Raw genomic sequence first — 54,913 nt, forward strand, 5'->3', positions numbered from 1 at the left:
CGCAACCAGAACCAGCAGCAGTAATTGCTTGTCTGTAAACAGAATCTTGTACATCACCAGCAGCAAAAACACCAGGTACATTTGTTTTGTACGAACGATCTTGCGTGATTAAATATCCAGTTTCGTCCATATCCAATTTACCTTGGAATAATTCTGTATTTGGTTTATGTCCAATCGCGATAAAAACTCCATCAACGATTAATTCTTTTTCTTCGTTTGTAACATTGTTGATGATTTTAGCTTTTTCAACAACATTGTTTCCTTCCAAACCAATTAATTCGTGATTATATAAAACCTCTAAATTATGTGTATTTGCAACACGATCTTGCATCGCTTTAGACGCGCGCATTTCTTCTTTACGAACCAATAAATAAACCTTGTTACAAAGTTTTGATAAGTAAGTTGCTTCTTCAGCAGCCGTATCACCACCACCAACTACAGCAACATCTTTACCGCGGTAAAAGAAACCATCGCAAGTTGCACAAGCTGAAACTCCACTACCAGCGTATTTAGTTTCATCATCTAAACCTAAATATTTCGCAGTTGCACCAGTCGAAATAATGATAGAACGCGCTTGGTAAGTTCCATTGTTCGATTTTACAGTATGTACATCACCTTCTTTTTCTCCAAAAGTTACTTCCGTTACATATTCGTATTTTATTTCAGTTCCAAAACGCTCAGCTTGTTTTTGTAAATCAGCCATCAATTCTGGTCCAGTAACTGCTTCTGGATAACCTGGGAAATTCTCAACATCTGTAGTTGTTGTTAATTGTCCACCTGGCTCCATACCAGTTAAAATCAAAGGATTCATGTTCGCGCGTGCAGCATAAATTCCCGCTGTATAACCTGCAGGTCCAGATCCTATTATGATAACATCTCTTACGTTATTTTCCATTGTGTTGTTTTATTTTTTACAAATTTAGTATTTCTTATTTAGTTTTATCGATTCTATAAATAGATGAAAATTATAGATTCATAATTTTATACACTAATTCAATTAATAATTGGCTTGGCGTCACATTTCCAGTAGTTCCAACACCTTTTCCTTTCAAATCATATTCACGAATAAATGAGATAATTCTCGTAGCTTTTTTCAGCGGATAATTACTTGCAGCCGTCATCATTCCTTGTACAAAGTAGGGGTTAATTCCTAAGACTTTTGCCAAATTTTGCTTCGATTTATCGGGTGTAACATGAATTTGAATGATGTTAGTAAACAGATTAAAAATTGTTGTGATTGAAACGACGTACGGATTATCCTTCGGATTTTTCTCGAAATATTTAATGATTTTGAATGCTTTTTCGATGTTCTTCGTTTCGATTGCATTACGAAGTTCAAAAACATTATAATCTTTACTAATCCCAATATGTTTCTCAATATGATTTGGTGTGATAGTTTTATCCGCACCAACAATTGTAAAGAGTTTTTCTAATTCATTATTCAATCGAGATAAATCAGCACCCACATATTCTGTCAACAAAAACTTTGCTTTTGGTTCAATTTTAAATTGATTAGCTGCAACTTTTTGTTCTATCCAAGAAGGTAACTCGCTTTCATAAATCTTTTTGAATTCGTGGTAATACCCTTTTTCATTCAGAACTTTATAGATTTTCTTGCGTTTATCAAGTGAATTTCCTTTGTAATTGATGATTAAAACCGTCGAATCTTGTACTTGATTTGCATACATTTCCAACTGATCTATCGAACGGCTAAGATGTTGCGCTTCTTTTACAATCACTACAGATTTTTCTGCACCCATCGGGTATTGACGCGCCATTCCAATCAATTGTCCAACTTCTACATCTTGTCCATAAACTATTGTTTGGTTAAAACCTTTTTCTTCTTCTGTTAAAATATTTGCTTCCAACAAATCAGTTACCTGATCGATGAAAAACGGCTCGTCGCCCGCCAAGAAGTAAATCGGTTTATAGTTTTTGTTTTTTATATCTTTGATCAAAGATTCTACAGGACTCATACAATGACTGAATTAGTACAATTAAATTTTTCCGAAAAATACCAAATAAGATTGAAACAAGCCCAAGATAAATTGTATATCTTTTGTTTGATTCGAAAAAAATGGTTGGTCTATACGCCCGAAGAATGGGTTAGGCAACACGTTCTGAATTATTTAATCAACGATTTGGGTTATTCAACTTCGGCGATTGCGTTGGAAGTTGCAATTGATATTACAGGAATGCGAAAACGTGCAGATATTGTCGTTTATCAGCAAGAAAAACCATTTATTATGGTGGAATGTAAAGCGCCGAATATTGCAATTTCGCAAGCAACTTTTGATCAAATAGCGCGTTACAACATTGTGTTAGGTTCTCAATTGTTGATGGTAACAAATGGTTTGAATCATTTTTATTGTATGATGGATTTTGTTCAAAAAAGATATAATTTCTTGAAAGAGTTGCCGAAGAAAGGATAATTTGAAAATGAGCTAATGTGTTGATGTGAAAATTTGTCAATTCGAGCGATTTTAATGGATCTTGACTACGTTTCAAACGTAGCTGACCACGTCCCGAACGTAGTCGACGTGGTTCTGAAGCAAGCTGATTACGTTCCGAAGTAAGCTAGCTTTGTATTTTAGTAAGCTGATGAGGTTTTATACCTAGTTGATTACGTCCAGAACTTAGCTGACAATGTCAGGAACGTCAAATTTGGGGTTAGGTTACCTCGTTTTCTTGGTTCGTAACCAAGCCAGCTTGGTAAAAGAGACCGTCAACTTAGTAAATTTGGAAGCTGACTAGGTTCAGAACGTCGTCAGCTAAGTGTTTAAGTAAGTTTGCTGAGTAAATTAGATTATTAACGAATTGATTTGTAATTTAAATTAAATGAATTTGAAAAAAATATTTCTACTTATAGTACTTGTTTTGAATGTGAATTGTTTAAAACAGAAAGAAAGTTCTTCTAAAGAAATTTCTAAATATGATGATGCTTCTTGGCATTATGGAAATGATTTTCCAAAAGATTTAGCTCAAGAAAATGCGTCAACTCATATTGGAATGTATATGAAGTGGTGTATTGATAATGATTTAATTTCTTCAGAGTTGAAAAAAGATTCACAAGCAGGAATTGATTCTGTGAAAAATAACATAATAACTGGAGCTGAGTTTATTAATAGTTATTCTGATGGTAAGTTTTTATCTACTGATTTAAGTGATATTGGAAGAAAATTTACAAATGATTATTACGAAGATAATAGTGATTTTTCTAAGAATAATGGATCATATTTAGATGATTACATAAAGATATTCGAGAAGATAATTGACAAAAAATCTGTTTATCATGTTGAAGATTCAGAACAAAATTATTTACTTATTAAAGCAAAGATTGATAGTAAATTTAAGGAATGGAAAAAAATATACTTCTAAACAACAAAAGCCAATTTAATAATGAATGAAAAAGTAGAATCTATATTAAATAAATTATTATTGAATGCAAGTTTGTATTCAATTGAATATTCGGGTATTTTATCGTTTAAGTTTTCAATTAGTAATAAATCAATTTATTATGATAAAATTGATGAAGTAATAATAGAATTTGTATCTGGATGTAAAATATTTAATATGATTACAAATTTTAATATTGATAATAACGAATTATTTGAGTTAGTATCATTGGATATTTCGAATGTTAAACTATTTGATGATAAATTTTTAGAAATTTATATTGATGATAGATATATTATTAGAGCTTTAGAAGATAATTTTGTTTTGAATGATGTTAAATGGATTATTAAAAACAAATTAAATAATTATAGAATATTTTATGATGGTTATAAAATAGAAACTATAGATTTAATTAAATAACAAAAGCCACTCGCAGAGTGGCTTTTACATTACTAAAAAATATCTAAAGAATTAATTGTTTTATAACCAAGTTACAACGCCTGAATCTACACAGTAGTTTGCACCTATTATCTTGATTTTCCCTTCTTTTTCTAAGGTATTCAAGGTTGTACTTTGGTTACGAATATCTTCTATTGTTTGTATAACGTTTTGGTGATTTAATCTTTCTAATAAATCTGCATTTTTAGAAGAACGTTCTTCACCTTCTTGAATGATTTCGTCGATAATAGGATTGAAATGATCAACCAAATGACACAAATTATTCATTCCAGTTTTGTGAATTGCTTCAGCGTCTAATCCGCCTTTCAAAGCGCCACATTTAGAGTGTCCTAAGACAACAATCAATTTAGAGCCAGCCACATTTGTTCCAAATTCCATTGAACCTAAAATATCTTGATTAACGAAATTACCAGCAATTCGTACACTAAAAATATCTCCTAAACCTTGATCGAAAATAAGTTCTGCAGAAGTACGGCTATCAATACAGCTCAAAACAACCGCAAACGGCCATTGTCCCTCTCTTGTGTCATTCACTTGCGAAAGTAAATCTCTGTTTGCTTTTAAATTTTGAACAAATCTTGCATTTCCTTCTTTTAAAAATTCTAACGCTTTATCTGGAGTTGTTGTTGCTTGAGTTTCTGATGTATGTGCTTTCATTATATTTAATTTTATTGTGTGTGTTTTAATTTTTATATGTTTTTTACAGATTAATGAGCTCCGGCAACTAATACGTAACCAAAAAACTCTCTGAATGATGGTGGATTATCGACTGTTCCACGTTCGGAAATTAGTCGAATATTAATGTTATTATTTTTTGCTTTGACTTTAAATTCATCTAAATATTCAATAATATCATAATCTAAAATTCGTGTTTTACGAACATCTAATTCAAGATTAGAACCAGGTTTCAAACCATCTAATTCTTTTACAATTGCACCGCGATTTACAAACGTTACCTCCTCAGCAAAATTCATATGGAAAACATTTCCTTCTTTCACCAACATTACGTGCGAGTTATTGTAAGATTTGATTAAGGAAACCACTACACCAACAATAAGACCAATGATGATACCCTTTAATAAATCTGTTGCCAAAATTGCAATAACTGTTACTGCGAACGGAATTAACTGATCTTTTCCTAATTTTTTCATATCCAAGAATTGTTTCGGATTACCTAATTTGTATCCAATAACCAATAGGATAGAGGCTAAAACCGCATTTGGAATTAAATTTAAAAACATTGGAATAGAGATCACACTCACTAATAATAAAACACCGTGCGTAATTGTAGAAAGTTTTGTAAGTCCGCCACTCATTGCATTTGCAGATGAACGTACAATAACTTGCGTAACAGGTAAACCTCCAATTAAACCAGCTAAAGAGTTTCCGACACCTTGTGCAATCAATTCTCGATTTGTAGGTGTTTGACGCTTTAAAGGATCTAATTTATCAGTTGCTTCTACAGATAATAAAGTTTCTAATGATGCTACAATTGCGATGGTAAATGCAACTTGCCAAACCATAGGATTTGTTAATCCAGAGGCGAAATCGGGCATAGTAAATTGTCCTAAGAAATCTGAAACACTTTCAGGAACAGGAACTTTTACTAATAAATTGTGGTCGATAGAAAATACTTCGTGGTTGGTATCACCAATTGTAACTTGGTACAAAATACCCACTAATACAGCTACTAATGATCCTGGTAATAATTTGAAAAAGTTTGATTTTTTTCCTAAAATATTATCCCAAACAATCAAGATAAATAAAGAGATTGCTGTAATAATAATCGCTCCTGGCGTGATAAAATCTAAACTAAAATTACTAAAACTAAACGTTTCTGTATATCCTAACGCTAACGGAATTTGTTTCAAGAAAATTGAAATACCAATCGCGCACAACATTCCTTTAATCACCGAAGATGGAAAGTAATAACCAATAACTCCAGCCTTTAGAATACCTAGTAATATCTGAAAAATTCCGGCGATAACAACCGCGACTAAAAATAGTTCGTAAGCACCCAAATCTGTAATAGCAGTTAATACAATAACGACCAAACCAGCCGCTGGACCAGAAACACCAATTTGAGATTTAGAAATAAGACCAACAACAATTCCTCCTACAATTCCCGCAATAATTCCGGCAAATAAAGGCGCACCACTGGCCAACGCAACACCTAAACATAAAGGCAATGCAACGAAAAAGACAACAATACTCGCAGGTATGTCCTTTTTCCAATTTTGAAAAAGATTCATAATAGTTTTAAAATGAATTATTTAATAATTTGAAATGATAAAAATAAATTTGCTGTCCATTCAATAGATTTGAATAGAATGATGCAAAAAATCAATTAAAAAATTAAACTAATTCAGGAGGTGGAGTTGTCACACCATTGTCTAAAGACGCATATGCATTAGAATGATGAAAATCCGAATGTGTAGTTTGTTTCACATTAAAAAATGTAAACAATTTTATTTCGTGGAAATAATGTATTTTTTCTGTGATTTCGCTCGAAGAATTTTTCTGATTATTTTCTTCTTCAGTTGAAGTTTGAGAAAACAAAGCTTTTTGATCATTGTCAGAAGAATCTTTTTTGTCTTGTTGCTCCATTCTCATCTGATAATCTACATAACCCGCCAACCCTTGCATGTTCGTACTGAACACCAAAAGAAGCGTGAAAAAAATTCCAATGCTATGTTTTATCAGGTAGTCTTTCATTATGTCACAAAAATATATTTTAATTTTTAATTACAAAATAGAGAACATCATTTTTAATAAATATTTATCATTTTATTTTATGACGCTTAACAATGTTTATTGATTTTAAATATTGTCTAGATATAAAATTGATATCATAAATCATTTTTACTCAATTTTTTTAAGAATAAATTTGCAAAAAGTTAAATTTTGAGAAAGTATATAAGTGTAATGTTTTTAGTTGCTTTAGTTGCAACTACTTTCGGGCAAGGAAAAAATAATAAAGGTAAATTTTATGTTTATTGGGGTTGGAATCACGCGCAGTATACAAAATCAGATATTCAGTTCAAAGGAGATGGATACGATTTTACGTTAGATAATGTAGCAGCTCATGACCGTCAAACTTCTTTTGGAATCAAGTATTTCAATCCAAGTTCTATGACGATTCCGCAATATAACTTCCGTTTAGGTTACTTTGTTTCGGATAATTGGAATATCTCTTTCGGGATTGACCACATGAAATATGTGATGGATCAAGACCAAGTTGTAAAAATGAATGGTCACATCAACACAGGTTCAGATTACGATGGAACATATAATAATGTTGATCAAAAATTAACAGAAGATTTCTTAACGTTTGAACATACAGATGGTTTGAACTATGCTAATTTAGAGGTTCGTCGTTTTGATAATATTCAACATTTCCCAATTACAAAAAATGGAAAAGGAATCGATGTTAACGTAACAGCTGGTTTGGGAGCAGGGATTTTATATCCACGTTCTAACGTAAAATTAATGGGTAACGAACGTTATGATGAGTTTCACTTAGCAGGTTTTGCAACAGCTGCAATGGTTGGGATTAACTTTACTTTTTGGGATTATTTCTTTGTACAGGCCGAATTAAAGGGTGGATATGCTAACTTGAGTGATATTCGTACAACTGCAAACAAAGCTGATAAAGCAAAACAGGATATTGTGTTCTCCCAACAAAACTTAGTTTTTGGAGCAATTATTCCAGTTTTTACTCATAAAAATAAGTTAAACTTTTAATTAAGTAGTTTAATATAAAATATATAGCCTAATTTTAAGAATCGATTAGACGATTTGAAAAAAATTATTAGCGGAGACATCATTTAAGTACAATTTGTACTGGATGATGTCTTTTTTTATCTATAAATTTAACCTTTCTCGATAAAGAATTGTTACTTTTACAATTATTTAGATTTGAAATTAACATGAATAGATTTTCTGTATTAGTCGCAAGTATCTTGATATCGACAACAGCAATGGGACAAAAAGTAATGACGCCGGAACTTCTTTGGCAAGTAAAAAAAGTAGCTCCAGTTGGAGTAACAAAAGATCAAAAAAATCTGATTTACAAAGTAACTTCTACTAACGTAAAAACACAAGAAGATACATCGAAAACGTATATGATTTCGTTGGCAGGAGGGAAAGCTTCGGAAATCGAAGATTATAAAACGCTTTTGGCTGATGAATCGTTGAATAAATCTCAACAATATAAAGCAGAAACTGATAAAGTTAAATTACAAAAGGTTTTTGGTTCTGATTATTATCCAGAAATGGACAAATCAAATGTGCAGATTTATAACGAATTAAATTACAGACATTGGGATACTTGGAATGATGGAAATTACGATCATTTATTTGTATCAGAAAATAAAGAAGGTTCGACTAAAATTGATGTTTTAAAAGACGAACCATATTCAGTTTCAGAATTTGTTTGGACACCAGACGGAACAAAAGTTTTGTATGTTTCTAAGAAAAAATTCGGAACAGATTACGCATTAAGCACAAATACAGATATTTATCAATACGATTTAGCAACGAAAACGACGAAAAATATCACGGAAGGAAAAATGGGTTATGACAATACACCAAGTTTTTCTTCTCAAGGAGATTTTGCGTTTTTAAGCATGGAACGAGATGGTTACGAAGCAGATAAAAATGACTTAATCGTTCGTCGTGGTGATATCGAAATGAATATTACAAAACATTGGGACGGAACCGTACAAGGTTATAAATGGAGCAATGATGGTAACAAAATTTATTTCAATGCGCCAGTAGGAGGAACAATTCAATTATTTGAGGTTGATGTAAACTTCAAAATGAGAAAAATGCCTATTATCAAACAAATTACAAAAGGTGATTTTGACATTGCAGACATCAAAGAAATTGTTGGTAATAAAGCAATTGTTACAAAAACAGATATCAATCACGCTGCAGAAATTTATGTAGTTGATTTGAAATCTGGAGCATTAACGCAATTAACAAACGAAAACAAAGATATCTTCGATAACATTGCGTTGAGTGATGTAAAAGCACGTAAAATTAAAACTACAGACGGAAAAGAAATGTTTGCATGGGTAATTTATCCACCAAATTTTGATCCGAATAAAAAGTATCCAACTTTATTGTATTGTCAAGGTGGACCACAATCTGCTTTAACGCAATTTTATTCTCCTCGTTGGAATTTCCAATTAATGGCAGCACAAGGGTATATTGTAATTGCGCCAAACCGTCGTGGAATGCCAGGTCATGGAGTAGAGTGGAATGAGCAAATTTCTAAAGATTGGGGAGGACAAGTAATGCAAGATTATTTGGCTGCGATTGATGATATCTCGAAAGAATCTTATGTAGATAAAGATCGTCTTGGTGCTGTTGGTGCATCTTACGGAGGATATTCTGTTTATTATTTAGCAGGTATTCACGAAGGTCGTTTCAAGTCTTTTATTGCACATAATGGTGTTTTCGATTTGAAATCGATGTACGGAACTACAGAAGAAATTTTCTTTACAAACTGGGATGCTGGTGGTGCTTGGTGGGAAACAAATAACAAAGCTGCGCAAAAAACGTACTCTAAATTTGATCCAAGTAGTACAGAATTAGTAAATAAATGGAATACGCCAATGTTAATTTATGTTGGAGGTCATGATTATCGCGTGCCAATGGGACAAGGACAAGAGGCTTATCAAATTTTACAATTGAAAGGAATCAAATCTCGTTTTATTTATTTCCCTGAAGAAAATCACTGGGTGTTAAAACCACAAAATTCTGTGATTTGGCATACAGAATTTTTCAAGTGGTTAAAAGAAACATTGTAATTCATTTGATTTATAAATCATAACTATAATTTAAAAGTGCAATTTCTATAGAAATTGCACTTTTTTTATTTCTTTGAAAATCAATGACAATATCTAATAAACGAACCAATTATTTTTTAAAATTTTGTAGAGTAGAATAATCGTTGTAAATTCAAAAACATAAGTCAAAACCCAATTTATGAGTAAGGATAATAACAAAATATATTTTTCGAATAGCCCATTTACAAACGGACACAAAGTAATAGATTTTGTTTGGAGTGCTCGCCTTGATGAAAATTTTGACCTTTGGATGGATCTTCATTTAGAGTCAGATAATTATGACGAAGAAGAAGAATATAAAGATGATTTGGATGAAATAGATGACATTTCTGAAGAGAATGCCGAAAAACAGCTTTGGATTAATTATGATCATGCTATCATCTCGAGTACATATTGGAACAACAAAGGGATAAAGATAGACAATGATGCGCAATTAGATTTTAATCAACTCAATAAAAAAACATTCGAAATTGATCCTCTTCCAGTAAATCTTGACGAGTCAGAAAATCTTGCTTTTGGTATTTCAATGTTAGGTAATGACACGGTTGCTCAGCACGAAATTACGTTTTTAGATACAGAAGAATTTGGTGTTTTTGACATCAAATGGAAAGGAAAAATAGCCAATACTTATTTAGGAGAAACCGATTTTGATTATGATTTTTATGTCTATATGAAGAACATAAAATTTAACGGAATTAAAGTTCATCCATCGTTAGAAAAAGAAAAAGTTACAGCATTTTTTGAGAAAAGTTTAACTCATTTTAATGATTTCGAATTAGTAGATACCGATGAATTAGAGTTAGAAAACTATATTCTGAAAATTAAAAGACAAGAAGATTAAAAAATAAATTTACCTTAGATTCATAATTACACTCCTAAACCATTTATATGATCAACCAAATCATCAAAAATTGTGAAGACGAAGAAATTCAGTTTCTCAACGAAATTCAACCTTTTGGATATTTGATAGGAATTCATAAAAATTCGCATCAAATTGAATTTTTTTCTCAAAATATTGATGAATTATTTAAAATTTCTACTGAAAAGATATTAAGCCAACATATTAATCAACTTCATGATTTTGAGCTTGATTTTGATGAGGTTTTGAATTTAGAACAAGGTGAATTTTACCGAACTAATACAAAAGTTAATTCAAAAACCTACCATTTAACAGTTTATCATTTTGATGAATTGATTTATTTGGAGTTAGAAGAATTAATTATTTTAGAAAACAGATTAGCTTATTATAATTTTTCTGAACAAATCCTGTACTCTAAGTCTATAAGCTCAACTTGGGATAGGTTGATTTCATCTATCAAGAGTTTGATTCATTACGAGAGAGTAATGTTGTATAAATTTTTGGAAGATGGTAGTGGCGTTGTTATAGCGGAAGAAAGTGATAAGGGATTAGATTCTTATATGGGGTTGCGTTTTCCAGAATTTGATATTCCTAAACAAGCACGTCAACTGTATTTAAAGAAAAAAAGCCGTTTGGTTGCAGATGTTGATAGTAAAAGAATCATTTTAATTAGTAATGAGAATTATCAAAAAATAAACTTGATGTACTCTTCTGTTAGAGCACTTTCTCCGATACATCTACAGTATTTACGCAATGCTAATTGTGAAGCAAGTTTCTCTATTTCTATTGTAATTAACGAAAAATTGTGGGGAATTGTAGCATGTCAGAATTCCAAGCCAAAATTTATTCCAAATCAAGTTCGTTTGCAAACTGAATTATTGACGCGTCAAGCAAGGTTGACTTATGTGAATTTTAAATCAACTGAACGATTAAAGTTCCAAAATCATTTTAACGAAACAGCGATTAAACTGAAAGAAAATCTTTTAACGGAAGAAAATCTTCAGCAATCAATGAACAATAATCTAAAAGAGGTTCTTAACCTTACAAAGGCAGATGGGATTGCGTTGGTTAATTTTGACGATGTTTTTGTAGAAGGCGAAACGCCAGATAAAGAAGAAATTTTGAGAATAAAAGAATGGGCATTTAAAAGAAACTCAGCACGTTTATTTACCTCGAATACTTTTTATCTAGATTATGGACAAGAGATTAGGCTTAGTCCAAGTTCGGCTGGTGTAATGTTTTGTTTTCTAAATCAAACTTACGAACATTTTATTATTTGGTTCAAAAAAGAACAAGTTCAAACCTTAGATTGGGCTGGAGAACCAAGTAAAATTAAAAATGTAGATGTTATAAATGGCGATGAAATACATAGTTTTTCTCCTCGAACTTCTTTCAAAATTTGGCAAGAGAATATTAAGAATAAATCGTTTATTTGGTTAGATAAGGAGAAATATGTTGCCAAAGAAGTAATAAAGTTAATTATAGAAACACTTCATTTACAATCATTCAAAATTCATAGTTTATATGAGCAATTAAAGGAAATAAATGACGAATTAGACTCGTTTACCTATACAGTTTCTCACGATTTACGTACACCTTTATCGGTGATGAAATTGAATTGTCAGATGCTTCAAAGAAGTTTGATAGATGATGAAATTAAAAATGATCGATTAAAAAGTGTTATTGAAGAAATTGATCGAATGACACAAATGATGCAGGATCTTTTGGCGTTGAGTAAAGCTAAAAAATCAGAAATTGTATTGTCTACAATCGAAACAAAACCAATCATAGAAAAGATTATACACGATGTTTTATTGTATTATAAAACTAATGATACACAAGTTGTTGTAGAAGAAATACATAATGTTTTGGGGGATAAAACGATGTTTTATGAGGTTTTTCTGAATATTATTGGTAATGCAATAAAATATTCTTCCCAAGCACAACATCCAATCATAAAAATATGGTCAGAATTGAATGAAGAGGAGGTTATTTTTAAAGTAAAAGATAACGGAATCGGAATAAAACAGGAAGATTACAACAAGATGTTTAAGCTATTTAGCAGAATGTCTAACACAGGAAATATCTCTGGAAATGGTGTAGGGCTTTCTATTGCGCACAGAATGATGGATAGAATGAATGGTGGTATATCTTTTGAAAGTAAAGTGGGAGAAGAAACAACTTTTATATTAACATTTAAAAAAATCTAACAAATGCTATCTGATTATTTAAAAGAAAAAACAGCGGTTTATCACAAAGAAATTGAAGATAAATTAGAATCGAATAAATTGTTTAACAGCACATTTACAGATAAAAATTATTATAAAATGTTGCAGGTTAATCATATTTTTCTAAAATCGTATGAAGATTCTATCAAACAATTTTTGAATGACAAAGATTTAAAAAATTTAACGTTGACAAAATTGAACAAATTGTCTTTGATTGAACAAGATATCAATGAGTTGGGTTTAGAAGAATTGAATGTACCAAAACAATTCGATCTTCGAAATAGAGCCGAAGCAATTGGAGCTTTGTATGTGATAGAAGGTTCTATGCTTGGCGGAAATGTAATTGCAAAAACACTGAAAAAATATCCTTTTTTAGAGAATAAAGGTTTCAATTACTTTGGACATTATGGCGAAAACCTTGGTCAAATCTGGAAAACTTTTATTGGTTATATCAATCAAGAATTTACAACTGAAGAAGAACAACAACAAGTTTTTGAAGGTGCTAAAAAAGCCTACGAAGATTTGATAAGTTTTGCTTAACATATTATGAAACTGGTTTATTTATAAATAAGTTTTTTTATGGTTTTTCATGAAGATTTGACATTTTTTTAATTCATTCTAAGTATAAAACTTTTTAAATTTGAGGCATGAAAAAATCAATACTTAGTATATTTTCTGCAATTGTTTTAACGTTCTCAATTACAGCAAATGCACAAGAAATCGAAGAACAAATCGTAATTGAAAATCGTGTGAATGATGCTAAACAACAAGATAAACCTTATGTTATCTTGATTTCGGCAGATGGTTTTCGTTATGATTATGCTCAAAAACATGAAGCTAAAAATCTATTAGCTTTGACTAAAAAAGGAGTGAAAGCCGATGCTATGTATCCCTCTTTTCCATCGGTTACGTTTCCAAATCACTACACAATCGTAACAGGTTTAACACCTATTCATCATGGTTTGGTAGGTAATAATATGTTAGATATAGAAGTTGGTGATCGTTATTCATTGGGAAATAGGAATGCAGTTATCAATCCGAAATGGTACGGAGGAACGCCAATTTGGAATCTTGCAGAGCAGAACAAAATGTTAGCTGCTTGTTACTATTGGCCAGGTTCGGAAGCGCCTATTAATGGTATGTTTCCAACGTATTCGTACAAGTATTCGGAGAAATCACCAATTGATTATCGTATTCAGCAAGTGGTTAATTGGTTAGAATTACCAGCTGAAAAACGTCCACATTTGATTACGTTTTATTTTCCGGAAGTAGACCACGCAGGACATTCTTTTGGACCTGATGCGCCTGAAACAAAGGAAGCTGTACAGTTTGTAGATCAATCAATCAAGAAATTGAATGATGAGGTTGCAAAAACAGGTTTGAAAGTGAATTTTGTTTTTGTTTCTGATCACGGAATGACAAGAATTGATGATGAAAATCCGTTGAAATTGCCAATTAAAATTGATGAATCAAAAGTACAAGTTGCTTCAAATGGTTCTTATGTAAGTCTTTTTGTAAAAGATAAAAATGATATCGAATCAATTTACAAAGAAATAAAAGCAGTTCAGAATAATACGTTCGAAGTGTATAAAACAACAAATGTCCCATCTAAATATCATTTTGATAAAAAGAATGATCGATACAATCGTATTGGAGATATTATTTTGATTGCACATGCTCCAAACTATTTCTCAAACAAAAATGCACCGAAAGGTTCGCATGGTTTTTATGTAAAAGAAACGCCAGAAATGAAAGCGACTTTTATGGCTTGGGGACCAAATATTAAGTCTGGTAAAGAGATTAAAGTTTTTCCAAATACAGAAATCTATCCAATGCTTGCGAAGTTATTAGGTTTACCAATTCAAGAAAAAATTGATGGAACAAATCAATTAGCGAATAAAATTTTGGTGAAATAATTTAGATTTTACTCAAAATACAAAGCCAACTTATTACGAGTTGGCTTTTTTTGTGATTGAATTTTCATTGACTTATAAGAATATTCGTCATTTTGAATTTATTTTTTCTTAAAATTCAGATTTGATATAATAATAGCAAAAATAATAACGGCGATTCCTGTCCATTGTATTGCGAGTACTTGTTCATGTAAAAGCACAAAAGCCATGGTTACTGAAACGGGTAATTCTAACGAAGAAACAATACTTCCCAAACCTAATCCTGTGTGCGGAAAACCTTTGTTTAAAAGAATAGGAGGTAAGACAGTTCCGAAAATTGCCAACGGTAATCCCCAAGTGTAAAAAATGCTAAAATTGAATGCATGAATTCCATTTACATCACTCGAAAAGTTGTTGTAAAAGTTCATTAAACTATCAAAGTAATAAGGTCCGATTTGGCTAAAAAACAAAAATAAAGACACAATAATAGAACCACCAAAAAGCATCCACAAACTTTTTTTGTAAGCTGGCAAGTAATTGGCTAAACTATTAGATGTGAACATAGTAGCTGTAAAAGAACAAGCTGCTAAAAATCCCCAAAACAATCCTTTAGGATTTAACTCGACTTCTTGGTTGATTAAATTCGTTGCCAAAACAGTTCCAAATAATACCAAAACCATTGCAATTAATTTTTTGGCAGAAGGAAATTGTTTACCCAAAATACTCTCAACCAAAATACTAATCCAAACCGTTTGCATCAACAATACAATTGCGATTGACACATTGATATATTGCACCGCTAGATAGTAAAATAAACTTGTGAAACCTAACGAAGTTCCGGCAAGAACCAACCTTTTTTTATCTTTTTGTTCAATCTTTGGTAAATCTTTTTTACTCATCATAAACAAGTTGATGATTCCCAAAATCAAAATTCCTAATACAAACTGCGAAGTCGTTACCTCGGCAGTTGTATAGCCTTGATCGTATGCAATTTTTACAAATGTTGCTAACATTCCGTAGAAGCTGGCGCCCATTGCAACGAACAAAACTCCTTTCAAAATACTTTTATTTTCCATAATTTTTTACGCAAAAAAACGGCCTGATTAAATTTAAAATCAAGCCGTGCAAGTTACTTTATTTTTTTTGACTAAAAAAGTCCGTTAATTTCTCCTTCTATTTTATTGAAAATGAATCCTAAATCTTCTTTATTTTCAACAAAATCTAAATTATCCACGTCGATTACCAACACTTTTCCTTCTTTATAATTCGAAATCCACTTGTCGTATTTCTCGTTTAGACGATTCAAATAATCAATACTAATCGAGTTTTCGTAATCGCGACCACGTTTCTGAATTTGCGAAACCAATGTAGGAATTGAAGCTTTAAGATAAATCAATAAATCTGGTGCTTCTACAAAACTTGTCATCAAATTAAAAACACGCAAATAGTTGTTGTAATCTCTCGTAGACAATAATCCCATATCGTTCAAGTTACTCGCAAAAATATGCGCATCTTCGTAAATTGTACGATCCTGAATAATGTCTTTTCCACTTTCTCTAATCTCTTTTACTTGATTAAAACGGCTTCCTAAGAAATAAATCTGAAGATTGAACGCCCATTTTTCCATGTCGTTGTAAAAATCATCCAAATATGGATTCATTTCTACATCTTCAAACTGAGCTGTCCAGTTGTATTGTTTTGCTAAAAGGTTTGTTAGAGTAGTTTTACCTGCTCCAATATTTCCGGCTATGGCGATATGCATTTTCCAATTATTTTAACGTTTGCAAATATACTAAAGCTTAATTTTCAAAACAAAATCTAAGCAAGCGACTCATAGAAAAATCTTTTTTTAGAAAAAAATTATTCCGATTGATTTATGATTTTTTATTCAATTATAAATTAAAAATAAATAAGGTTTAGTAATTAATTTTAATTGATTAAATAGTTTGTTATTAATAGTTTGTATTTAAAATCGTATAAGTGTAAATTTTATTTTCGACCAATGTATAAAGATTTTTTTCGTTAAGTGCAAAACTTTTTACATTTTCTAAATCAATAAAAGTTGTCAAATTTTGATTGATAATATTTTTTGATATTAGCTTATTGTAATTTATATAGAAAATAACATCTTTATAAAAATAAAAAGGTTGATGATTGGTGTCAAATTCAAAATTAGATTTGAAATTTCCATAATCATCATAAACATAAATCGTTTTTTGACCTTTTAAATACACCAAATTTTTGTACACATGTATTTTATCGATTGATTGATCATTATGCTTCAAATAGATTTGTTTTGATGTCAGAATTGGTTTTTGCAACTGATAATTATAGTAAACAATTTTATTCCCAATCAAATCATAAAACCAACAAAATTGCGTGTCAACAACTTTTAATGCAGCAGGCATAAAATCGTTTGATTTAATCTTTACAATATCCTGAATAGGATTCAAATCTTCATCTAAAATAGTGAGTTGATTAAAATTTGAATACACATAAGCTCGAAGCGGATTATTGACATCAACCGAAGTAATGATATTTTTAAGATCAATACTTTTGTTCTTTTTCGATTGAAATATTTTTTCAATTCTAGTGTCCGAAATCAAATAAATCGAATTATTTAGATCAGTATCAATTGATTTGATTGTCTTATTTTCAATCAAAACAGAATCTTTTAACTCAAACTTTTGAGCAAAAACAGTGATAAATATCGAAACAAAAATGATTGAAAAAATGGTTTTCATTTACTTGAAAATTACTTCATAACCAAATCTACAAATTGAGAGTAGGATTACCAAAATAAATATGTATCGAATAAATTTATTCCCTTTGTTGATGGCTAATTTTGCTCCAATAAAACCTCCTAAAGCGTTGCAAACAGCCATTGGTAAAGCTATTTTCCAGATAATTTGCCCTTTGATTAAAAATAAACAAATCGAACCAAAATTAGTCGCTAAATTGATCAGTTTTGCATTGGTATTAGCTTTCAAAAAATCCATTCCAAGAAGTGTTACGAATCCCAAAATAAAGAAAGTTCCAGTTGCTGGACCAATAAAACCATCGTAAAAACCTACAGCGATACTCACAATACAACCATTAATAATCGCAATGTGATAAGGGATTTTACGTTCGGTAGCTTGTCCAAAATCTTTCTTGAAAATCGTGTAAATGGCTAAAACAATCAAAATGATTAATAAAACAGGTTTCATAAAATCATTATTGATAACCGTTAACAATTGCGATCCTAAAAAAGCGGAAACAAAAGCACATATCGCCATAATCGCAAAAAGTTTCCAATCTATTTTTACTTTTTTAAGGTATTGTGAAGTTGCTAAAGCTGTTCCACTAAATGCTGGAATTTTTAGTGTTCCGATTACTGTTGAAACAGGTAAATTAGGCAAAAAAGCAAGCGATAAAGGCGTTTGTATTAATCCTCCACCACCAACAATAGAGTCTATGAAGCCGGCACAAAAAGCTGCCATGCATAAATAGAATAAAATCTCGATTTCCAAAACTGAAAAATTTTGGCAAATGTAGAAATAGAAAAGGACAAAACCTTGGTTTTGTCCTTTCTAATTTTTTTATAAGATGTAAATTATTTTACAATAAACTTCACTGTTCCATAAGCACCATCAGCATAAGCTACGCGAGCATAGTATACACCAGCTTTTAATGCAGAAATATTAACATCTTTAGATTGTACTTCTGAAAGTTTTCTTCCTGTTAAGTCTCCAACCAATACGCTTTTTATTTCTTTGTTTGAAATAACATTAAGTGTACCACCATTTACAACAGCTTTTAATTCAACTTTTGTTGCTGTTTGTTCTGTCGTCGCTAATGTACAGCCTGGAATATCATTTAATTTTAAAACGCCACCTGTTCCTTTTGTATCTGAAGTGTAATGACCAACCCAAACAGATTTACAATCGTAAGCTCCGATAAATAATCTTTGTTGCCCATCATCAATCTTAGTCCAAGTTTTACCATTATCCTTAGAATAAGCAGATCCTACACCTAATTCTGAAGCTGAGCTAAATCCTGTTGAAAGGAAGATTCCATTAGATCCAGGGATATATGAAATATCTCCATCATAATAACTATTTGATGACATAACATCCCAGTTAGCTCCACTATCTTCAGTGAACCATAATACAGCTGTATTATCTACTAACAATCCATATTTAGATGAAGAAAAGGACATGCTAGCACTTGAGTCTTCACCTGAAAAATCATCGACTGGAGAAAAGTAAGATTTCCAAGTAGCTCCTCTATCATTTGTATGTAAAATTCTACCAGTATTTGAAGTTAACCATAAATCTTCTCCTAAAAATACTCTACCAGCTACGTATCCATATTCAGTACTAACTAAAGTTGAAGGAGCTGTGCCTAATGTACTCCAAGTATTACCTCCATCTGTCGTTTTGTACATTTCGTATTTACCATTAATAGGATCTCCAATAACCAAACCATTATTTGCATCAAAGAAATGAATGATATTTCCGAAAGAACTAGTTCCAAATACTCCTGAAACTTTAGCCCATGATGTTCCGCTATTTGTTGTTTTCCATAAACCATTTGCAGCTCCAGAACCTGAAGCAGGTGCTGTTACAATAAACGCTGTTGTACCATTTACAGCTCCGATATCTGATATTAATGCATTCGAAGGTAAACTAGATACTAAATTAGCTTTCCAAGTTGATCCTCCATTAGTTGTTACTCCTACATATTTAGGATATGTTTGAGTACCAGCTCCATCAAAATAAGTAATCCATGCTGTATTAGGATCTACAATAGAGTATTCTCTTGCTCCAAAGGATTGTAATGGAATACCACTATTTTGTGTTGTATAAGTTTGACCAAAAGATACAGCTACTGCTGCTATCGATAAAAGAGATAGTAATTTTTTTCTCATAATAACGTGTTAATTAATAATTAGTGATATGCTAAACTATGAAAAAAAAATTGCAAAAAAAAATAAAATAGCGACCACGAAGGGATTCGAACCCTTACTGTCAGAACCGGAATCTGATATTCTATCCATTAAATTACGCAGTCAAAAGTTTTGCAAATATAGATAAATAGACTATTTGAGTTGAATATTTTGTCTAAAATTTCGGTGTTGAGTTGCGGTAAAATAATCTCTGAAAATTTGATTGATTTCTTCATTGATTTTTGAAGCTTTAATTCCAAGTTGTGGATAAATTTCAATGATAAATTGAGTGATTTTTTCAACAGTTTCTATTCCAAATGAATGAATTTCAGTTTCGATTTCTTCTGAAATAGGAGAATTATTTACTAATAAGTTTTCTATTGTTTTAGCAAACTCAATAGTTTTCGAAGTTGATTTAATAACGAAATGTTCGAAATCTGTTTGTTTTTGGTAATGAATAATTTCTAAACTTTTTTCGATAAAATGTTCAGCCATTCCAAGATAATTTACCAATAAAGTTAAATCAGCAAAAATTCGGAAAGGTATTTTTTCGACCAAATCATCACTATAAAATTGATTATAAATAAAACTATAATCTTGATGAACGATTTCATTTTCTACTTCAAAACTATGAGAAGATGTTGCAACCATTCCCATTGATTTCCAAGTTGAAATTAATTTAACTTGAGATTGATTTAAAATGAATGACAAAAACTTTGGTTCACCATTTTCGTCCAATATTTCTTTTCCATCTTCGATTATTTTCGCATTTAATGTAAAATGAGTGAGGTAAGGAGCGCCAGTTGCATAATGCCATAAACCATTTATGATATATTTATCTCCAACTTTTTCAGCAGTTCCACCAAGCATTCCGCTTCCTCCAAAACACGTTTTTTGTAAAGAAAATAAACTAGAAGCAACATCAGGTTTTAAATTTCGAGAAAAATAATTTGCACCACTACAAAGCGTTACAAACCAACCTAAACTTCCGTCAATTTTAGCAACAGATTGTAAAACTTTTAATCCTTCGGAAAAATGTAAACCAAGTCCATTGCATTGTTTAGGAACCCAAATATTCAACCAGTTTTGAATATAAATATGATCGAGAACTACTTGATTAAAGGATTCTTTATTCAATAATTCTTGTCGAAGTTTGGGAATATCAAGCATTGTTTTCATTCAAAATTTTTCTCCAATTGAAATATCCAGAAATTGCCACGCAAAATAAAATCAACGATAAAATAGCGTATAAGTACAAATCTTTGTGAATCATTAATGGAATTGAAATAATGTTACTAATATTCAATAAAATCCAATTTTCGAGTTTACGTTTTGCCATTAACCACATACCTGCCCAAGCAAATGCACTTACAACCGAATCCCAAATAGGAACGTCAGAATCGGTGAAATGTGTGAGTGCTAAATAAAAAATAGTAAAACTGCTTAAGACAATTCCTGCGACAATTCCCCATTCTTTTTTGTTGGTTTTCGTAATTTCGATTTCGTGTTTTTGTTGTCCAAATTTCCAATACAACCAACCATAAATGCTCATTACTAAATAATAAATATTAAGTGTGAATTCGGCATATAGCTTAGAATTGAACATGACGAAAAGCGATAATGTAATTCCTGCAATTCCAAATAAATAATTTTTTGGATTGTTGAATCTCGCCAATACGACTTGAAAAATAGAAAAAGTGACACCCAGCCATTCGAGCCAAGTTGTTTGTAAAATAATTTCCTTCATCATAATTTGTTTTGATGAGGAGATAGAAGTTATTGCTAACATCAATTCCTCCGCCAGCATTATCTGGATCAGGTATAGAACAAAATTGTTCTTGGGTATATTCTCAGCTTTTTAGCACCCCATTGAAAGACAAAGATGATAATATCTATATAAATAACCTAAAAATATTAAGAATTAGTTTAAATTATTCTTTAAGTACCTCAGGTCGTTTGGATTTTGGTAAAGTTAAGATGACTAAATTATAAGAATCTTTTATCCATTCTTTGATTTGAATGTTTTTCACGTCTTGATGAATTTTAACAGTATTCCAATGTTTTTTGTTCATGTGATAACCAGGAATTACAGCTTCGAAAGTTGCGCGTAATTCGATTGCATTATCTGGATCACATTTGATATTTACAGAATCAAAATCGTCAATATTACAAAGGCAAAACATTTTTCCAGCGATATAAAAGACCAAAGTAGATTGATCAAAAGGAAATTTTTCTTCGACCAATGGAAGTCCTAAACAAAACTCTCTTAACTCTTCTATATGCATAAAGATATTTTTAGTGAAGATACAAATAAAACGAAAACGACCTTAATTACAAGGTCGTTTTCTATTAAATGTGGAATGTATGCAATTAATTTACATCCCACCAAACACGCGTATTGATGTTATCTGGTCCCATTTGTTGAAGTGCGTTCTGATAGCCTTCTGGGTTATAATTTCTAACACTTGTTGGATAAAGCATACGACGAGGCATTTTTTTATCATTCAACATGGTAGAAGTTGTCGGTAATTTTGGAAAACCAGTTCTTTTATATTCAAACCATTGTTGGTAATCTGTAAAGAATAAAGCAAAATATTTTTGATCGATGATACGTTCTAATGTATTGTTGTATTTAATTTTTTCTTGTGCCATAAATTCAGCAGTAGGCTCGATATTCGCCCATAATTGTACAGCAGCTTTTACAGCTTTATCATAATGAGTTTTTGCATCACCACCTAAACCTTTTTGAGCCATTTCAGCTTTTATAAACTCAACTTCAGCATAAGTCATTAATGGAATTTTCATCGGAGCGATAACAATTGCATTGTTAGGAGATGACGGATTGAATTTGTAATCAGAACTATTTCCTTCGTAAGCTGCAGGAACTCCTTTGTAACCTAATGAAGAACCATCCAAATTAGAAGCTTTATTGACTAAAATTGGTAAACGAGGATCATTAGTTTCATTCATTTTATCAATAAAAAATGTTGTGAATGTTCGGCTATCTCTATAATCTTGTGCTCTTGGCCAAGGAGATAAACTTGGTGCTAAACCAGAAATTTGTAAAATAGCAGATTCTGATTCACTTTCGAAAATAGGATAAGTTGTCGGATTATCAATTATTTTTTTAAGTTCTGTTAAGGCAGATGCATCACGATTCGAAATTCTTAATAATAATCTCATTTTAAGAGAATTTGTGAATTTTTTCCAACGTGTTATATTGATGTTTTTTTCACTACTTGGGAATAAAATATCGGTACCATATTTTAGACCTAAATTAGTTACATATAATTGATTTGCTTTCTCTAAATCATTTAATAATTGCTTATAAATATCTTGTTGTGTATCAAATTTTGGTTTTGTAATTCCTTCTTCTGCTTTGGCTGCTTGAGAAAAAGGAACATCGCCAAACATATCGGTTAAATTAGAAATAACTAAAGAACGAAGCGTTAATGCAATTGCTTGATAATTGACATCTCCAGCTTTTTGCGAAACTTTTAGCATTTCCTCCAAATTAACAAGATTTGTGTAGGCATTATTCCAAGTCGAATTTCCCGTTCCTGTTGTTACATCATAACGATGAAGTCCCATTGCATTGCTTGGATAAGGAATATGAACTTGCATCAATTGAGCTGTAATATCGTAGTTTTTTAAAACATTATTTTCAGCCAAATCATAAAGAACAGGATTTAAAACAGAACCTGAATTAATTTCTGTGATTAAGTTTGGATCTTCATTTGCTTTCTCAAAATCGTTTGTACAAGAGAAAACAGTTGAAATTATAGTGAAGGCAAAAAATAGTTGAATTGAAATCTTTTTCATTTTAATAAATTGAATGTTGTAAATTATAATGAAGCTTTTAAGGTTACTCCATACGTTGCTGTTGACGGCATTTGTCCCATTTCAACTCCAGGTACATAAGTATTTCCATTTAATGATGCTGTTTCTGGATCGTATAAAGGAAAATCACTAATCGTGAATAAATCGCGTCCGTAAACTGTTAATGACAATGCTTGTAAACCTGTTTTTGATAATAATCTTTTAGGAAAATCAAATGTTAAACTCACATCTCTTAATTTTAAATATGAAGCTTCGAATGAATTAGATTCTACATTTGCACGACGATTATATTCAGCATAATAAGTTGCCACATCAGCTTTTGTTGTATTTGGAGAATAAGTTCCGTCAGCATTCAATACAACACCATTTCCAATGATGTAACCATCTTCTCGACCAGGTAAAGAATCTGCCAATTTTCCTTGCTCCATCATTTTGTGATAAGTTTGTGAATAGACAATTCCACCATATTGTCCGTCTAATGTAAAACTGAAACGCAATGTTTTGAATTTGATTTCATTTGTGAAACCTGCTCTCCATTTAGGTGTTGCGTCTCCAACATATTCTATTAATCCATTTCTAATTGGAACACCTGTTTTTGCGTCATAAATGATTTGTCCAGCTTCGTTTCTTACAAATTTTTCACCATATAGAGCTGTAGAAGAACCGCCAACTTTAGCAATTTGATAAACTGTTCCAGATTGACCAAGAATCATTTGATCACCTTCTATTCCTTCTACTAAAGATTTTACTTTGTTTTCATTTTTAGACCAAGTTCCAATCATTTTCCATTCAAAATCTTTACTTTTAATTGGAGAATACGTAGCTGCTATTTCAATTCCTCGGTTTTCAATTTCTCCTCCATTTACCACTCTTCTTGAATAGCCAGTTGTGATATCATTTGGTAATTCGAAGATTTGATTTTTTGTACTTTGTTGATAAACTGTAAAATCTAAGCTTAATCTTTTCTTGAATAATAAAGCCTCGAAACCAGTTTCCCATGATGTTGTAGATTCAGGTTTAATATCAGGATTAAATAATCTTCCAGGTACTACTGCAGATGCTGTAAAATCGCTTTGATCATAATATTTATTTGTCCAGCCAGGAGTTCCTCCATTACCTACTTTTGCAAATGATAAACGATATTTCAAGTAATTAATAGGTCCTTTTATTTTAAATAAATCTGATAAGATAAAACTTGAAGAAATTGAAGGATAAAAGAACGAACTGTATTTAAGTGCTACAGAAGAATTCCAGTCGTTACGTCCTGTTATATCAACGAAAATCATATCTTTCCAACCAAATGAAGCCATTCCATATAATGAATTTTCTTTTAAATTAGAATCATACGTTCTTGCAAAAGAAGAAGTTAATTTATTCGAAAGTTTATAAACTCCAGGAGATGCTAATCCATCTATCCAAGCGGTTAAATTTCTGTATTCGTAATTTTTTCTATTTCCTCCAACATTTGCATTAAAACTGAAATCACCCCACTTATCAGTATAAGTTAATAAGAAATCGATATTTGTTTCAGTTTTAGAAACATCTTGTCTTTTATAATAACCTTTTGGTGTACGATTCATATCAAATGGACGTTTCTGTTCGCGCAATTGTGTATACGTATTAATTGCAGGACGTAACATTAAGCTCAATTTATTGCTTAATTTAAAATCCGCTCTAATATTTCCAACAATTTGATTACTACTCATAGGATTAACAGCTTCGTAAGCAATAGCATAAGGATTGTCCATGTATGAACTATACGGACGAATCATTTTTACACCATCGTAATTTTTTTGCCAAATAGGTTTGTACCAATTTAAATCTACATTTGGATTTTGGAAGATCATAAAATAAGCAATAGATCCATTATTGTAACCAGTTCCTGGTAAATTATCACTTGTTTTTCGAGTATAGTTTAAAGCTGTCGAAACTTTGATACGATCACTTACTTGATAGTTTCCATTAATAGCTGCAGTATAATTTTCGTAGCCCGTATTTGGCATAATCCAGCTATTTTTCTGATGTCCAATAGAAGCTCTCATACTTCCTTTGTCATTTCCACCAGAAAGTGTAACTGCATTACTGAAAGTGAAACCAGTTTGCCAAAATCCTTTTCTATTATCTTTATACGCACGCCATAAAGTCCTTTCAGCCCCTTGTTTTTCTAAAGTTGGATCATATTGAAAAAATGATTGTCCGTCAAATTTTGGTCCGAATGCAGAAGAAGTACTTCCTGTGTTTGGTCCATCTGCTGAGGTTTGATACGAGTAATAAGGATTGCCATTTTTATCGAAACTCTTTCCAGTTCCTTGACCATATTCATATTGAAAATCTGGCCAATTGTTAACGATATCAATAGCTACAGTTGATTTATATTCTAAACCTAATTGTTTACCTTTTTTACCTGATTTTGTTGTTATAATTAAAGCTCCATTTGCAGCTTTATTTCCATAAAGTGCCGCTGCCGAAGGACCTTTTAAAACGGTTACACTTTCGATGTCAGCTTGATTGATATCAGAAATACCATTACCAAAATCGATAGGAGAATCATCGCCCATGTAAGCAGTATTGTTTCCAGAAGAAGTCATTTCTGTGCTCATTGGAACACCATCGATGACAATTAAAGCATAATTTTTTGATTGGTCGATTGAATTTGCTCCACGCAAAATAATTTGCTGAGAATTGATTGGTCCATTTCCTCCAGAAATAATATTAAGACCAGCTACTTTTCCTTTCAATCCCGAAGACCAGTTATTCGCTTCTGCTGTTGCAAGTTCTTCCGAACCTATATTTTGTTGAGCAAATCCTAATTTTTTCTGCTCTCGCTTTATCCCCAAAGCAGTTACAATTACCTCATTCAGTTGGTTAGATTCTTCTTGTAAAGTAATTTTTACTTGAGAAATATCTTTCGGTGTGTATTCAATAAATTTGTGTTGAGATGAATTTACCAATAATGTAGGATGAGCAACATTTACTGAAACAAATTCGAAAAAACCATCTCCGTCTGTAAATGTTTTAAAAGATGTTCCCTTGATGATGATTTCTACATCTGCAACTCCTAATCCGTTTTGATCAACGATTTGACCTTTGATTGGATTTTGATCTTGAGAAATCGATTGATGATAATCTGTTTTGGTATAAGTTTTAGCATTGGCGTGTAAACTTAAAAATCCACCTAGTAGAAGTAGTGGTAATTTTAATTGCTTCATGACTGTAAAAATGAAATGTTTATGTGTTAAAAATTTTAACAAAACTAGAACTTCTGTTTATGAAGTTGTTTAACTCATGGTTAAGAGATTTTTAAGTAAACATTACTAAAATAGAGGTCTTGATATTAGTTTTACATTTGAGTAAAGGTTTATTGATTTTTATTTAACATGAATAAATTGTGGAATATTTTATTTAAAAAAGCCACTTCGTTTGAAGTGGCTCATCAAGATGTGTATAAAACGATTATTTGATAACTTCGAAAGAAGATTTTTCTGTAAAAGTATTTCCGTACAAATCGGTTGCGCGAACTTCAATTGGATAAGTTCCAGCTTTTAACTTATTCGGTAAACGAACAGACCAAATATGTTTCGAAATTTCTGGAGCAGAAGGTCTGTTACCAATATTTGTAATTTCTGCATTATCAATTTTCATTATGGTTTCCATATAATTGTAATCAACTGTTGGATCCCAATTCATCTCTTTCCATTCACCATTATTTACACGATATTCCACTTTATTTGATTCATGTCCCATAAAGAAATTAGCATATAAAAAAGCACGATTGCGTTTACCTTCTTTTACTTTTTTTGTGTGGTACAGATCGATTTGTTTTTCTTTTGGTGAATTTGCAACTTTATAATCAAATTTATATTGATTACCATCTACATGTAAAAAAGCATAACCTTTTGGTGTACCATCGCGCATCGTAGAAGCTGGAACTCCTTTTGCATCTTTCGGTCCCGAATACCAATCACCAGAAGTTGTTCCAACATTGTACTCGTGATGAGGTTTTTGTTGTTGCCAACCATCTTGATTTGCATAAAAAATCTGTTCTTGGAAATGTGTATGAGCAGACATTGAAATTGTATTTGGGTAATCCTTTAACAATTCGAATAATTGATTTCTATCTTCTGGACGTGTGTCACGCAACGGGATATGAAATGCTAAAACGATTAAATGATCTTTTGGAACAAATTTTAAATCATTTTTAATAAATTCTAATTGATCAGGACGGAAACCTCCCCAGTATCCTTTTCCATCGCGAGGATCAGGATATAAAATATCATCTAAAACAATAAAATGTGCTTTACCGATATTATATGAATAATTATTTGGTCCGAAATTTTTCTCGAACGTTTCATCCGAATATTGATCTTCTTTTGCATCATAATTCATATCGTGATTTCCCATTACATTGTACCAAGGCAAACCAACTTTTGAAACAGCTTTTATATAAGATGGATGCAAATTCAAATCATCACCAACCAAATCTCCTAAAGAAAGTCCGAATTCCATTCCTTTAATTCCTTTAACATCATCAATTACACCTTTAGAGAAATATTCTATTTCTTCTTCTGTATAAGCTTGAGGATCACCAAAAATTAAAGCAGAAAATTTTTCGTTTTCCTTTGTAGGAATTAAAGCAAAATCAATACTCTTTGGAGTGTTTCCAGTAGGAGTAGAACCTGCATATTCTAATTTTGGAGAACCATTAGGTTTGTTGATGTAGTAGAATTGTGGCTGATTGAATTCGTTTGTCGGAACTTTGTAATTTGTTGGTTTAATGACAAACAAAATAGTTTCGTTATCAATCTCGATTTGATATTCTCCTTTATCATTTGTCGAAACAACTTGTTTTCCGTTACTAACTTGTACATTCGATAAACGTTTTTCCGATTTATCGAATTTGTTGTTTTGATTTTTATCTTCAAAAATAATTCCTTTAGCAAGTTGTTGAGCGTTGACAGAAGTATAAAAACTTCCAAATAATACCAGCGATAATACGATTTTTTTCATTGTGTGAATCTCTTGTTTTGTAGATGCTAAAATTCTATATTTTATGCGGGTTTTGGATTAACACAACAATAAGTAAAGATTAAATTTAAGTAAATAAGAATAACATATTTTCAAAGTTAATAATGGATGAATAATTGTCTTTCATTATTAAATAGTCTAAATTTGCAACCGATTGCATTATATTATGGAAGAGAAATTAAGCATGAATTCACGACAAATTTTCATGCAAATTATAGGTTATGTAAGTTTTTCATTTATAGGTTATTTACTGATAGGCTTGCCTTTGGCTATTTTACCTATTTTTATTACAAAAACATTAGGTTTTACTGAGCTTGTAGCGGGTATTGTAATTAGTTTGCAATATGTGACAACTTTTATTTTGAGAGGTTATGCGGGAAAAATTGTAGATACAAAAGGTCCTAAACCAGCCGTTTTATTAAGTATGAGTTTGTTTATTTTAGCTGGAGTTTTATTATACTTTTGTTACTTTACAAGAAACAATCATTTTCTGTCATTAGCTATTCTTGTACTTGCGAGATTGGTTACTGGAGCAGCAGAAGGAATGGTAGGTGGAAGTCCGATAAACTGGGCAATTTTAAAAATTGGACAAGAACATACAGCTAAAGCGATTTCTTATAACGGTGTTGCAAGTTATGGCGCATTGGCAATTGGCGCACCATTGGGAGTGATCTTAAATCAATATTTTGGACTTGGTTTTATTGGTTTGTTTAGTATTGTTTGTGCGATTATAGGTTATTTTTTAGCTAGAAATAAAGAAAATATATTAACTGCAGTTTCAAAAGTTCCGCAACCATTTATAAGTGTATTGAAAATAGTTGCTCCTTTTGGAATTTGTTTAGCATTGGCAGGTCTTGGATTTGGAGGAATTTCCAATTTTATAACACTTTACTACGACTTTTATAGTTGGTCAAATGCAGCTTTATGTTTAAGTGTTTTCAGCTTATTATTTATCGTAGGACGATTATTTTTTAATAGTTCAATTAATACATTAGGAGGATTAAAAGTAGGAATTATCTGCATGATAGTCGAAACGATAGGTCTGTTAATTCTTTTTAGCGCACCAAATTCATTTATAGCTCTTATTGGTGCTGGAATTACAGGAATTGGTTTTTCATTAGTTTTCCCTGCAATGGGAGTAGAAGCTGTAGCGTTGGTTTCGGACAATAGTAAAGGAGCTGCCTTAGCTGCGTACGGCTTGTTTATTGATATTTCATTGGGAATTACAGGACCTCTAATTGGTGGTGTTATCAGTTTATTTGGAATGTCAAACTTATTTGGTTTTTGTAGTTTGTTTGTGTTTATAGGGTTATTGTATAGTTATTATTTACAAACAAAAAAAAATCGTTCAGAATTTAATAATTCCGAACGATAATATGAAAACATCTAATTTTAGATTCTTTTACGTAGTAAATTTTGCCTGTTCTGACATAATTTTTTAGCACTTGTTCTAATTCTTTTTCTAGTTTAGAATCAGGTCTAATTTTATGATTAAATCTAACATAAGAAATATCAAAAGCAGCACCAAAATTATGCGAACTATCGTTAGAAGATGCATTTTTATTAATTCCTCTCAAACGATTTTGATCATGTAGCGTTCGTGTCATCGATGTAACAACGAAAAAATTTTGACCTGTTGCTTTTACAAAATCACTTGCAATACTTGTCAAAATATCTCGACCTTTTGGAATAAGATATGAATGACTATGTGTTAAATCTCCAACTCGCCAACCATAACCACGCTGTTTTATTTTAACCAATTTACCTTGATTAATGTACTTGTTCAACTTTTTATCACCATCAATTAGCTCAAGTTTATGAGATTTTGCGGCATTCAAATGCTGAACATATTCTTTAGAAGGTTCTATAACAACTCGCGATTGAGCGTAACCGAATAAAGAAGAGCAAATAAAAAACGTTGTTAAAAATTGTTTCATGATTCAATTCTCTTCTGCAAAAATAGAAAAGAACTTTTATATATTACATTGTTGTTGATTTAAATTGATCAGGATTACGAACCGTTACATGAAAACAGTGTTGTCTATATTCTTTGATATAGTAAATTTTGCCATCATCTTGTAATTGTTTTAAAATTGCTTCTAAATTATCACGATGAGTTTTGCTATACGAATATTTATTATTGAATTTTGTATAAGACAAATCAAAAGAAGCTCCATAGTTATGAGAACTTTCATCTTTTGCAGCATTGCTATTTACTCGTCTTAAACTTGCTTGACTTTCCTCTGAACGAGTAAGTGAAGTTACAGTAATTGTAGCATTATTTTCGTCCAAAAATTTTGAAGCAATTCGTTCTAAAACAGTTTTAGCTCTGTTGTTTAAGAAAGCTTTACTATGTGTTAATTTCTCAATTGTGTACCCATTTCCTTCCTCAGGAATAGCAACTAATTTTTTTGTAGCAACTAAACCTTCAATATCATCAAAACTCTTAACGATTGGAACGTTGAATGATTCTGCTGCCATTAAATGGTCGTCATAAGTTACTTTTTTTGTAGAGATAGAAGTGGATGAAGAGGCAGAATTTTCTGCTAAAATGTAACTTTCTTGACTTTGAGCTGAAATAAATATTCCGCTAAAAAGACAAGAAAGGGCAATTAATTTTTTCATGTTTTAAATTATTACGCGACAAAATTAGAAGTTACAATTTAATAAAGACTTGTTAAAAATTATAATATTTAGGTAAACTTTTTTTAAAATTTTCTTAAATCTGTTCTCAAAATAGCATTGTTAGATAGATTGATAGAATTTTAAATTTCATCTCATTTGAACATAAAATATTCTTAAATATCATTTCTAATAGATTATGTCATACTAAATTTCTTAATTTTGTAATTATTATTCATTTTTATTTTTAGACCTATTTATAAAATGGCAAAAGTTAAAGTTGGAATGGTACAAATGACTTGTACTAATAACAAACAAGAAAATTTAAACAAAGCAATCGAACAAATAAAAGTAGCAGCTGCAAAAGGCGCTCAAATTGTGTGTTTGCAAGAATTGTTTACCTCATTATATTTCTGTGATGTCGAAGATTACGACAATTTCGATTTAGCAGAATCAATTCCTGGACCATCAACAGATGCGTTATCAGTTGTAGCAAAAGAATTAGGAGTTGTAATTATTGCTTCATTATTCGAGAAACGTGCGCAAGGTTTATACCACAATACAACAGCTATTTTAGATGCTGATGGACAATATTTAGGAAAATATCGTAAAATGCATATCCCAGATGATCCTGCGTTTTATGAAAAATTCTATTTTACACCAGGCGATTTAGGTTACAAAGTTTTTGATACTAAATTTGGAAAAATTGGGGTATTAATTTGTTGGGATCAATGGTATCCAGAAGCCTCTCGTATTACAGCATTGATGGGTGCGGAAATTTTATTTTATCCTACTGCGATTGGTTGGGATACAACGCAAGACGAAGAAACAAATCAAGATCAATACAATGCTTGGCAAACAATTCAGCGTTCACATGCGGTTGCGAATGGAGTTCCAGTTATTTCTGTAAATCGTGTTGGTTTTGAGCAAGATGGAGCGATGAAATTCTGGGGAGGTTCTTTTGCGACAAATGCACAAGGAAAATTGTTGTATTTGGCAACGCATGATCAAGAGGAAACAGAAGTGGTTGAATTGGATTTGAATGAATCTGATTTCTTCCGTAAACACTGGCCTTTCTTAAGAGATCGCCGAATCGATTCTTATCAACCAATTACAAAACGTTTTATAGACGAAGATTAATGAAAAAAATATTTTCACTTATTGCATTGATAGGAAGTTTTGCATTTGGTCAAATAAAACCAATTCAAATTGATTCGATTAATAATAATCTATTTGTTTATCAAACATTTAATTCGTTTAATGGTGTTGAGTATAATGCAAATGGAATGTATTTGGTAACGAATAAAGGAATTGTTTTGTTTGATGTTCCTTGGCAGAAATCGCAGTATCAAGAGTTAAATGATATGTTGCAAGAAAAGTATAATTTGCCAGTTATCGCTGTCTTTGCAACACATTCGCATGATGATAGAGCAGGAGATTTGAGTTTTTATAATGATTTGAATATTCCTACTTATGCAACTTCTCTAACCAATTCTAAATTAAAAAAGGAAGGAAAAGCAACTTCTAAATTTGAGATTGAATTAGGGAAAACATACAAATTTGGTAACGAAAAATTTGTTGTTGAATATTTTGGAGAAGGACATACTTCTGATAATGTTGTGGTTTGGTTTCCGAAATATAAAGTGTTGAACGGGGGTTGTTTGATAAAAGGTGCTGATGCTGTAAATTTAGGTTATACAGGCGAAGCTAATGTTGCTGAATGGCCAAAAACAGTACACAAATTAGTTGCAAAACATCCAACGATTAAACAAGTTATTCCAGGACATGACAATTGGAAAGCTACTGGACATATCGAAAATACGTTTAAACTTTTAGAAAAGAAATAAAATTGAATACTATAGATACATCAAAATTCCCAAAAGATTTAGGATATAGATTTCCTGCCGAATGGGAAGAACACGAAGCAACTTGGTTGTCTTGGCCACACAAAGAAGAATCTTGGCCAGATCGTATTCATTTAATTTATCCAGCTTATGCTGAATTTATTGCTGAATTATCAAAAGGTGAAAAAGTTCGCATTAATGTAAAAGATGAAGAAATGAAAGCATTTGCTTTATCTTTTATCGAAAAAACGAATGCTGATTTGTCACAAGTTGAGTTTTATTTCAACGAAACAAACGATGCATGGTGTCGCGATCATGGTCCTGCATTTTTGTTAAATAAAAACAATCTTTATAACCCAAAAGTTATTGTCGATTGGGGTTTCAATGCATGGGGAGGAAAATATCCACCTTTCGAAAATGATGATATTGTGCCAACAAGAATTGGTGCAGAATTTAATCTTCCTGTTTTTCATCCTGGAATTATTATGGAAGGAGGTTCAGTCGAATTCAATGGAAAAGATATGTTGATGACATCAAAATCTTGTTTATTGAATGAAAATCGTAATCCAGATTATTCGCAAGAACAAATCGAAGAATTTTTAAGAAATTATTACGGAGTTTCGCAAATTCTATGGGTAGAAGACGGAATTGTTGGTGATGATACGGATGGACACATTGATGATACAATTCGTTTTGTAAATGAAGATACAGTTTTGACGGTTGTTGAAACAGATGAATCGGATGATAACTACGAATTGTTGCAAGTGAATCTTCGCCAATTGCAAGAAATGAAATTGGAAGATGGACGTCCATTAAACATTATCGAATTGCCAATGCCGGATGCGGTTTATTGCGAAGGTGAGCGTCTACCTGCTTCTTATGCAAATTTTTATATCGCGAATAAATCTGTCATTGTTCCAACCTATCGTTGTGTAAAAGATGCGATTGCTTTGGATATAATTCAGAAATGTTTTCCAGATCGTAAAGTTGTAGGAATTGATTCTACAGATATTATTTGGGGATTAGGATCTTTCCATTGTTTAAGTCAACAAGAGCCTAAGATATAGGTTTTGTCAAAATATAAAACAACAAAAAAGCTGAGTAGGTTGCTCAGCTTTTTTAATTTTAAACAAATGCACTAAATCCTGTGATAGAACGCCCTACAATAAGTGAATTGATTTCTTTTGTGCCTTCGTAGCTGTAAATAGCTTCGGAGTCGGCAACAAAGCGAGCGACGTCATGCTCTAATAATATTCCATTTCCACCCATTACTTCTCGTGCTCGTGAAACAACATCTCGTGTTCTCATTGTACAAAAAACTTTTGCTAAAGATGCGTGTTCGTCTAGTAAAATTCCTTCATCTTGCATTTCAGATAAGCGAAAAACTAAAGTTTGCATTGCTGTTAAATTAGATAACATTTCGACCAAATGTCCTTGTATCATTTGAAAAGAAGCAATTGGTTTTCCAAATTGTTTTCGATTTCGTGTGTAATCCAAAGCGCTTTCATATGCTCCGCGCGCGCAGCCAGTTGCCATCCAAGCAACTCCAGCTCTTGTCATTCGCAATACTTTTGCTGTATCTTTAAATGAATTAGCTTTTTGTAAACGATTTTCTTCAGTAATTAAACAATCTTTCAGAGTAATCAAGCCATTCTGAACAATTCGTAAAGCCATTTTTCCTTTGATTTTTTCTACAGAAAAACCAGGATTATCTTTCTCTACAATAAAACCTTTTACTTCTCCATCATCCAAATCTCTTGCCCAAATAATGACTAAATCTGCAAAAGTCGCATTACCAATCCATTTCTTTTGACCATTTAAAATCCAACCTTCTTCTGTTTTTTTACATGTTGTGGTTAAACCTCCTGCTGCACCAGAACCAACTTCGGGTTCAGTTAGTCCAAATGCTCCGATTTTATCAAATTTTTGCATTTGTGGTAACCATTTTGCTTTTTGTTCTTCCGATCCGCACATATAAATTGATCCCATTGATAAGCCAGATTGTACGCCAAAAAAAGTGGCAATCGAGGCATCTACACGAGCCATTTCCATAGCCAAAACACCTTCCATAATAAAAGGTAAATTTGGACAACCATAACCGTCGTAAGTGACGCCACAAATGTTGAGTTCTTTAAATTTTGGAATTAATTCGAAAGGAAATTGATCACGAAGCCAATAATCATTAACGATTGGTTTAACTTCTTTTTCCATAAAAGCTCTTACTTTTAACTGTAATTCGCGTTGTTCTGGAGTTAAAGTGTGGAAAACATCGTAGAAATCCCCATCAATTGGAGGAAGTTCTTTGTGTTTTTTATTTGGATTTAACATTTTCATCATTCCTTGAAGTTGTTTATCATCGAGTTTCGAAAAGTTTTCCATTAAAAGAGGTAAATCTACTTTTTGAGAAATTTTATTTAATTGCTCTAAATCAACTGATTTTAGTAGATGGATGATATTTTTTAAATTAGAAAATGCTCCTGACATATTTTGTGGTTTTTAACCAAAAAATTATCAAAGAGCATTCCTAAAATATTGTATTGTAAGAAAAAATTAGGCTTTACCTAATTTTATTTTCAAATTATCTAACATTGTTGTCGTCATTTTATCGATATCGAATTTTGGTTCGAATCCCCAATCTGCTTTTGCAACAGAATCATCGATAGAAGAAGGCCAAGAATCAGCAATAGCTTGACGGAAATCTGGCGCATAATCGATTGTGAAATTTGGAATATGTTTTTTGATTTCTGCTGCTAAATCTTCTGGAGCAAAACTTAAACCTCCTAAATTATAAGATTTAAATTCACCTAATTGTTTTGGATCAGCAGACATTAATTCAACAATTGCATTAATAGCGTCATCCATATACAACATAGGTAAATAAGTTCCTTCTTTCAAGAAAGAAGTATATTTTCCATCCTCGATTGCTTTGTAATAAATGTCAACAGCATAATCTGTAGTTCCACCTCCAGCAGGAGTTTTCCAAGAAATAAGACCAGGAAAACGAACAGAACGAACGTCTACATTATGATTTTGTTGGTACCATTTGCACCAATATTCTCCTGATAATTTAGAAATACCATAAACCGTAGAAGGAGTCTGAATTGTATTTTGTGGTGTATTGTCTTTTGGTGTATCTGGACCAAAAACGCCAATAGAAGAAGGCCAAAAGATTTTATTGATTACTTTATCTTTCGCTAATTCAAGGAAAGTAAGTAAAGTGTCCATGTTTAATTTCCAACCAAACATTGGATTTTTTTCAGCTGTACCAGAAAGTAGAGCCGCTAAATGATAAACAGTTTTAATATTGTGTTTTGCAATGACTTCTTTTATTCGATCAGCATCCATTACGTCAATTACTTCGTAAATCCCATCGTAATCAACATCTTTAGGATCACGTATATCAGAAATAATTACATTATTTTTTCCATGAATGGTTTTTAATTTCTCAGCCAATTCAGAACCAATTTGTCCTAAAGCGCCGGTGATCAAAATCGTATCGGTTTCCATTTTAAAAAGTTACTTTTGTTTGGTGTCAAATTTAAAAATTTTCTATTGAATTTGGATATAACAAAATAATATTTAGATATTAATATATAATTCGACTTATTAATGTTAAAAAAGTATATTCACGAAGTTGTTTATAGAATATTATTCTGTTTTATAAGCTTTCTTTTGAAAAATAAATTTGCAGAATAGGATGTTTTTGATTTAAAATCTTCAAATTGTTCTATTTTATCATCAAAAAGTGTTGAAAATTGAATGAATAATTAATACTTTATTTAGTAAATTTGTAACAAACGTCGTATTAATTTCGACATATCATATCAAAAATACTTAGTAGAAATATGAAAAAACAACTATTTGTTGCTGCATTTGCATGTACTTCTGTTTTGGCAATTGCGCAAGAATCATATCAGGCTTTTAATCCAAATTATATGGATAAGTCTGTTCGTCCTCAAGATGATTTATATAATTATGTAAATGGTAACTGGATGAAAATTACAGAAATTCCTTCTGATAGAGCAAGATGGGGAAGTTTTGATGAGTTAAGAGAAAATACGGATAAGGTCACTTTGCAATTAGTGAAAGATCTTATTAAAACGAAACACGCTAAAGGAACAAGTGAGCAAAAAATTGCGGATTTGTATGATGCGTATATGAATATTGATGCACGTAACAAAACGGCTTTGGCACCATTACAAAAATATTTTAAGCAGATTGATGCAATCAAAGATATGAAAGGTTTACAAGATTATTTAATCGATGTAGCTGCTATCGGAGAGAATCCTTTTTATGGTGCTTATGTTTATACTGACCTTAAAAATAGTAAACAAAATGCTGTTTATTTAGGAGATATTGACTTGACTTTAGGTAAAACTTATTACCAAAAAGAAGATGCTAAAAATACTGAAACTTTAGCTAATTTGAACAAGTTTATCGATCAATTGATGCCTTATACAGGTTCTAAAACACGTGATTTGAAAGGTCCAAAAATTGTGGCTTTCGAAAAAATGATGGCGAAATACATCAAAACTGTTGAAGAAGATCGTGATCCAAATAAATCATACAATCCTGTAAAATTATCAGAAGTTAAGAATTTAACGAAAAATGTTGATATTGAGCGTTATGTAAAAGCTTTAGGAATTAATCCAGAAACGGTAATTATCGGTGAATTAGATTATTATAAAAATTTAGATAAAATCTTAAATCAAGAGAATTTACCTTTGATTAAGGATTATTTACGTTTTAAATTAATCAATTCTTATGCAAGTTATTCAACATCCGATTTAGATAAAATTAATTTCGAATTTTACGGAAAAACTTTATCTGGTCAAAAAGAGCAACGTCCATTAGAAAAAAGAGGTTTAGCATTTGTAAATGGAGCAACAGGAGAATTATTAGGACAAATTTATGTGAAAGATAATTTTCCGCCAGAGGCAAAAGCAAAAGCTGAAGAGTTAATCAGTTATTTATTCAAATCTTTTGACAAACACATCAAAGAATTAGATTGGATGTCTGACGCAACTAAAACGAAAGCGTTAGAAAAATTAAACAAGTTTACTGTAAAAATTGGTTATCCTGATAAATGGAAAGATTATTCTGGATTACAAGTAAAATCTTTGGCAGATGGAGGAAACTTAATTGAAGATGTAATGGCAATTAGCAAATGGCGTCAAGCAGAAAACTTGAAAGATTTTGGAAAACCAGTTGACAAAACTCGTTGGGGAATGTCGCCACAAACTGTAAATGCATATTTTAATCCAACTAATAACGAAATTGTTTTCCCAGCAGCAATTTTACAACCGCCTTTCTATGATTATAGAGCGGATGCAGCTGTAAACTTTGGTGGAATTGGAGCAGTTATTGGTCATGAAATTTCTCACGGATTCGATGATTCGGGAGCTAAATTTGACGGTGATGGTAACTTAGTAAACTGGTGGACACCACAAGACGAAGAGAAATTTGCAAAAGCTACAAAAGCTTTGGCAACGCAATATGATAGTTATGAACCAGTAGCAGGAACACATGTTAATGGTACATTTACATCAGGAGAAAATATTGGAGATTTAGGAGGAGCTTCTGTTGCTTTTGATGCATTACAAATGTATTTGAAAGATAAAGGAACTTACGGAAATATAGATGGATATACTCCGCAACAACGTTTCTTCTTATCTTGGGCAACTATTTGGAGAACAAAAGCGACTGACGAAGCTTTAGTAAATCAAGTGAAAACAGATCCACATTCGCCTGGATATTACCGTTCTTTTGGACCAATCGTTAATATTGATGCGTTCCACGATGCGTTTAAAACAAAACCAGGGGATAAATTGTACAAAGCACCAAAAGACCGTATTAGAATTTGGTAAGATGCTTGGCAAAATTATTGATTGGATAAAAAATAGAAATAGAATTATTAAAATGACAACAGTTGAAGCAATAAACAATGCTAATGTAACATTAGTAGATGTTCGTGAGCCTTTTGAATTGGATACAGATGGATTTGTTCCAAATGCGATCAATATTCCATTAGGAGAAGTTCCTACAAGAGTAGAGGAGTTTAAAGCAATGTCAAGACCTATAGTAGTTTTTTGTAGAAGTGGTAACCGTTCAGGTCAAGCTGCACAATATTTACAAGCACAAGGTGTAGACGAAATTTTTAATGGAGGAGGTTTTCAGGATGTCTTAGATGTTTTGGAGAAATAATTCGTAATTAATTATTATTCATAAAAAACTGATAAATTTTTATTTGTCGGTTTTTTTTATATATTATTGTATTTTAAATAGATATTCGTTTAAGTTAAGATTATTTTAAAAATTTTCTAAAAAAAACTAAAAAAATGAGTGACCAAATAGGAATAGGTGTGTCATACTAAATGTAAGCAGTTGAAATGTCAAAAGATTCTATAGAAAATATTGCAGATGACATTTTGGTGTATAAGATTGTCGAGACAAAAAATCAACATTTGTTCGGGATATTGTATGATAGGTATGCACATACGGTATATAATAAATGTTTGAGCTTTGTAGAAGATCAAGCTGAGGCACAAGATATGACGCACGATATATTTGTAAAGTTGTTTGTAAAACTGAAAACATATCAATCAAAATCTAAATTCTCTACTTGGTTATATTCTTTTACATATAATTTTTGTGTCAATCATGTGCAACGAAAGATAAAAGAAGAAAGAAAAAATTATTCGGTGACGGATGATTTGGTTGATAACTATAATGACGAAATTATTGATGACAAAGAAATTTTTGAATTAAAAATCGAAAAACTAACGCAGTCCCTAAAGGAGTTGGATGTAGAAGAGAAATCTATATTACTAATGAAATATCAAGATGAATTTTCAATCAAAGAAATTTCAGAAACTTTAGAGATTGGTGAAAGTGCAACTAAGATGAGATTGAATCGAGCAAAAAATCGTTTACTAAAAATTTATAACGCTTTGTAAAATGGAAAATCCTTTTAAGACTATGCTAGCCAATGAAAAGCTTCCAGAAACAATAAAGCAAAAAGTTATGGATGATGTTGCTTTAATAAAATTATCGTTGGAAGTAGCCGATTTGGTTTCAGTAAAATATCCAAGTACAATTGGAAATTTCTTCGGAATCGGAAAAAAATCAACTAACAAACCGAACAAAAAAGATAAAGAAGGTTAACTATAAATAGATAATATGAATATAGGTTTAAATTTTAGCTTGTTAGAAAGCTTATATCAAGAAATGGTACTTGTTTTTCCTAAAGTTGTAGGAGGTATCATATTCATTATCCTGTCGTATATCTTACTAAAGTTGATTCTGATATTGACCAAGTACATATTGAAATTATCTAAAATAGATAAATTAAAAAAAGCATTAAATAATAATGAAGCATTAAAAAATTCGTCAATAGAAGTCGATCCATCTAAGATTATATTACAATTTGTAAGATTGTTTATCATCTTATTGATTATTATTATTGGCTCAGATATTTTTGGTTTAACAGTTGTTTCTAACCAAATAGGAAGAATTGTAGATTATCTTCCACAATTTTTTAGTGCAGTATTGATATTTGCTGGAGGGTTTTATTTAGCTAACTATATCAAAACTTTTTTGAGAAGTTTAATAAAATCAATTGATTTAAACGGAGCAAATATTATTAGCAATATCATTTTTTATATCATTTTGATATTTACAATTGTTACTTCATTAAATCAAGCTGGAGTTAATACAGATTTAATTACGAATAATTTATCCTTAATCTTAGGGTCGGTGTTCTTGACATTAGCCATCGCGTTTGGATTAGGATCAAAAGACGTTATTTACAGATTATTATTGTCCTTTTATACCAATAGAAATTTTGAAATTGGACAAAGAATTATCATCGAAGATGATGTACAAGGTGTGATAATTGCTATTAACAATATATGTATGACAATACAAACTGCGGACGAAAAAGTAGTTTATCCGATTAAAATAATAACAAATAAAAGAATACGAATTATAGAAGATTAATCTTGCCTACCTAAACCTATTTTAATAATTATTAACTAACCTATATTTAATTATTGAAATAAGCCGACTTTTTAACCTACCAACCAAAAATCGTGAAAGCAAGTCTTTTACAACTAACAAACCTATTCGATTTAGTAGAAAATTAAAATATCACTTTCTATTATCTATCTAAATCAAACTAAACCAAATTTTTAAAAAGTGATCGAATTAACCAATCGGTCACTTTTATTTTTGTACAAAGTTTATTATTTCATATAATAGTTGTACATTTGCACCTCATTACATAATAATTATTAAATAATATTGGCATGTACTTAACATCAGAAGTAAAAAGCGAATTATTCGCAAAGCATGGTAAATCTGCAACAGATACAGGATCTGCAGAAGGGCAAATCGCATTATTCACTTACAGAATTAACCACTTAACTGGTCACTTGAAAAAAAATCACAAAGATTTTAACACAGAAAGATCATTAGTTATGTTAGTTGGTAAGCGTAAAGCGTTATTAAACTACTTAAAGAAAAAAGATATCACAAGATACCGTGCGATTATCGCTGAATTAGGATTACGTAAGTAATTTTAAACACAATATAAAAGGGCAATTACGTAGAAATTGCCTTTTTTTTTGTTATAAATTAAAATAAGATATATATCTTTATATAATGCGGTTAAAGCAAACGGCTTTAACTTTAGACGAATTAAATACTAAGAAGACGAATGATTCCACAGGCGATCACAGAAAAAATTACTCTTTCAGACGGAAGAGAAATTACAATCGAAACAGGGAAATTAGCAAAACAAGCTGACGGATCTGTGGTTGTACGCATGGGCGACACCATGTTATTAGCTACAGTTGTAGCAAACAAAGAAGCAAATCCAGGTGTAGATTTTTTACCTTTAACAGTAGATTATAGAGAAAAATTTTACGCTGCAGGACGCATCCCAGGGAATTTCTTCAGAAGAGAAGCAAAACCATCAGACGATGAAGTATTAACAATGCGTCTTGTAGACCGTGTTTTACGTCCAATGTTTCCAGAAGACTTCCATGCTGAGGTTCAGGTCATGATCTCACTTATTTCTTACGACAAAAATGTAATGCCAGAAGCTTTAGCTGGTTTAGCTGCATCAGCAGCCATTGCAATTACAGATATTCCTTTCACATTAATTTCAGAAGCTCGCGTTATTCGTTTGAATGGTGAGTTAATGATTAATCCTTCAAAAGAGCAATTAGATCAAGCTGATATCGACATTATGGTTGGTGCTTCTAAAGATTCTGTTGTTATGGTAGAAGGGGAGATGAGCGAAATTTCTGAGCGTGAAATGTTAGACGCAATTGAATTTGCTCATGCTGAAATTAAAAAACAAATTGAAGCACAAGAAAGTTTAGCAGCGAAAGTAGGTAAATCTTTACCAAAACGTGAATATAGCCACGAAACACACGATGAAGAAATTCGCGAAAAAGTGTGGGCTTATGGATATGATAAATTTTATGATATCGCTAAACATCCATCTGATAAACACGAAAGAGGTGATAAATTTGCTCAAGTTGAAGCAGATTTCTTAGCTCAATACGAAGGAGATGAAGAAGAGTTAGCTCGTGTAGCTCCTTTTGCTCACATTTACTTCCACGATGTACAAAAAGAAGCTGTACGTCAATTAATCTTAAACGAAGGAATTCGTTTAGATGGTCGTGATCCAAAAACGATTCGTCCAATTTGGACAGAAGTTGATTATTTACCATCAACTCACGGTTCTGCAATTTTCACACGTGGAGAAACTCAAGCATTAGCTACAGTAACTTTAGGTTCTTCTAAAGATGCTAATATGGTTGATGGAGTTGTAACAAACTTCGACGAAAAATTCTTTTTACACTATAATTTCCCACCATTCTCAACAGGTGAAGCTCGTCCATTAAGAGGAACTTCTCGTCGTGAAGTTGGTCACGGAAACTTAGCACAACGTGCTTTAGCGCAAATGTTACCAGACGATTGTCCTTATACAGTTCGTATCGTTTCTGAAGTATTAGAATCTAACGGTTCTTCTTCTATGGCAACAGTTTGTGCAGGAACATTAGCAATTATGGATTCAGGTTTACAAATGAAAAAACCAGTTTCAGGTATTGCAATGGGATTAATCACAGATACTAAATCAGGGAAATTTACAGTATTGTCTGATATCTTAGGAGACGAAGATCACTTAGGAGATATGGACTTTAAAGTAACAGGAACTGCAGATGGTATCACAGCTTGTCAAATGGATATTAAAGTACAAGGTTTATCTATGGAAATCATGGAAACAGCTTTGTTGCAAGCAAAAGAAGGTCGTGAGCATATTTTAGGTAAATTGTTAGAAACTTTACCAGCGCCTCGTCCACAATTGAAACCAAATGCACCAAAAGTTGTTGTAATCGAAATTCCTAAAGAATTCATTGGAGCAGTAATCGGACCTGGAGGAAAAGTAATTCAAGAAATGCAAAAAGAAACTGAAACAGTTATTGCAATTACTGAGTTAGATACGACAGGACGTGTAGAAATCAATGGTGTGATTCAAGAAAACATCGATCGCGTTGTAGAAAGAATCAAACAAATTGCTTTCGTTCCAGAAGTTGGAGAAACATATCATTCAGTTGTAAAATCTATCAAACCATTTGGAGCGTTTGTAGAAATTGCTAAAGGTGTTGAAGGTTTAGTTCATATTTCTGAATTAGAGCACAGACGTCTTGAAAAAGTTGAGGATTCTGTAAACATCGGTGATAAAATTGATGTTAAATTCTTAGGTTACGATGATAAAAAGAAAATGAAATTATCTCGTAAAGCTTTATTGCCAAAACCAGAGAGAACAGAAAAACCTGCTAAACCAGCAGAGAAAAAAGAGGATAAACCTCAAGATAATAAAGAAGCTTAATTAAGTTTTGATATAAAGTAAAAAGTCCGAGATTTTCTCGGATTTTTTTTGTTACATAAATTCTAAATCTGTCTTTTTAAGATGTTTGATTTTATCATTTTTGTCTAAAATGCTATTTAGTTCATTAATAAAATTGATTAATTCATTATAATCTTTTTTATTTGATAAATAATTATTTTCTTCAAAGGCAGCAGTTAGAACAAAATGTCTATTGATAGTTTTATCACTAATAATAATATTTTTTCTTAGATTAGGTAGTGTAACAATTATTTCATGACCTGTTTGATAAATAGAGTCTAATTTAAAAATATTTTTATCTCTAATTAAGGAAATTATCTTTTCTTTTTCTTTTTGATTAAGAACATTTTTTAGTATAATAGTATCTTCGATATAATATTGCTCGAATTGATTTTTTTCAAAATTATATTTTCTAATTTCATCTGTATATTCAAATGATAAATTAGTTTCATCAAAAAAATATTCAGGTTTTGATTTAGTTTGATTATTCAAAATAATAATGAAACCAACCATTCCAATAAAACCAATTAGAAAGCAAAGTAGATTAATGATTTTAATTTTCACTATTCAAATTTTGTGTTAATTAAATAAAAATAATCTTTTTTTAACAATAAAACCTCAGTAAAACTTTATTAAATACTTAAAGATTAGGAGAACTTCAGATAATCAATTATTTTAGCAATTCGTAAAATTGAAGACAAACAAATAATGAAAAAATTTTTATTATCCACGCTTTTAGTGGTTATGCTTTTTCCTTTTAAAGTGAAAGCTGACGAAGGAATGTGGTTTTTGATGTTCATCGAGCGTCTGAATCACCGTGATATGCAAAAACAAGGTTTACAATTAACTTCAGAAGAAATTTATAGTATCAACAATAACTCTTTAAAAGATGCTATTGTACAATTTGGTGGTGGATGTACTGCTGAAATGGTTTCTGGACAAGGTTTAGTTTTGACAAATCACCACTGTGGTTATGGTGCTATTGCTGAATTATCTGCTCCTGAACATGACTATTTAAAAGATGGTTTTTGGGCAAAAGACAAAGCTGCTGAGTTAAAACCAAAAAGCTTAAAAGTACGTTTCTTCGTTCGTATGGATGATGTTTCTAAACGTATTTTAGGTGTTGTAAATGATAAAATGTCTGAGTTAGATCGTGAAAAAGCGATTAACCAAGAGATTGCAAAAATTGAAAAAGAGAACAGTGAAAACGGAAAATATGTTGTTTCTGTTCGTTCATTCTTCCAAGGAAATGAATATTACTATTTTGTTTACCAAGACTATGAGGATGTACGTTTAGTAGGAACACCTCCAAGTTCTATTGGAAAATATGGTGGAGATACAGATAACTGGGAATGGCCACGTCACACAGGAGATTTCTCTATGTTCCGCGTATATGGTGACAAAGATGGAAATCCTGCAGCTTATTCTACAAGCAATGTTCCGTTGCAACCAAAACATCATTTACCAGTTTCTTTAAAAGGATATCAACCAAATGATTTCGCTATGATTTTAGGTTATCCAGGTCGTACAAATCGTTGGATGCCAGCGCAAGGTGTTGCTCAAAATGTAGAGTACGCTTATCCTGCATGGGTTGAAGCTTCTAAAGTGACAATGGATCAAATGAAAAAATATATGGAGCAAAATCAAAAAGTAAATATTGATTATGCTTCTAAATATGCTGGAGTTGCGAACTATTGGAAAAATCGTGATGGAATGATCGAAGCTTTAAAACTTCACGGAACTGTTGCGAAGAAAACAAAAGAAGAAGAAAAATTCAATAAATGGGCTCTAAAAGGAGCAAACAAAGCCGAATATGGTGATGTTGTTTCGAATTTGAATAATTATTATGCGAAAACAAATTTAGATGCTCGTCATAACAATTACATCAACATTTTATTGCGTTACTCAACTTTAGCAAGTGCGCCATATTCTATTGGAAAAGCATTAGAAAACTATGCAGCAGCGAATGATGCAAAACGTGATGAAATGCGTCCAAAAATTCAGAATGCAATCAATGCATATTACGAAAAAATGTATTTACCTTTAGAAAAAGATTTATTGGCTGCTCAATTAAATCTTTATGCTTCTAAAGCGAGCGAAGCTGGTTTAGCGCCTTATGTTGCTGATTTAGCGAAGCAAAATAACAAGAACTTTACAGCTTATGTAAATGATGCTGTTGAAAGAAGTTTCTTCGCTGATCAAAAACAAGTTGAGAATTTCTTAATTTCTCCAGATGTAGAAGTCTTGAAAAAAGATCCTTTATATGTTTTGTCAAATGCTTTAGTAGAAAGAGCTTCTAAGCAAACTGATGAACAAGCAAAATTGAATGATGTTTATTCTAAAAACTTCCGTTTATTGGTAAAAGGTTTACGTGAGTCTAAAATCGGAAATATTTTATATCCAGATGCTAACTCTACGTTACGTTTAACTTACGGTTCTATTCAAAATTTACCAAAAAGTACAAATCCAAAACGTCAACCAGATGTTGCTTCTAACTATTTCACAACATTAGAAGGTACAGTTGCAAAACACATCGCAGGTGACGAAGAGTTCGAAAATCCACAACGTTTATTAGATTTAGCGAAAGCGAAAGATTATGGACAATATGGAGATAAAGATGGATATTTACACGTAAATTTCTTATCAAACAATGATATTACAGGAGGTAACTCTGGTTCTCCGGTAATGAATGGTAAAGGTGAATTAATCGGTATTGCATTCGACGGAAACATTGAAGCAATGGCTGGTGACGTTATCTTTGATCCTAAATTACAACGTACGATTTCTGTAGATATTCGTTATGTTTTATGGGTTGTTGACAAATTCGCTGGAGCAAAACACATCGTTGATGAAATGACAATTGTAAAATAAGATTTGAATCATAATAATTTTTAAGGCTTCCTATTTTGGAAGCCTTTTTTTGTAGAGAGAATCTAAACGAATTACCTTTGTAAAAAATAAAAGTAAATGAAAGTTATTCCTCTTTTAGAAGGTGTTTTTCATGTTGATGCAAAAAAAGAGTTTCATTATTTAGGTGATAATATTGATGTTAAAAATCCCGCTGACGGATATAATCTTATTGTTCGTCCATTTTTGATACAAATTGGAGATGAAAATATTTTGATTGATTGTGGTTTCGGAACTGAAGTAGATTGTGAACCTATCATTCTAAAAAAATTACGCGAATATAATATTAATCCAAATCAAATTACGAAAGTATTGATTTCGCATTTACATAAAGATCATATCAACGGAATTGGAAATTGGGTAGGGGATCAGTTTGTATGTAACTTTCCTGAAGCAAAAATTTATATTCAACAACGCGAGTATGATTATGCGGTTGTTCAAACAAATAATTCTTATAACTATGATCGTTTAGAAAAGTTGAAATCATTCAAAAATATTGTATGGATGAATGATGATAGTGGAAATATAACGGATAATATCAAATTCGAAGTAACAGGAGGACACGTTCCGTTTCAACAAGTTTTTTGGATCAAAGAAAATGATGAAATTGTATTTTATGGAGCTGACAATCTACCTCAATTAAATTATTTTAAATATCATGCTGCTTTCAAGAATGATGTAGATGGTGTAAAAGCGATGGAAGATCGTTTGCGGTGGGAAGTTGATGCGAAAACAGAACACTGGAAAATACTTTTCTATCACGGAAAAAGAACAGATATAAAACAATTTTAGAAATTATATTATAAATGAAAAGCTTTGTATTTGCAAGGTTTTTTGTATTTGAATTATATTTCAGTTTAACTTCGAGTACCTTTGTTGATTTTAAAATTAATTGACATAAACTATGCTAAAACTCTTAAAAAGATATTAACGTTTTATGATTTGTTTTTTATGGATTTAATAAAAACGTTTATTGAAAATACATTTTATATAAAAAATCCCCAACATGTGTTGAGGATTTCGTGTGTAGTTTTTTACATTTTTTCTTCGCTATATTCGCCGAGTAAAGCATAATATCCAAAAAGTGCCATTCCAATAACTATAATTGGTGTAAGGACAAATAGAATAATAATTCCGAATACTAAATCATCTTGCGAACCTGATGATAATTTTGGAATTCCAAATTCCATGATACAAAAGTAGGCTAAAACAAGTGATAATGCGATCCAAACGATTCCTAATATTTTTTTAATTGTTTCCATTTCTAATTAGTTTTTTAGTTAACATTTCTGTCTTTATTACTGATATAAATTGCTCCGATGATAAAACAAACAGCCGCAATTCCAATAGGATACCAAAGACCCTCTAAGTAAAACTGTGGATCTCCGTTGTTTTTGGCATTTGTTACCAAATAAGTAGAAACAGCAGGTAAAAGACCTCCAAAAATTCCGTTTCCTACGTGGTAAGGCAAAGACATCGATGTATATCTAATTTTAACAGGGAACATTTCTACTAAGAACGCAGCAATTGGACCATAAACCATTGTGATAAAAATAATTTGAATCCAAATTAATCCAACTAATTTCCATTTATCACCACTATTAATATGTGTCGATTTTTTTACAATTTCACTTACTTTTCCATCTACAATTTTTGCTTGACCATTTTCTAAATGAAGCGTTGTAACTTGTTTATAAGTCGTGCCATCTGTAAATGATTTTTGAATTGTATAAATAGAATCAGATTTTTCGTCAACATTTTTGATTTCAGCTTTTTCAATTGTTTGTGCTGCAATTACTTCTTTATTTTCAAGATTTGTTGTTTGATACATTGATTCGTAAATTGGTCGATACGAGAATACAGCGACAATCATTCCGATTAACATCACCCATTTTCGACCAACTTTATCACTCAGCCATCCAAAGAACACAAAGAAAGGTGTACCAAATAATAAAGCAATTCCTAACAAAGAATCTACTTGATCAGATTCTACATTCATCACCGTTTTCATGTAACTCATCGAGTAAAACTGACCTGTATACCACACAACTCCTTGTCCCATCACAGCTCCAAAAAGTGCTAATAAAACGAATTTCATATTGTAACGATTCCCGAAAGATTCTTTCAAAGGATTTTTAGAAGTTGTTCCTTCATCTTTTGCTTTTTTGAAAGCTGGCGATTCGTCCATATTTTTACGAATCAAATATGAAACGTAAACCATTAAGATTGATAAGATAAATGGAACTCGCCATCCCCAAAGGTCAAACTGCTCTTCTGATAATAATGTTTTCGTTAATAAAATAACCAATAACGAAACAAATAAACCAACTGTTGCAGTGGTTTGTATCCAAGAAGTCCAATATCCTCTTTCTCCGTCTGGTGCGTGTTCTGCTACGTATGTTGCAGCACCTCCATATTCGCCTCCAAGTGCTAAACCTTGTAATAAACGTAAGATTAATACTAATAAAGGTGCGATAAAACCAATTGATTCGTAAGATGGAATACATCCTATTAAAAAAGTTGCTCCTCCCATTAATACTAAAGTTGCCATAAATGTATATTTACGACCAATAATATCTCCTAATCGACCAAAGAATAACGCGCCAAATGGACGTACAACAAATCCAGCAGCAAATGTTGCTAATGTTGATAAAAAGGCAGCTGTAGGATTGTCAGCAGGGAAAAATTTAGTAGAAATTACAACAGCTAAACTTCCAAAAATAAAGAAGTCATACCATTCAATTAGCGTTCCCATCGAGGAAGCACCAATCACTTTCCAGATTGTTTTTTTGTTAGCAGTTTCGCTCATAAATAATGTGTTTTTGTGTTAATTCTTGTGTGTTTTTTTATAATAATATCATTGCTTGTATTGTTATCATGTCGTCCATGTGTTTTGGTTGATCGAAAGATTTTTGATATTCTACAGAAATTTTAGCATTCTGACCATCAATGTACCAGTTTCCACCTAATTTTAATTCGTTTGCAGGCTTTACTAGACCTTTGAAATCTCTGTAAGAATATCCTACATACGGCTGAATTCTATTACGGAATTTTCCTTCTCCTTCTTTGATGTTTTTAGGCAATAAATACCCGACATGTCCAGAAAACTGATTTCCATCTCCTACAACATTTCCTTGTACATAATTTTCGCCCATGTCCGAATTTTGATATTTCGCATAAGCTGTTATCGAAGAAGATTTTCCGATTGGCGCATCATAAAAAGCATCAACAGCAAGATGAGTTACATTTTCTCCAACCAAATTATCATTTTCTTTTTTGACAATTGCATTACTTTGATTGAAAAATCCTGCTCCGATGTTAAATACTTTTTTAGTTCCTAAATAGGTTCCAACGCGATAAGGTAAAGCATTTGATTCTTGATCTAAAAATTGATAATCAAAATATCCTGAAACCGCATATTTTCCTTCTCCAAGTATCGCTTTTCCTAAATACTTTTCTTGTCCGTTTTCTAAAACTGTCGAAGAGTTTCCATCTAAAGTATTAGTAATAGCATCACTTAATGCTAAACGATAATTCAGTTTTCCAATTCGCCCTTTTGCAAACATTCCCAAATGATTTGAAAATTGATCAGACAAACCAAGTGTTGACCAGTCAGCTCTGTTATTATCTAAGGTCAACATATTGATAGAACCTTGACCATTTCCACGAGAAATTCCACCAAAATTGTGAACTCCAGCACCAATTGCTAAATTGTTTGTTACCTTATATTGTAAAAACATTTCATGCAAGAAAAACGATACATCTGTACTTTTTCCCATCGGAGAAAGATTATTATCATAGATTCCATTTGCACCAAAATGTGTTAAAATCATAAATCGATCATTGATTTGTGAATAAGCAAGAACGCGCGCTCGTTTGATAGAAAATCCATCATTGGCGTGTTTTCCTTCGTAATCCTGAAACCAAGTTTGTCCCCAAAGAATAAATCGGACATATTTACTTCCTTCTGGATTTAATTTAACGACCAAACCGCCGTCATATTCAGAAGCATATTGAGCCTTCAATTCCGTGGCTCCAAAAATGGATAGTAGAGCAATTGCGACAAAAATTTTTTTCATTTTTTAATAAATGGTGTTAGTTGTACATTATTTGTGATTTTGTATTGACTTAATTAATAGACTTAAGTTTATCTAAAATAATGTATTGAATAATAATAATGCTTTTTTTGATAAAGAATTTCTTTTTTATTTTATTAGTGTAAATAATACGCTAATATTTTTTTTAATTTCTTAAAAAAATGTCAAGAAAAGTTTTAAGTTGATAATCTGAGTTGGATTTATTTCAGAAAATTTATCAAAAAAAGATGCAATAATAATCTTATTATTTATTAAATCAAGAAATAATTATTGACTAATTGATAAAATATAGAAGTAATTTATTCTAAAATGTTATGATTTAGTAAAATATAATCTGAAATTATTTATTCTGATTAGAATAGTATAAGTAGAAAGCATAAAAAAGGTTTCGATTTTATTCGAAACCTTTTTTTAATTTATTGTAATTCTAAGATAATCTAATAATCCAACACAATTTTCTTTGGAAAACTGCGCGCCTTTCAATTGATTATCATTCGGATTTATCGTGAAATTATAAGCCGTTTTGAAGTTGGCTTGCTTTAAATTGGTCTGATAGAAAATGGTGTGAGCCAAATTACAATTCATAAAATAAGCTTGACTAAGATCTGCGAAAGAAAATTCTACATTTTGTAAAGAACAATTGCTAAACTTTGTCTTTTTTAGCGGTAATTCATAAAAAGATGAGTCGTTTAACGTACAATTTTCAAATGAAATGCTTAACCCAAATTTGTTCGAATTTTCGAGATTAAAACCTATCATTTTACAATTCATAAACTCAACTTGCTGAAAGCTTGTGTTTTCTAAAGTTACATTACTCAAATTACATTCGATAAATTGACATTGAATAAATTTGATATCGCTTAAATCTAATCCATTCAAATCACAATTTATAAACTCGCAATTCTCGTATTCACCAGATATATTTTGATTTTCTGAGAAATTAATTTGTTCAAATTTTTCTTCGAAATGATAATCCATAAGTTATTTTTTTACGATTAAGTTTCTTAAGGCTAACCAGAAAATCATCACAATCATGTCAATATAAATAGTAACTTTTAGTTGATCGATTTGCGAACAAAGATTTTTTCCTGTTACAGTAGAAATACAAGTGTCAACTCCGTCGGTTTCATATTTTATACTAACCATAGTGTTAATAATCATGTAAAAAACAATTGGAATAATAAGAATAATTATCGCTAAAATAATGTTGTAATATCGTTTTGAGATCATAATTAATCTTCGAATGTAACTTCTATTTCTTGTCCAAATTGTAAGATATAACCATTGTTGTCGTAGATTGCAAACTCGCGCATATCCCATTCAAAGGTCTCAATTTCATATACAACTTCGCAATCATCTTTTACTTGATTCCACAACTCGTCTACGTTGTCTACAACAAAATAAAAAGAACCTGTGAAATTAGCTCGTTCAAAATCTGCTCCTTCATTTGGATAAGCCAACATAATTTCTACATCGTCTTTTTGCAAGCAAGCCCAAATCCAATCTTCATTTTGATCAGCAATCTTAAATCCTAATTTTTTATAGAATTTTGTTGTTTTTTGTAAATCTTTCGTCCAAATAATTGGGCGCAAACTTTTAAAAGCCATGTTATATTATTTTGGATAAAATTACTTCAATTTTTCTTAACTCTCAATTCCATTTTTAATGATAATTATGCTATTTATTAACCCGTAGTGTATTTTGATAATTTTATTAAGAAAACCGTCAATTCGAGTGAAATTCATTTAGAATTTTGTATCGAGAATAAGGTTTTAGTAGATAAAATTCATCTTAATTCTCGATACAATTTTTAGAAATAATTTTCTAAAAATCACTCGAACTGACGAATTTTAATTCAAAGTACACAAGAGGTTATATTGTTAATATTATTTTACCGAAAGTTTATTCCATAAAAAAACTCCTAACAAGTAGGAGTTTCATTCAATAAATCAAAACTGATTTAGGGATTATATTTTTTGTTCAACGCTTTCAAGATTGCCCAAGTTTCAGCATCTACAACTCCATCGTATTTTTCTGGACGGAAATGCATCTGAAATGCTACAATCGCATTCTTAGTTTGCGCGTCTATCATTCCATTTGTAGGAACGTTGTACCCATATTTCTTAAGATCAGTTTGCACTTGTGTGATAAAAACGGAACTTGTTGTATCCCAAGGATATTGTTGCATAAATACATACTTGTCTGTATCATCGTACCAAGCACCAACACCGTAATCTGTATATAATTTTTTCCAAGGGAAAAGTGGACCCGGATCTGGTTTTCTTCCTGGCGCAACATCAGAATGCCCAATTACATTAAAAGGAGAAATATTATAACGTTTTACAATATCTTGTGTCAATTCACCTACTTTTTTGATTTGATAATCTGGATAAGGCGTGTAATTTGGATAAGCATCCGTTCCTTTGTTTCCAAGATTAACGATTTCGATACCAATAGAAGAAAAGTTTATATTATCCAATCCTTTCCAACTACTAACACCTGCATGCCATGCACGTTTTGTTTCGTCAACTAAAAGATTAATTGTTTTGTCATCATAATCATTTACCAAATAATGTGCACTTACATCTTTCTGAGTCAATACTTTTAACGATAACTCTGTGTTGATTGCTGTGTAGTGTAACACTAAAAATCGTACACGTTCATCTTGCGAAATAGATGGATAATAATCTGTTGTCACCTTGTACTTGTCGAGTTTTGCAGCTCGAGTCATTTCCGGTTGATCTGTTTTTGAATTGATAATGACTGTGTCACGAATTACTTTTGTAATTGTTTTTGGTGGAACTGTTTTAGTTGCACAACTAGCCAAAATAAAAAAACAAGAAATTGCCGAAAATACTAATCCTTTAAAATTCATTCTTTTAGTTCTAAATAGTCTTTTGAATAGCCAAAATTAAGCCAAATAATTTAATTTTTTTTCTAAAAAGACTTGTTTTGCAATAAAAGTCAATATATATTTGCAACCGCTTTATGAGACTAATCAGTCTTATTTTTAAAAGTTAGGAGAGGTGCCAGAGCGGTAATGGAGCAGATTGCTAATCTGTCATCGGGAAACCGATGCCAGGGTTCGAGTCCCTGTCTCTCCGCTTTTTTAAAGCTAGAAATAAAACACCACTCGGGGTGTAGCGTAGCCCGGTCATCGCGCCTGCTTTGGGAGCAGGAGGTCGCAGGTTCGAATCCTGCCACCCCGACGAATTTTAGTAATAGAATTTTGGATTGGTCCAGTAGCTCAGCTGGATAGAGCAACTGCCTTCTAAGCAGTAGGTCTCAGGTTCGAATCCTGACTGGATCACAATCTAAAGAAAACCCATACTGATTATCAGTATGGGTTTTTTGTTTATTACTGCTTCAATACAATCAAATTTTAAGCAAAATTGTAAATCACTATTTTCAGTGAGATGCTTTCTGTAAAGTTTACTTATTTTTATTCAAATAAATTGTATGAATCAGCCAACCAAAATCAACATATCAAGAGTATTTATAGGATTGACAATATTCTTCTTTCTATGCTTTATTGTTATGTATAGTATTGATGGAACTGAAATAGCAAGAAATCAAAATTTTATGTTCGATTTTATAGCTATTACTGGATTTGGGTCTTTTATTTTATGTCCACTTTTTTCAGTAATATCCATTATTTTTAACTATAAAAATAGGATATTATATCTTGTATTACTTTTAAGTTTTATTCCTTTTTTTGGAATTTTAAAACTATTTGAAGGTGCTAATTTCGGAGGAAGTTTTTAATAAATTTTCGTCTTTTATTGATTTTTCAAAAAACGAAGATTCATAAAGATACTAAAAAGTTAGAATAATTATAAAAAAAACATTTTTTGTGTCCGTATTTGTCCTATCATTATTTATTCAATTAGTAAAAAGAAAAATTCTTTTTTATGCCTCTGTTTATCATCGTTTTGAGCGATATGAATTTTTAGTTGTTTTTTAGTTTGTTCGATTGTTGTTCGACCATTCTTCGACCGTTGTTCGACGAAACGGCATTTTCGTCGAACAACGGTCGAA

The 54,913-nt window shown here is 31.4% G+C and carries 51 protein-coding genes and 4 tRNA genes; 26 read left to right on the forward strand and 29 right to left on the reverse strand.

Annotation, left to right across the window (positions count from 1 at the left end; translation table 11 throughout):
• Positions 1–895: thioredoxin-disulfide reductase (gene trxB, locus B2217_RS09070; RefSeq protein WP_291122389.1), on the reverse strand; the 895-nt coding region annotated here is incomplete at its 3' end.
• 70 nt (positions 896–965) lie between these two features.
• Positions 966–1,976, reverse strand: coding sequence for a DNA polymerase III subunit delta (gene holA / locus B2217_RS09075; protein ID WP_291122390.1), 1,011 nt, complete (start codon positions 1,974–1,976; stop codon positions 966–968).
• Between the two features lie 3 nt (positions 1,977–1,979).
• On the opposite strand from holA, the gene B2217_RS09080 reads away from it, so the two are divergent.
• From B2217_RS09080 to B2217_RS09090, 3 genes are all read left to right on the forward strand, one after another.
• Positions 1,980–2,432, forward strand: coding sequence for a type I restriction enzyme HsdR N-terminal domain-containing protein (locus B2217_RS09080; protein WP_221854544.1), 453 nt, complete (start codon positions 1,980–1,982; stop codon positions 2,430–2,432).
• A 412-nt stretch (positions 2,433–2,844) separates the two neighbouring features.
• Positions 2,845–3,378, forward strand: a complete 534-nt coding sequence (locus B2217_RS09085; RefSeq protein WP_260442846.1) for a hypothetical protein — start codon at positions 2,845–2,847, stop codon at positions 3,376–3,378.
• Positions 3,379–3,399: 21 nt separating this feature from the next.
• On the forward strand, positions 3,400–3,816 hold the full coding sequence (locus B2217_RS09090; protein WP_180906315.1) for a hypothetical protein: 417 nt from the start codon (positions 3,400–3,402) through the stop codon (positions 3,814–3,816).
• A 60-nt stretch (positions 3,817–3,876) separates the two neighbouring features.
• On the opposite strand, the gene B2217_RS09095 is transcribed toward B2217_RS09090, so the two are convergent.
• From B2217_RS09095 to B2217_RS09105, 3 genes are all read right to left on the reverse strand, one after another.
• Complete coding sequence (locus B2217_RS09095) at positions 3,877–4,512, reverse strand: carbonic anhydrase (RefSeq protein WP_125350207.1); 636 nt, start codon at positions 4,510–4,512, stop codon at positions 3,877–3,879.
• A 50-nt stretch (positions 4,513–4,562) separates the two neighbouring features.
• The gene (locus B2217_RS09100) at positions 4,563–6,107 is read right to left on the reverse strand and encodes a SulP family inorganic anion transporter (RefSeq protein ID WP_038333625.1); all 1,545 of its coding nucleotides are present in this window, start codon (positions 6,105–6,107) and stop codon (positions 4,563–4,565) included.
• Between the two features lie 103 nt (positions 6,108–6,210).
• Complete coding sequence (locus B2217_RS09105; RefSeq protein WP_180906316.1) at positions 6,211–6,570, reverse strand: hypothetical protein; 360 nt, start codon at positions 6,568–6,570, stop codon at positions 6,211–6,213.
• 189 nt (positions 6,571–6,759) lie between these two features.
• On the opposite strand from B2217_RS09105, the gene B2217_RS09110 reads away from it, so the two are divergent.
• The 6 genes from B2217_RS09110 (at position 6,760) to B2217_RS09135 (ending at position 14,713) form a co-directional block, all read left to right on the forward strand.
• Positions 6,760–7,599 carry a hypothetical protein gene (locus B2217_RS09110; RefSeq protein WP_236688191.1) on the forward strand — a complete coding sequence of 280 codons (840 nt, stop codon included), beginning with the start codon at positions 6,760–6,762 and terminating at the stop codon, positions 7,597–7,599.
• 185 nt (positions 7,600–7,784) lie between these two features.
• Positions 7,785–9,671 (forward strand): S9 family peptidase, encoded by a 1,887-nt coding sequence (locus B2217_RS09115; RefSeq protein WP_291122392.1) that lies wholly within the window; start codon positions 7,785–7,787, stop codon positions 9,669–9,671.
• A gap of 178 nt (positions 9,672–9,849) precedes the next feature.
• Positions 9,850–10,551 (forward strand): hypothetical protein, encoded by a 702-nt coding sequence (locus B2217_RS09120; protein ID WP_038333628.1) that lies wholly within the window; start codon positions 9,850–9,852, stop codon positions 10,549–10,551.
• A 47-nt stretch (positions 10,552–10,598) separates the two neighbouring features.
• Entirely contained in the window at positions 10,599–12,779 is a 2,181-nt protein-coding gene (locus tag B2217_RS09125; protein WP_125350205.1) for an ATP-binding protein, read from the forward strand.
• A gap of 3 nt (positions 12,780–12,782) precedes the next feature.
• Positions 12,783–13,337 (forward strand): biliverdin-producing heme oxygenase, encoded by a 555-nt coding sequence (locus B2217_RS09130; protein ID WP_291091662.1) that lies wholly within the window; start codon positions 12,783–12,785, stop codon positions 13,335–13,337.
• A gap of 107 nt (positions 13,338–13,444) precedes the next feature.
• A complete protein-coding gene (locus tag B2217_RS09135; RefSeq protein ID WP_291091664.1) occupies positions 13,445–14,713 on the forward strand; it encodes an ectonucleotide pyrophosphatase/phosphodiesterase in 1,269 nt (422 codons plus the stop codon).
• A gap of 98 nt (positions 14,714–14,811) precedes the next feature.
• Here B2217_RS09135 and B2217_RS09140 read toward each other — a convergent pair whose 3' ends face one another.
• From B2217_RS09140 to B2217_RS09195, 12 genes are all read right to left on the reverse strand, one after another.
• Positions 14,812–15,765, reverse strand: a complete 954-nt coding sequence (locus tag B2217_RS09140) for an EamA family transporter (RefSeq protein ID WP_291122394.1) — start codon at positions 15,763–15,765, stop codon at positions 14,812–14,814.
• Positions 15,766–15,836: 71 nt separating this feature from the next.
• On the reverse strand, positions 15,837–16,451 hold the full coding sequence (locus tag B2217_RS09145; RefSeq protein WP_038333632.1) for a deoxynucleoside kinase: 615 nt from the start codon (positions 16,449–16,451) through the stop codon (positions 15,837–15,839).
• A gap of 190 nt (positions 16,452–16,641) precedes the next feature.
• Complete coding sequence (locus tag B2217_RS09150) at positions 16,642–17,433, reverse strand: hypothetical protein (RefSeq protein ID WP_180906322.1); 792 nt, start codon at positions 17,431–17,433, stop codon at positions 16,642–16,644.
• Complete coding sequence (locus B2217_RS09155; protein WP_180906323.1) at positions 17,434–18,201, reverse strand: sulfite exporter TauE/SafE family protein; 768 nt, start codon at positions 18,199–18,201, stop codon at positions 17,434–17,436. It lies immediately after the preceding gene.
• A gap of 83 nt (positions 18,202–18,284) precedes the next feature.
• Positions 18,285–19,601, reverse strand: coding sequence for a YCF48-related protein (locus B2217_RS09160; protein WP_180906324.1), 1,317 nt, complete (start codon positions 19,599–19,601; stop codon positions 18,285–18,287).
• 71 nt (positions 19,602–19,672) lie between these two features.
• Positions 19,673–19,744: transfer RNA gene (locus tag B2217_RS09165), tRNA-Arg, on the reverse strand.
• 28 nt (positions 19,745–19,772) lie between these two features.
• A complete protein-coding gene (locus B2217_RS09170) occupies positions 19,773–20,798 on the reverse strand; it encodes a hypothetical protein (protein ID WP_180906325.1) in 1,026 nt (341 codons plus the stop codon).
• Positions 20,782–21,369, reverse strand: coding sequence for a nicotinamide riboside transporter PnuC (pnuC, locus tag B2217_RS09175; protein WP_180906802.1), 588 nt, complete (start codon positions 21,367–21,369; stop codon positions 20,782–20,784). Before pnuC ends, B2217_RS09170 begins: the two co-directional genes overlap by 17 nt.
• Before the next feature lie 181 nt (positions 21,370–21,550).
• On the reverse strand, positions 21,551–21,904 hold the full coding sequence (locus tag B2217_RS09180) for an MmcQ/YjbR family DNA-binding protein (RefSeq protein WP_291122397.1): 354 nt from the start codon (positions 21,902–21,904) through the stop codon (positions 21,551–21,553).
• A gap of 85 nt (positions 21,905–21,989) precedes the next feature.
• Positions 21,990–23,441: a SusD/RagB family nutrient-binding outer membrane lipoprotein gene (locus tag B2217_RS09185; RefSeq protein ID WP_291122398.1), complete on the reverse strand. Its 1,452-nt coding sequence runs from the start codon at positions 23,439–23,441 to the stop codon at positions 21,990–21,992.
• A gap of 23 nt (positions 23,442–23,464) precedes the next feature.
• Positions 23,465–26,668 carry a SusC/RagA family TonB-linked outer membrane protein gene (locus B2217_RS09190; RefSeq protein ID WP_291122400.1) on the reverse strand — a complete coding sequence of 1,068 codons (3,204 nt, stop codon included), beginning with the start codon at positions 26,666–26,668 and terminating at the stop codon, positions 23,465–23,467.
• A 244-nt stretch (positions 26,669–26,912) separates the two neighbouring features.
• Positions 26,913–28,466: a calcineurin-like phosphoesterase C-terminal domain-containing protein gene (locus tag B2217_RS09195; protein ID WP_180906329.1), complete on the reverse strand. Its 1,554-nt coding sequence runs from the start codon at positions 28,464–28,466 to the stop codon at positions 26,913–26,915.
• 202 nt (positions 28,467–28,668) lie between these two features.
• Here B2217_RS09195 and B2217_RS09200 point away from each other — a divergent pair, with 202 nt between their 5' ends.
• Complete coding sequence (locus B2217_RS09200) at positions 28,669–29,859, forward strand: MFS transporter (RefSeq protein WP_180906803.1); 1,191 nt, start codon at positions 28,669–28,671, stop codon at positions 29,857–29,859.
• On the opposite strand, the gene B2217_RS09205 is transcribed toward B2217_RS09200, so the two are convergent.
• Both B2217_RS09205 and B2217_RS09210 read right to left on the reverse strand, forming a co-directional pair.
• On the reverse strand, positions 29,840–30,421 hold the full coding sequence (locus B2217_RS09205; RefSeq protein ID WP_180906330.1) for a DUF5715 family protein: 582 nt from the start codon (positions 30,419–30,421) through the stop codon (positions 29,840–29,842). The two genes, B2217_RS09200 and B2217_RS09205, sit on opposite strands and share 20 nt — an antisense overlap.
• 43 nt (positions 30,422–30,464) lie before the next feature.
• A complete protein-coding gene (locus tag B2217_RS09210; RefSeq protein ID WP_180906331.1) occupies positions 30,465–31,109 on the reverse strand; it encodes a DUF5715 family protein in 645 nt (214 codons plus the stop codon).
• 261 nt (positions 31,110–31,370) lie between these two features.
• On the opposite strand from B2217_RS09210, the gene B2217_RS09215 reads away from it, so the two are divergent.
• From B2217_RS09215 to B2217_RS09225, 3 genes are read left to right on the forward strand one after another with little or no spacing between them, the layout of a single operon-like run.
• Positions 31,371–32,246: a carbon-nitrogen hydrolase gene (locus B2217_RS09215; RefSeq protein ID WP_180906332.1), complete on the forward strand. Its 876-nt coding sequence runs from the start codon at positions 31,371–31,373 to the stop codon at positions 32,244–32,246.
• Positions 32,246–32,953 (forward strand): subclass B1 metallo-beta-lactamase EBR-3, encoded by a 708-nt coding sequence (locus B2217_RS09220; RefSeq protein WP_150823468.1) that lies wholly within the window; start codon positions 32,246–32,248, stop codon positions 32,951–32,953. Before B2217_RS09215 ends, B2217_RS09220 begins: the two co-directional genes overlap by 1 nt.
• 2 nt (positions 32,954–32,955) lie before the next feature.
• Positions 32,956–34,017, forward strand: coding sequence for an agmatine deiminase family protein (locus B2217_RS09225; protein ID WP_180906333.1), 1,062 nt, complete (start codon positions 32,956–32,958; stop codon positions 34,015–34,017).
• A 58-nt stretch (positions 34,018–34,075) separates the two neighbouring features.
• Here B2217_RS09225 and B2217_RS09230 read toward each other — a convergent pair whose 3' ends face one another.
• Complete coding sequence (locus tag B2217_RS09230) at positions 34,076–35,434, reverse strand: acyl-CoA dehydrogenase family protein (protein WP_291122404.1); 1,359 nt, start codon at positions 35,432–35,434, stop codon at positions 34,076–34,078.
• Positions 35,435–35,500: 66 nt separating this feature from the next.
• Positions 35,501–36,457, reverse strand: a complete 957-nt coding sequence (locus tag B2217_RS09235; protein WP_291122406.1) for an NAD-dependent epimerase/dehydratase family protein — start codon at positions 36,455–36,457, stop codon at positions 35,501–35,503.
• 338 nt (positions 36,458–36,795) lie between these two features.
• Between B2217_RS09235 and B2217_RS09240 the strand changes: the two genes are divergently transcribed.
• The 7 genes from B2217_RS09240 (at position 36,796) to B2217_RS09270 (ending at position 43,853) form a co-directional block, all read left to right on the forward strand.
• Positions 36,796–38,817, forward strand: a complete 2,022-nt coding sequence (locus B2217_RS09240; protein ID WP_291122409.1) for a M13 family metallopeptidase — start codon at positions 36,796–36,798, stop codon at positions 38,815–38,817.
• Between the two features lies 1 nt (position 38,818).
• Positions 38,819–39,154: a rhodanese-like domain-containing protein gene (locus B2217_RS09245; protein ID WP_236688192.1), complete on the forward strand. Its 336-nt coding sequence runs from the start codon at positions 38,819–38,821 to the stop codon at positions 39,152–39,154.
• A 185-nt stretch (positions 39,155–39,339) separates the two neighbouring features.
• Complete coding sequence (locus tag B2217_RS09250; RefSeq protein WP_038333651.1) at positions 39,340–39,906, forward strand: RNA polymerase sigma factor; 567 nt, start codon at positions 39,340–39,342, stop codon at positions 39,904–39,906.
• Between the two features lies 1 nt (position 39,907).
• On the forward strand, positions 39,908–40,114 hold the full coding sequence (locus tag B2217_RS09255; RefSeq protein ID WP_280050085.1) for a hypothetical protein: 207 nt from the start codon (positions 39,908–39,910) through the stop codon (positions 40,112–40,114).
• A gap of 15 nt (positions 40,115–40,129) precedes the next feature.
• On the forward strand, positions 40,130–40,948 hold the full coding sequence (locus B2217_RS09260) for a mechanosensitive ion channel family protein (protein WP_291122410.1): 819 nt from the start codon (positions 40,130–40,132) through the stop codon (positions 40,946–40,948).
• Positions 40,949–41,256: 308 nt separating this feature from the next.
• Positions 41,257–41,526 (forward strand): 30S ribosomal protein S15, encoded by a 270-nt coding sequence (rpsO, locus tag B2217_RS09265; RefSeq protein WP_038333654.1) that lies wholly within the window; start codon positions 41,257–41,259, stop codon positions 41,524–41,526.
• 140 nt (positions 41,527–41,666) lie between these two features.
• Positions 41,667–43,853, forward strand: a complete 2,187-nt coding sequence (locus B2217_RS09270; protein ID WP_180906338.1) for a polyribonucleotide nucleotidyltransferase — start codon at positions 41,667–41,669, stop codon at positions 43,851–43,853.
• A gap of 51 nt (positions 43,854–43,904) precedes the next feature.
• Here the strand turns inward: B2217_RS09270 and B2217_RS09275 are convergent, their stop codons facing one another.
• The gene (locus tag B2217_RS09275; protein ID WP_180906339.1) at positions 43,905–44,435 is read right to left on the reverse strand and encodes a hypothetical protein; all 531 of its coding nucleotides are present in this window, start codon (positions 44,433–44,435) and stop codon (positions 43,905–43,907) included.
• A gap of 144 nt (positions 44,436–44,579) precedes the next feature.
• Here B2217_RS09275 and B2217_RS09280 point away from each other — a divergent pair, with 144 nt between their 5' ends.
• Both B2217_RS09280 and B2217_RS09285 read left to right on the forward strand, forming a co-directional pair.
• Entirely contained in the window at positions 44,580–46,742 is a 2,163-nt protein-coding gene (locus B2217_RS09280; RefSeq protein WP_180906340.1) for a S46 family peptidase, read from the forward strand.
• 96 nt (positions 46,743–46,838) lie between these two features.
• Positions 46,839–47,570, forward strand: a complete 732-nt coding sequence (locus B2217_RS09285) for an MBL fold metallo-hydrolase (protein ID WP_038333657.1) — start codon at positions 46,839–46,841, stop codon at positions 47,568–47,570.
• Between the two features lie 242 nt (positions 47,571–47,812).
• On the opposite strand, the gene B2217_RS09290 is transcribed toward B2217_RS09285, so the two are convergent.
• The 7 genes from B2217_RS09290 to B2217_RS09320 form a co-directional block, all read right to left on the reverse strand.
• Positions 47,813–48,040 carry a DUF6814 family protein gene (locus B2217_RS09290; protein WP_125350389.1) on the reverse strand — a complete coding sequence of 76 codons (228 nt, stop codon included), beginning with the start codon at positions 48,038–48,040 and terminating at the stop codon, positions 47,813–47,815.
• 14 nt (positions 48,041–48,054) lie between these two features.
• On the reverse strand, positions 48,055–49,587 hold the full coding sequence (locus B2217_RS09295) for an MFS transporter (protein ID WP_180906341.1): 1,533 nt from the start codon (positions 49,585–49,587) through the stop codon (positions 48,055–48,057).
• A gap of 37 nt (positions 49,588–49,624) precedes the next feature.
• Positions 49,625–50,857: a hypothetical protein gene (locus tag B2217_RS09300; RefSeq protein WP_180906342.1), complete on the reverse strand. Its 1,233-nt coding sequence runs from the start codon at positions 50,855–50,857 to the stop codon at positions 49,625–49,627.
• Between the two features lie 429 nt (positions 50,858–51,286).
• On the reverse strand, positions 51,287–51,853 hold the full coding sequence (locus B2217_RS09305) for a pentapeptide repeat-containing protein (protein WP_180906343.1): 567 nt from the start codon (positions 51,851–51,853) through the stop codon (positions 51,287–51,289).
• A gap of 3 nt (positions 51,854–51,856) precedes the next feature.
• Entirely contained in the window at positions 51,857–52,105 is a 249-nt protein-coding gene (locus tag B2217_RS09310) for a hypothetical protein (protein WP_180906344.1), read from the reverse strand.
• A 2-nt stretch (positions 52,106–52,107) separates the two neighbouring features.
• On the reverse strand, positions 52,108–52,482 hold the full coding sequence (locus B2217_RS09315; RefSeq protein WP_038333665.1) for a VOC family protein: 375 nt from the start codon (positions 52,480–52,482) through the stop codon (positions 52,108–52,110).
• 353 nt (positions 52,483–52,835) lie between these two features.
• Complete coding sequence (locus B2217_RS09320; RefSeq protein WP_114999956.1) at positions 52,836–53,750, reverse strand: N-acetylmuramoyl-L-alanine amidase; 915 nt, start codon at positions 53,748–53,750, stop codon at positions 52,836–52,838.
• Positions 53,751–53,895: 145 nt separating this feature from the next.
• Between B2217_RS09320 and B2217_RS09325 the strand changes: the two genes are divergently transcribed.
• The 4 genes from B2217_RS09325 (at position 53,896) to B2217_RS09340 (ending at position 54,640) form a co-directional block, all read left to right on the forward strand.
• Positions 53,896–53,979: transfer RNA gene (locus B2217_RS09325), tRNA-Ser, on the forward strand.
• A gap of 30 nt (positions 53,980–54,009) precedes the next feature.
• A tRNA-Pro gene (locus B2217_RS09330) sits at positions 54,010–54,084 on the forward strand.
• A gap of 27 nt (positions 54,085–54,111) precedes the next feature.
• A tRNA-Arg gene (locus tag B2217_RS09335) sits at positions 54,112–54,185 on the forward strand.
• A gap of 149 nt (positions 54,186–54,334) precedes the next feature.
• Positions 54,335–54,640, forward strand: coding sequence for a hypothetical protein (locus B2217_RS09340; protein WP_180906354.1), 306 nt, complete (start codon positions 54,335–54,337; stop codon positions 54,638–54,640).
• Positions 54,641–54,913: the final 273 nt, after the last annotated feature.

This window comes from Empedobacter sp. UBA7620 (assembly GCF_002484185.1).
Taxonomy (GTDB): Bacteria; Bacteroidota; Bacteroidia; order Flavobacteriales; family Weeksellaceae; genus Empedobacter; species Empedobacter falsenii_C.

Excerpts from the sequence above, each read along its gene's own strand:
- holA (WP_291122390.1), bottom strand. The coding sequence starts at position 1,976 with ATGAGTCCTGTAGAATCTTTGATCAAAGATATAAAAAACAAAAACTAT.
- B2217_RS09080 (WP_221854544.1), top strand. The coding sequence starts at position 1,980 with ATGACTGAATTAGTACAATTAAATTTTTCCGAAAAATACCAAATAAGA.
- B2217_RS09090 (WP_180906315.1), top strand. The coding sequence starts at position 3,400 with ATGAATGAAAAAGTAGAATCTATATTAAATAAATTATTATTGAATGCA.
- B2217_RS09095 (WP_125350207.1), bottom strand. The coding sequence starts at position 4,512 with ATGAAAGCACATACATCAGAAACTCAAGCAACAACAACTCCAGATAAA.
- B2217_RS09100 (WP_038333625.1), bottom strand. The coding sequence starts at position 6,107 with ATGAATCTTTTTCAAAATTGGAAAAAGGACATACCTGCGAGTATTGTT.
- B2217_RS09105 (WP_180906316.1), bottom strand. The coding sequence starts at position 6,570 with ATGAAAGACTACCTGATAAAACATAGCATTGGAATTTTTTTCACGCTT.
- B2217_RS09115 (WP_291122392.1), top strand. The coding sequence starts at position 7,785 with ATGAATAGATTTTCTGTATTAGTCGCAAGTATCTTGATATCGACAACA.
- B2217_RS09120 (WP_038333628.1), top strand. The coding sequence starts at position 9,850 with ATGAGTAAGGATAATAACAAAATATATTTTTCGAATAGCCCATTTACA.
- B2217_RS09125 (WP_125350205.1), top strand. The coding sequence starts at position 10,599 with ATGATCAACCAAATCATCAAAAATTGTGAAGACGAAGAAATTCAGTTT.
- B2217_RS09130 (WP_291091662.1), top strand. The coding sequence starts at position 12,783 with ATGCTATCTGATTATTTAAAAGAAAAAACAGCGGTTTATCACAAAGAA.
- B2217_RS09135 (WP_291091664.1), top strand. The coding sequence starts at position 13,445 with ATGAAAAAATCAATACTTAGTATATTTTCTGCAATTGTTTTAACGTTC.
- B2217_RS09140 (WP_291122394.1), bottom strand. The coding sequence starts at position 15,765 with ATGGAAAATAAAAGTATTTTGAAAGGAGTTTTGTTCGTTGCAATGGGC.
- B2217_RS09145 (WP_038333632.1), bottom strand. The coding sequence starts at position 16,451 with ATGCATATCGCCATAGCCGGAAATATTGGAGCAGGTAAAACTACTCTA.
- B2217_RS09150 (WP_180906322.1), bottom strand. The coding sequence starts at position 17,433 with ATGAAAACCATTTTTTCAATCATTTTTGTTTCGATATTTATCACTGTT.
- B2217_RS09160 (WP_180906324.1), bottom strand. The coding sequence starts at position 19,601 with ATGAGAAAAAAATTACTATCTCTTTTATCGATAGCAGCAGTAGCTGTA.
- B2217_RS09170 (WP_180906325.1), bottom strand. The coding sequence starts at position 20,798 with ATGAAAACAATGCTTGATATTCCCAAACTTCGACAAGAATTATTGAAT.
- pnuC (WP_180906802.1), bottom strand. The coding sequence starts at position 21,369 with ATGATGAAGGAAATTATTTTACAAACAACTTGGCTCGAATGGCTGGGT.
- B2217_RS09180 (WP_291122397.1), bottom strand. The coding sequence starts at position 21,904 with ATGCATATAGAAGAGTTAAGAGAGTTTTGTTTAGGACTTCCATTGGTC.
- B2217_RS09185 (WP_291122398.1), bottom strand. The coding sequence starts at position 23,441 with ATGAAAAAGATTTCAATTCAACTATTTTTTGCCTTCACTATAATTTCA.
- B2217_RS09190 (WP_291122400.1), bottom strand. The coding sequence starts at position 26,668 with ATGAAGCAATTAAAATTACCACTACTTCTACTAGGTGGATTTTTAAGT.
- B2217_RS09195 (WP_180906329.1), bottom strand. The coding sequence starts at position 28,466 with ATGAAAAAAATCGTATTATCGCTGGTATTATTTGGAAGTTTTTATACT.
- B2217_RS09200 (WP_180906803.1), top strand. The coding sequence starts at position 28,669 with ATGAATTCACGACAAATTTTCATGCAAATTATAGGTTATGTAAGTTTT.
- B2217_RS09205 (WP_180906330.1), bottom strand. The coding sequence starts at position 30,421 with ATGAAACAATTTTTAACAACGTTTTTTATTTGCTCTTCTTTATTCGGT.
- B2217_RS09210 (WP_180906331.1), bottom strand. The coding sequence starts at position 31,109 with ATGAAAAAATTAATTGCCCTTTCTTGTCTTTTTAGCGGAATATTTATT.
- B2217_RS09215 (WP_180906332.1), top strand. The coding sequence starts at position 31,371 with ATGGCAAAAGTTAAAGTTGGAATGGTACAAATGACTTGTACTAATAAC.
- B2217_RS09220 (WP_150823468.1), top strand. The coding sequence starts at position 32,246 with ATGAAAAAAATATTTTCACTTATTGCATTGATAGGAAGTTTTGCATTT.
- B2217_RS09230 (WP_291122404.1), bottom strand. The coding sequence starts at position 35,434 with ATGTCAGGAGCATTTTCTAATTTAAAAAATATCATCCATCTACTAAAA.
- B2217_RS09235 (WP_291122406.1), bottom strand. The coding sequence starts at position 36,457 with ATGGAAACCGATACGATTTTGATCACCGGCGCTTTAGGACAAATTGGT.
- B2217_RS09240 (WP_291122409.1), top strand. The coding sequence starts at position 36,796 with ATGAAAAAACAACTATTTGTTGCTGCATTTGCATGTACTTCTGTTTTG.
- B2217_RS09245 (WP_236688192.1), top strand. The coding sequence starts at position 38,819 with ATGCTTGGCAAAATTATTGATTGGATAAAAAATAGAAATAGAATTATT.
- B2217_RS09250 (WP_038333651.1), top strand. The coding sequence starts at position 39,340 with ATGTCAAAAGATTCTATAGAAAATATTGCAGATGACATTTTGGTGTAT.
- B2217_RS09255 (WP_280050085.1), top strand. The coding sequence starts at position 39,908 with ATGGAAAATCCTTTTAAGACTATGCTAGCCAATGAAAAGCTTCCAGAA.
- B2217_RS09260 (WP_291122410.1), top strand. The coding sequence starts at position 40,130 with ATGAATATAGGTTTAAATTTTAGCTTGTTAGAAAGCTTATATCAAGAA.
- rpsO (WP_038333654.1), top strand. The coding sequence starts at position 41,257 with ATGTACTTAACATCAGAAGTAAAAAGCGAATTATTCGCAAAGCATGGT.
- B2217_RS09270 (WP_180906338.1), top strand. The coding sequence starts at position 41,667 with ATGATTCCACAGGCGATCACAGAAAAAATTACTCTTTCAGACGGAAGA.
- B2217_RS09280 (WP_180906340.1), top strand. The coding sequence starts at position 44,580 with ATGAAAAAATTTTTATTATCCACGCTTTTAGTGGTTATGCTTTTTCCT.
- B2217_RS09285 (WP_038333657.1), top strand. The coding sequence starts at position 46,839 with ATGAAAGTTATTCCTCTTTTAGAAGGTGTTTTTCATGTTGATGCAAAA.
- B2217_RS09290 (WP_125350389.1), bottom strand. The coding sequence starts at position 48,040 with ATGGAAACAATTAAAAAAATATTAGGAATCGTTTGGATCGCATTATCA.
- B2217_RS09295 (WP_180906341.1), bottom strand. The coding sequence starts at position 49,587 with ATGAGCGAAACTGCTAACAAAAAAACAATCTGGAAAGTGATTGGTGCT.
- B2217_RS09300 (WP_180906342.1), bottom strand. The coding sequence starts at position 50,857 with ATGAAAAAAATTTTTGTCGCAATTGCTCTACTATCCATTTTTGGAGCC.
- B2217_RS09305 (WP_180906343.1), bottom strand. The coding sequence starts at position 51,853 with ATGGATTATCATTTCGAAGAAAAATTTGAACAAATTAATTTCTCAGAA.
- B2217_RS09310 (WP_180906344.1), bottom strand. The coding sequence starts at position 52,105 with ATGATCTCAAAACGATATTACAACATTATTTTAGCGATAATTATTCTT.
- B2217_RS09315 (WP_038333665.1), bottom strand. The coding sequence starts at position 52,482 with ATGGCTTTTAAAAGTTTGCGCCCAATTATTTGGACGAAAGATTTACAA.
- B2217_RS09320 (WP_114999956.1), bottom strand. The coding sequence starts at position 53,750 with ATGAATTTTAAAGGATTAGTATTTTCGGCAATTTCTTGTTTTTTTATT.
- B2217_RS09340 (WP_180906354.1), top strand. The coding sequence starts at position 54,335 with ATGAATCAGCCAACCAAAATCAACATATCAAGAGTATTTATAGGATTG.